Genomic DNA, 56,692 nt, shown 5'->3' with positions numbered 1-56,692 from the left:
GCCGCGGCCGATCGTTCCGTCGGCGATGGCGGGGCCGAGCACGTTCACACCGCCGACGAGCGCCGCGTTGAGGATCATGAAGCCGAGGACCACCACCCAGACCCAGGTCCGGGCGGTGAACTCGACCCACCCTTCCCGCAGGTCGGCGACGATGCTCGTGCGGGCGCTCTTCGCGGTCGGGGCGGCGACTCGGACTCCGGCGAAGGCGGCGGCCGCGATGGCGAACGTGAGGGCGTCGATGGCGAGGCCCCAGCCGGGCCCGACAGCCGCGACCAGGAGTCCGCCGAGCGCGGCGCCGCCGATCATGCCCGCGTTCATGCCGAGCCGGACGATCGCGCTCGCCGGCTGGATCAGGTCCGCCGGCACAGTCTGCGGCGTCACGGCGGCCGAGGCGGGCTGGGCCAGGGCACTCACGATGCCATTGGCCGCGCCGAGGGCCAGCAACAGCGGGATCGACGCCGTGCCGGTGAGCACCAGGGCAGCCACCGCCGCCTGGGTCAGCGCGCCGAGCAGGTTGGAGCCGACGAGCACGACGCGGCGTGGGAGCCGGTCGGCCACCACGCCGCCGAAGAGCAGGAACAGCACATTCGTCAGCGATCTCGCGCCGACGACCAGGCCCAGGTCGCGGACGGAGCCGGTCAGATCGAGCACGGCGAAGGCCAGCGCGATCGGAGCGATCCCGTTGCCCAGCATGTTGACCAGGCGGCCGGCCGCCAGGTAGCGGAACGCGGCATATCGCAGCGGAGCGAACACCCGACCCTCCCCTCCAGGACCGGGCAACGGTACCGCTGAGGTGGATCTCACCGGAGGTGGGTGGAGGGGCCGCCGACGTGTCGCGGCCCCGGTCCACACGGTACGGAGCGCTCACGATCTGGCGGGCGCGGACCTCACACGGCGAACACCTGGGCGTCGTCGGCGAAGGCCTTGAACTCCAGGGCGTTGCCCGCGGGGTCGTGCAGGAACATGGTCCACTGCTCGCCCGGTTGTCCGGCGAATCGCAGGTACGGCTCGATGACGAAGCTCGTGCCGCCGGCCCGCAGCCGCTCGGCCAGCTCGTGGAACTCCGGGATGGTCAGCAGGAGCCCGAAGTGCGGGACGGGCACGTCGTGGCCGTCGACCTGATTGTGCGCCGACGTCGGCCGGGACGGGGCGAAATGTGTCACGAACTGGTGGCCGCGCAGGTTCCAGTCGATCCAGGTCTCCGCGCTGCGTCCCTGCTCACACCCGATGATCTTCCCGTAGAAGTGGCGGGCGGCGTCGAGGTCGTCGACGGGCATGGCGAGGTGGAACCGGGGGATGGTCGAGTGGGGCGTGGTCACGGCGCTGGTCCTTTCTCGAAGGGGTCCGTACCCGGCGTCTTATCACACCTCGATGCGGGCGCACCAAGACGAACAAGGGGAAGTCATCGCGCGGATCCGGTTGGCTGGATGGCGTGCGCCGGTGCCGGCGCCGGCCGGGTGTGGCGCAGACCCCGGGTGAGCAGCAGCGTCGTGACCAGCGACAGGCCGGCCAGCACCGCGACCGCCCGGTGTGTCGGCATCAGGTCCGCGACCGCCCCGGCCAGGGCCGCGAACACCGCCTGGCCGGTGAGCATCCCGTTCTGTTGCAGGCCGAGCACCTGACCACTAGCGTCCGGCGGAGAGTGCGCGATCAACTGCTCCTGCAGCGGCAGCGAGACCGCGAAGCCGAACGAGGCGACCAGGGCGAGGAGCATCGCCAGGGGCAATCCCGGGCCGAGCAGGAAGGCGAGGTACGGCACGGGTAGCAGGAGCCGCAGCGGCAGGACGCACCGCTGGCGCGCCACCGGGGACAGGAACCGCCCCACGAGCACGTCACCGGCGAGCATGCCGAGGGCGCCGGCGGCGAAGAGGAAACCCGCCCGGTCGCCCGCGTACGGCAGGAACAGCGCCTCGCAGCCGACGACCAGACCGCTGGGCAGCCACAGGTTGAGGTAGAGCGACCGCCGTCCCGGATCCGCCCACAGCTCGCGGTTGATCCGCAGGGTCCGAGCCGTCGACGTGGGCTGCCCGGTCCGGGCCGGGCGCTCCCGCAGGCCGAACCAGGTCACCGCCACCGCCACGGCCCGCAGCACGGTGGCGACGAGGAACACCTGGTACGGGCTCAGCCAGACCAGCAGCAGACCGCCCGCTCCGAAGCCGGCGATCTGCATGACGCCCACGCTGACGTTCATCGTGGAGCGGCCCAGCACGTACGCGCCGGCGGGCAGGATGTCGTTGATCAGCGCCCACCGGGCGCCGCCGGTGACCGACCCCGCGTAGGCGACGAGCAGGATGACGGCGAACCGGACGCCCAGCGGCAGCCCCGGTACGACCTGCAGCGCCGCCCCGGCGAGGGCGACCAGCGCGGCGAGGGTCAACGCGCGGCGCGGCGGAAGGCTGTCCGCGGCGGAGAGCAGGGTCAGGCTGCCCAGCACGCTGGCCAGCGGCGCCCCGAACATACTCAGCGCGGTGAGCAGGGCCGAACCGGTCGCGGCGTAGGTCAGCGAGCCGAGGGCCAGCGACGAGGTGGTGTGTGCGGCGATGCCGGCGCAGTTGGCCAGGAAGAGGTTGCGGAATTCGTGGACGGCGAACAGATCCGAGTACGTCCTCACGCCCATGATCCTCGGGGCGCGCCGATGCGGGTCGGTAGAGTTACGGCTGGAGGCGAAACATGACCGTCTGGCAGGTACCGGTCGACCTGCTCGCGCGCGGCCGGTTCGTCATCTCGCCGATGACCGACACCGTCGCCGCGCTGCGGGCGCTGCACAGCCCGCGTCGCCCGTGGCAGCACGCCTGGCGGCGGCCGCATGTCGACGCCTACCAGCGGATGTTGGCGCGGCGGCCGGCGGTCCGGGCGTTGCTGGCGGCGTCGTTCGAGCCGCGGTGGACCGCCGACTTCCTCACCCTCGCGCCCCCGACGTCCGCCCCGACCTTCGCCGAGGAACTGGCCGTCGTCGCCGAGCGTGCCGACGAGCAGATCCGCGCCGACCTGCGGGCAACCCGCCCGGGGCCGCTCGCCGACGTCCTGTGCTCGGACGGGCTGACCGAGCAGGCGGTCTACCTGCTCGACTGGGTGTGGACACACACGGTGCGGCCGGAGTGGCCGCAGCGGGAGCGCCGGCTGCGGGCCGACATCGTGGCCCGCACGGCCCGGCTCAGCACGCAGGGCTGGGTGGGTGTCTTCAACGACCTGCAGCGCAGTGTGCGGTGGCTGGGCGACGGCCGCCTCGAGGTCAACGCGTATCCGGCTCCGCCGCTGCCGCTCGACCGGGCCGACCAGTTGGTGTTCGTCCCGGCGCACTGCGTGCGGGGCTGGGTGGTGTGGGACCAGCCGACGCGGTTCGGCATGGTCTACCCGGCCAGCGGCATCCTCGCCGACGCCACCCCGCCGCTGTCGGGTGGGCTGGACCGGCTGATCGGCGCGAACCGCGCGGCCATCCTCGTCCGGCTGGCGACACCGCTGAGCACGTCGCAGCTCGCCGCGGTCACCGGGCTGTCCCTGGGCACGGTCGGCGACCACCTGCGGGTGCTGCTCGACGCGGGCGTGGTGGCCAAGCGTCGGTCGGGGCGGGAGGTGTTGTACTGGCGTACCTCACTCGGCGCCGCCCTGGCCGGCGCGGCACCGGAGCCGACGACCATCGGCGCCACGTCGGCCTGAATCGGGACGACGCCCGTGGCGGGCCGTTCGCCGAGCCGGCCGCGGCGGAACGGCGGTCGTCGGGGGTCGACGGGGTCGAGCCCGCGACCGTGCGGGGCCCGCCACGCCCGCCCCGGGGAGCGGCGTGTGCGGGCCGGCCGGCCTCGTCAGGGCTGGTGCGCCGCGGTGCCCGCCGGCAGGCGGGACAGCGCGGTCGCGAGTAACCCGGTCAGGGCCCCGGAGTCCCCGGGGGAGCCGTTCGGGCGGTTGAGGAGCACGACGACGTCGCCGCGCCGGCCGGTCACCCGATCCGGCCCGGCGTAGGCCTCGTCGCCGACCCCGGGCAGTGCTGGCCCGAGGCTGCGGCCCATCAACAGGGCGATCCGGGCCATCCTGCCGCCGCGGCCGACGTGGACGACGAGCACCGTCGCGCGCCGGCCGTCGACGAACGTGGCGACCCCGCGCACCTGGCCCGTGGCGTCGGGGCGGGCCAGCGACACCCGCGTCCCGAGTGCCGCGCCGACCTCGGCCGCCGTGAGCAGACGCTCCGGGTGGATCCGCGCCCCGTCGGCGGTCGCCGGCAGGACCGCGCCGGCCAGCGTGTCCTCGTCGTCCGCGTCGTCGAACGGCTCGACGATCTCCGGTGCGGGCCGGTGCACGGTGACCCGCATGACCCGGCGGGTCCACGGGCGGACGCGCGCGGTGACCACGTCGCCGACCCGGCAGGTGCCCGCGATCTCCTCGGGCAGGACCCAGGCGCGAAGCTGGTCGGCACGGCCGTCGTCGACGACCAGGTAGTGGTTGACCGGGATCGAGCTGCTGCTGTCGGAGGACCGGAACTGCCAGACCTGGTGCCAGAGCACCTCGCCGTTGACGTCGACCGGCGCGACAAGGTCCATCAGCACCCGGACCCCGAGGTACGCGGCGTAGCCGAGCAGCACGAGGCCGGAGGCGATGACGCCGAGCTCGACCGGGTCGATGGTGGACAGCCGCGACCAGAGGCTCGACTCGTCCGGGTACGAACCGGCGGTGGGACTGATCAGTTGGCCGCCGGCCACCCGGGACAGGGTCCAGCCGACCATGCCGGCGAGGATCGCCCGGAACACGATCCAGCCCAGGGGCTGGCCGTACCGGGGCTGTCCGGAGGGGTATGTGACCCGCACCTGGCGCCACCCGCCGCCGTACGACGACCAGAGTCGCTTCCGGTCGGCCAGCCCGAGGTGGATCACCTGCGAGGCCACCCGGGTGACGCCCAGCGCGGCGCCGTACGGCAGGTAGCGGTCCCACACCGCGACGGCGGCCGGCGGCAGGTCGGCGAACGACTCGTGGCCGGCCAGCCAGCGGCGCAACCCGAGCCAGCGGGCGGCGGCGGCCTGCCCGGCCGGGGTGTCGCGTTCGCCGAGATCCTTGCCGGCGATGCCGATCAGCGCGCCCGTCGTGACGACGAAGGCGGCGAAGGAACCGAATTGGTCGTCCCCGATCCGGCGGATGTAGTGCCAGACGCCGACGGTGACGCCCGCGGCGGCGACCGCGCCCAGCACGGCGAGCACGGTGACCATGACCTTGGAGAACCGCCTGCGGGACAGGCCGCGCTGTCGGGCGTCGGCGATGACGTACCGCCGCATCCGTTTCGACCAGCCGGCGGCGCGGCCGGCGTCGGAGAAGCTCAGCGCGGTCAGGGGGACGACGCCGTCGACCGCGCGTTCGGTCACCCGGTCGTGGACCAGGCGCTCGTATCGGTGGAGATCGTCGGGCGACCGGCCGGTCAGGTGAACCGTGGTGTGGCGGGGATCGGCGTCGGCCTGGCGTAGCTCGACGTATCCACGCGCGGCGAGATCGAGGAGGGTGGACTCGGCGGCGTCGACGGTGACCTGCCACCGGTTGGCCAGCAGGTTCACCACCGCGGGCGGCTCCTGGCCGGGGATCTCCATCGCCGCCGGAGCCGCGGTGACGCTCGCCGGGCGGTTCGACAACCGGGCGAGCCAGTAGACGGCGGTCCAGACGGCGAGGCTGACCACCGGCAGGCCAACCTCGATGACCAGATCTTGGACGTTCATCGGCACCGACTCAGAACCGGACCGAGAGGTCGGCGCGCTCGACGCCGACAGCCTCGAAGTACGCCTCGACACGGAAACCGCCGAGTCCGGCGATGACATTCGTGGGCAGGGTCTGCACCGCGGTGTTCAGCGACTGAACGGCGCTGTTGTAGAACTGGCGGGCGTAGGCGATCTTGTCCTCGGTGGCGGACAGTTCCCGCTGCAGTTCCGCGAAGTTCTCGCTGGCCCGTAGCTGCGGGTACGCCTCGGCCAGAGCGAACAGCCCGCCCAGCGCCTGGGTCAGGGCGCCCTCCGCCGCGACCCGATCCGCTCCCCCGCCCCGCGTGCCGGCGGCCGCGGCCCGGGCCGCGGTCACCGCCTCCAGGGTGGCCCGCTCGTGGCCGGCGTAGCCCTTCACGGTCTCGACCAGGTTGGGGATCAGCGAGTGACGGCGCTTGAGCTGCACGTCGACCTGCGCCCAGGACGCCTGCACCTGCGCCCGCAGCCGAACGAGACGGTTGTAGCCGCTCACCGCCGCCACCACCAGGACGACCAGCAGCAGCAACAGGACCGCCATCACGATCATCAGCACCAGGGTCCCGCTCACGGAAATCACCTCTCGCTCGACGTGCTCCGCCGGGCACCTCGCGGCGGTCGCACCCATGATGATCTCTCGCGTCGGCAAGGGAATCGGCCCTGTCGGCGATGCGACCGTCCACCGTCCGGTTGGCTCGGCGGCCAGGTGGGCCGGGGCGCGGACGGCCGGTGTCGGGCCGGTGACCTACGCGTGAACCGCGACCTCCGCGTCGCCGAGCGGACCGTTCCGGGTTGTCCTCGGCGCGCTCACCCGGACGCGGGTTCGCGGGAAATCCCATCGACGGTAAGGTGTCGCACGTCTCATGTAGACCGCGGCGGGTGGGGTGGGGAATGCCGATCACGGGCCAGCGGGTGGCACGCCGGACCCTCGGCCGACGGCTGACACGGCTGAGGGTGGCGAGCGGAAAGACCCGCCGGGAGGTGGCCGAGGCGAGGCTCGGCATCTCCGAAGCGACGTTGCACCGGATCGAGACGGGCAAGGTGCCGGTGACGGCGGCGAACGTGCGGGCGCTGTGCTGGCTCTACGGCGTCGACCAGAGCGTCACGGACGTGCTGGCCGAGCTGGCGCTGGGGACCTCGCAGGAGGAGTGGTGGGACTCCAACCCCGTGATCCCGGACTGGTTCAAGCTCTACGTCGGCCTGGAGGCCAGCGCCTCCCGGATCAGCACCTACTACGGGGAGATCATCCCCGGCGAGTTGCAGACCGAGCAGTACGCGCTGGCGGTGTTCGCGGCCGAGCGGGCAGCCGACGACGAGACCGCGCGGCGGCATGTCAAGCTGCGGATGCAGCGACAGAAGGCGCTCTTCGCGCGTAAGCCGGCACCGCGCCTGGTGTTCATCCTCGGCGAGAACGCGGTGGCGCGGCCGGTGGGCGGCAAGGCGGTCCTGGACGCGCAGTTGGACCATCTCCGCGACATCGCGAGGAGCGGCGCCGCGGAGATCAGGGTTCTGCCGTTCTCGGTCGGCGCGCACGCGGCGATGGCCGGCGCCTTCCGCATTCTGGACTTCGACGACCCGGACGACCCGGACACGGTCTACCTCGAGTCGCACGTCGGAGCGGTCTATCTGGAGGAGCCGCACGAGGTCGACGAGTATCGACGGATCTTCCAGCTGACCTACGACGCCGCCATCGCCCTGGAGGACCACGCCTGAGCCGGCCGGCACGTAGGTCTCCCCCGCCCAGCCGCGGGGAACCCGCACCACCACACACTGAAGGGACGTCATGGCTGGTACGAGCAGCGGCGGCGAAGCGAAGCCGGCAACCGCGGCCAGGATCTACGACTACTACCTCGGCGGCACGTACAACTTCCCGGCAGACCGCGAGGCGGCCGAGAAGATGATGCAGGTGCTTCCGCTGGGCCCGAAGCTCGCGCAGACCAACCGGGCGTTCCTGCGGCGCGCCGTTCGTCATCTCGCGGAGTCCGGGGTACGGCAGTTCCTGGACATCGGTTCGGGCATCCCGACCGAGGGCAACGTCCACGAGATCGTCCAGCAGGTCGCGCCCGACGCCCGAGTGGTCTACGTGGACATCGACCCGGTGGCGGTGGCCGAGAGCCTGGAGCTTCTCGACGGCAACGAGTTCGCCGACGCGATCAGAGGCGACCTGCGCGAGCCCCAGTCGATCCTCTCGCATCCGCAGGTCAAGGCGTTGATCGACTTCGACCAGCCGGTCGGCCTGCTCCTGGCCGCGGTCCTGCACTTCGTGCCCGATGACGACGTGGCCTACGACGCGGTGGGACAGCTGCGCTCGGTGCTCGCCCCGGGGAGCTACCTCGTCATGTCGCACGCCACGGCCGACGAGGGAGAGCGTGACCAGGACGATCTCGACGTCGCCCACGAGATCTACCGACAGAGGACCGCCACTCCGCTGGGGCTGCGCAGCCGGTCGCAGCTCGAGCGGTTCTTCACCGGCCTCGACCTGGTCGAGCCGGGCATGGTGTGGCTGCCGCAGTGGCGGCCCGCCCCGGACGACCCGCAGTACTTCACCGCCGACCCGAAGCAGAGCTCGGGCCTGGCGGCCGTGGGACGGGTCGTCTAGGCGAGAACGCGTCGATACCCGACAGAGCCCGCCGGTACCGCCGGCGGGCTCTGTCATGCGCCTACGTCAGAAGCTGGTCGAACTCTCCCCGCTTCGCGCCGTAGAGGAACGAGTCCCACTCTTCCTCGGTGAACCGCACGACGCCGGCCGACGGGCTCTTGCTGTTTCGGACTTCGATCAGACCTTCGTGGCGACGAGCTTCAACGCAACTGCCCCCGTTGCCCGTAGACCTGCTGGACATGATCCACCCAATGTTGTCAGGCACCAGCTGCTCCTCTGTGGACGGCGTACGCCGGCCGATCTTCGTGGGATTTTCGTCCCGCACAGCTACGGACGGATCGGTCACGCTCCGTAGCGGTTGGCGGGAATCGACCGGGATGAGAATGCCTACTTTTCCCAGCCCACCGGCCATGCTCCACTCCCTACACCATGAACGCGCGCTCTCGTATGGAGATCACGCCCACGTAGGGTAACTGAGAATCGCCGCCGTGCACGATGTCGCCATGACACCTTGTCGCCGTGAAATCTTGCACGGGCCCGTTTGCGCTGCCATGCTCGTCCATGCCCGGCTTCAGCAGATGGGGCCATGTCGACCCATCAGGACGGAGGGTGATGATGATGTCCGCGCCGCCGCTCAGCCCGAACCACGCCACGCTGGTCGGCGCGACTCCACCCGACACAATCGGCGCCGGAGACCGGGTGTGGGTCCGGCGCGCCGGCTCGTGGCGGCCTGGCATCGTCCTGCAGTCGAACGCCTCCGCGGCCACGGTGCGATACCGCCCGTCGGAGACCATCGGCACCGGGGTGGACACCGTCACCCGCAACAGCCTCCGCCCGCGGCACGACCACGACCCCTACCTGGACAAGGCAACGGTGGCCGATCCCGACCGGCCCGCGCCCGCTCTGGCGACCCGCACCAGCGCCCGGACCGGGATCTGACCCGCGCGCTGTCGTTGATCAGTCGCTGCATGCCCGCCGCGCGCGGCACACTGACGCGATGGACCGTCCCGCCGCCTTCCTCGCGGACCCGCCGCCAAGCCCCGCTGTGACTGCCGCCTACGAGGCCGACCTGGCCTCGGACGGCTACGTCAACAACCTCACGCGCGTCTGGTGCCGACGGCCCGACGTGCTGGCGTCCTTCCAGGCCGTGCGTACGGATCTCCTCGCCGCCTCGCGCCTGTCGGCCCGGGAAGTAGCCGTCATGGTCGCCGCCACCGCCGCCACCCTTGGGGACGCCTACTGTGCGCTGGCGTGGGGATCGCGGTTGGCCGAGCTCACGGACGAGGCGATCGCGGCCCGAGTGCTCCGCGGCGTCGACAGTGACCTGACCGAGCGGGAAGCCGCGCTGGCTGGTTGGTCCCGCCAGGTCGTCGAGGATCCGAATTCCACCACCGAGTCGGACGTGGACCGTCTGCGCACCGCCGGTCTCGACGACCAGGAGATCTTCGAGGCGACGACGTGGATAGCGTTCCGGCTGGCGTTCTCCACCGTCAACGACGCGCTCGGCGCGCGGCCCGACACGCAGCTGGCCGACAAGGCGCCGCCGGCCGTACGCGACGCCGTCGCGCACGGCAGGCCGGCCTGAGGGCGTACATCACCTCTGGCTCGGGCGCCTTGACGGCGCCGCCCCGCCGGTGATCAGTATGGAGCGCCCGACCGACCAGCCCTCGTGATGGGCCGGCCGGCCGGGCAGTGGCAGCTGGGGTGCTCAGCTGCAGGTGTTGAGCATGCTCTGCAGGGCGGACTTCTCCGACGACTGCAGGGTCAGGCCCCAGTTGTACTTCACGGTGATCCACATCTTGCTGTAGGTGCACCGGTACGACGACAGCGGCGGCTGCCACGTCGACGGGTCCTGGTCCCCCTTGGCCTGGTTCACGTTGTCGGTCACCGCGATCAGCTGCGGCCGGCTGAGGTCGTTGGCGAAGCTCTGCCGACGGCTGGTGGTCCACGAGCTGGCGCCGGAGCGCCACGCCTCCGCCAGGGGCACCACGTGGTCGATGTCGACGTCCGAGGCGGCCGTCCAGGTGGCGCCGTCGTAGGGGCTGTACCAGCGCCCGGAGGTCGCGGCGCAGGAGCTGTCCACGACCACGGAGCTGCCGTCGCGCTTGAGGACCTGCTCGCGCGTGTTGCAGCTGCCGCTCACGGTGATCCAGTGCGGGAACAGGTCCCGCGAGTAGCCGCTGGTCGACCCCTGAGCAGCCACCGTCAGCGCGTTCAGCTGCGACTGCGCGGTCGCCTTCGACGGGATGCCGGGCGGCGTCGCCGACGCCGGCGAGGCGTTCACGACGGCGAGGCAGGCGGCGGCGAGCGCGGTGGCGACGCCGGCCACGACGTGGCGCCGCAGGTTCCGGCGGGTGGAGAGTGCGGTGGTCGACATTGATGAGTCTCCTCGTCAGTGGATGGACAGCAACCGTCCCTGACGATCATGTCGATCGACGTACATGCTCGTGACCGGCTGCGGTCCGGCCATTGAGCATTCGGCATCGATCCGCGCTCCGCCCGCGACGACGGCGACCGGCGGTATCAGGTACGGTCGCCGACCGCGGTGTCCAGTGACGGCGTGACCGCGCGTCCGACCAGGTGCGCGGCGAACAGCGCCGTCGTGAGTACGACCAACGCCAACAGGATCGGCAGCAGGATCGTCACCGGCGCCAGCGCGGCGACGACCAGGTTCACCGCCCGGCGGCCACCTACCGGGCGGCGCGCACGTCGCCACACGAGATGGTCCGCGAGGAGGTAGACGACGACTCCGCACGCCAGCGTGACCTGTCCGACCATCGCCGAGGCGTCGGCACCACGCGCCGGCTGCGGCAGGGTCGTCCGTAGCCCGAAGGCGACGAGCACCAGGCCGACGACAAGGATCAGGTGAAGGTACGCGTAGGCGTCGCGGGCCAGGGCACCTCGTTGCCTGCTCGTCCGCAGTTCGGCGAACCGCTGGCCGACGACGACGTCGGTGCCGACGTAGGTCCACCACAGCGCGGAGATCAGGGCGCCGCTGAGCGCCACGGCGCCGAGGGTGGATGCCGAGACGGGTGCGTCCCCCACGGCGATGCCGGTGGAGATGACCGCTTGACCGAGTGCGATGAGGATTATCAGGTTGAAGCGACCCATCCAGCGGCTGACCGAGTGGAGTTGCCAGTACCGGGATCGGATGAGGTATCCACCACCCACGTCGATGAGGATGGCGGCGATCCAGCAGAGTGTGGTGAACGGTGTGAGCGGACTGCCCGCGCCCGGTGCGGTCAATACCGCGCAGAGCAGCAGGAGGATCCCCACACCGGTCGGCACGGCCGCCCGGACGACGGGGGCTCGGAGGGTCGCGTCGTGCCGGACTGCCAGCCAGAACGAGGTCAGGTGCAGCAGACGCACCGCCGCGTACGAGGTGACGACGATCAGCGGTGCCGGCAGTCCGCCGGCGACGTAGCTGAACGTCTGGGGTGTGGCGATGCCGAGAATCAGAGTCATCGCCACCGCGGCGAGGACCATCAGGCGCAGCACGTTCTGCGCACCCCGGATCGTCGTGGTGAACCAGGTGTAGTTGACCCAGGACCACCAGATCAGCGAAAGAACGGCGATCCCCTGGAGCACTCCGACCGTCGACGGGTCTCGGGTCATCAGCACGGTGACCTGGATGAACGCGTACACGAAGACCAGGTCGAGGAAGAGTTCCTCCGGGGTGGCGTCGACCTCCCGGCCGACCGTCGCCGCGACGGCTCGGTGCAGCTGGCGGTGGCGGCGGCGCAGCAGTGTCACGTGGGCCGACACCACCACGACCAGGGCCCCGGCCAGGAGCGTCAGCGATCCCAGGACTGGCAGCTGACGGGCCGGCGCTACGAGCACTGCCACGAGGGCGAGGCCGAGCAGCGGCCCTCGGCCGACCCGCCGGACGGTGCGCCACTCGAAGGCGACCAGGCCGAGCAGGTACAGGGCCACGCCGCCGTAGAGAGCCGTCGGGTCTGGCGTCGCCCCTGGTTCGGTGTGGCCGGTGCTGCTGTCGTTCAGGGCCCTCTTCAGCCCGTAGGCCACCAGGATGAGTCCGGCGATCATCGGCAGATGCAGCAGGGTGTAGGCGTCGCGGGCGAGCAGCGTCCGCACTCGAGGCGGGGTGGCCTCCAGCGCCTGTTCGCCGGCGGGCGCGGCAATGTCGAAGTACGCCCACCACAGGAACGCCACGACGACCAGACCGAGCATCGATCCGGCGAGCACGGTCCAGGTGATCGGCTGGTCGCCGACGAAGCCGCGGCTGGTGCCGATCGAGATGATCGTCTCACCGAGCGCGATGAGCATGATCAGGTTGTGGCGTTCGGCCCAGTGCCGGACCGACGTCAGCTGCCATGTCCCGGCGCCCGGCGCCCGCAACCCGAGGTAGTCGACGGCGATCGCGACCGCGAAGAGCACGAGTTGGAGCGCTTCGGCGCCTGGACCGGGTGGGAGGTGGTAGGGCAGCAGGACTGCGCACAGTAGGAGTGGAGCGCTGCCGGTCAGCGGCAGCCAGGCACGCCGGGCTGGGACGACTGAGCCCCGTGATCCTCGCCGGGCACGGGAGATGACCAACAGGGACCCGACCCGGGTCGCCAGGAAGGCGCCGACGAGGACGAGGGGTGCGGTCAAGCCGGTGGGAATGTCGACGAAGACTTCCGGGATGGCCACGGCGACCAGCAGGATCGCGATGGCCGACGCGAAGACGGCGATCGGCAGGGCACCGCGGTCGAGCCGGACCAGGTTTCCCACCCAGGCGTACCCCACCCAGCTACGCCAGAGCAGCAGCACCACGAGCCCGCCCTGAAGCAACCCGTCCAGGGCTGGACGTTCGGACATGAGGTGGGTGACGTTGAGGAAGGCGTAGACGAAGACCAGGTCCAGGAAGAGTTCCGAGCGCGTCACCCCGCCGTGCGTCGCGGCCTTGATCGGTCCGGCCGACCCGGATGCGCCCCGCGGGGTCGCCTCCCCACCGCTGCCGTTCACGCACCTACTGTGCCCACGAGGGCACGCTCGGGGGGCGGAATCGCCATGCGGTGCGCCGTCAGGGCGGGTCCGCGCGGGCTGGCGAGGCACTGGTCACGACAGGCCGTCCGGCTCGGTCGTGCCGCGCTCGGCTACCGGCCGGACTGGGGTGTCGCCATCGTCGTTCCGGTCCGGAGGGTCGCCAACGCGCCGCTCCAGGCCGCCAACTGGTCGAGCATCGTGTTCACCGCACCCTCCTGGTGCGCGCCGGGTGTGAAGACGCTGAAGTTCTCGAAGTCGGTGAAGAGCGACAGGGCCACCTGCGCCCGGACGTCCGCCACCTGCAACTCGGCCATCACCAGGCGCAGGTGCTCCACCGCACGGGTGCCGCCGACGCTGCCGTAGCTGACGAAGCCGGCCGCCTTGTTGTTCCACTCCGCGTAGAGGAAGTCGATCGCGTTCTTCAACGCGCCGGACGTGGAGTGGTTGTACTCCGGGGTCACGAAGACGTACCCGTCGTACGACGCGATCTTCTCGGCCCACTGCAAGGTGTGTGGCTGGCTGTACTGCCCGAGCGACGGCGGCGCCATCTCGTCGAGATGTGGCAGGTTGAAGTCCTTGATGTCGACGAGTTCATACTCGGCGTCGACGCGCTTGGTGGCGATGTCGTGCACCCAGCGGGCCACTGCCTCGCCGTTCCGGCCGGGACGAGTACTGCCGAGGATGATGCCAATTCTGGTCATGCCGCACTTCCTTCCGGATTCCCGGCGCTCTGGTGAGCCGGCGGCGTATACCCCGTCTGCGCGGCTTCGAACTGGCCCCGCGGTGGTTCGGCGGCCGACGCCGGGTTCCGCGGGGTCAGGGCTGACAGCTCAGTTCGGCGTGGTCCTGGCCAGGGCGGAGTCGATCAGGGTCGCGGCGGCGGCGCGGGCGTGGCCGGCGGCTTCGCTGGTGCCGGCGATGGCGGCGGTGGTCTGCGCTCCCTCGGCGAGGATGGCGAGTTGGAAGGCCAGCGACGCGGGGCCGCCTGCCTCGGCGATGAGTTCGGCGATCCGCGTCTGGAACTGGGCCTTGTGCTCGCGGACGAGGTCGGCGACGCGCGGTGTGCTGGCACCGAGTTCACCGAAGGTGTTGATGAAGACGCAGCCACGGAAGTCGTCCTCGTCGAACCACCGGGCCAGCATGTCGTAGACGGCGAGCAGTCTGGCGCGGGGCGTGTCGCCGGTCGCGACGGCCGCCTCGACGAGTTCGTTCCAGAGCTGGTGCCGGCGGTGCAGGACCTCCTCGACGAGCCTCTCCTTCGAGGGGAAGAGCTGGTAGAGGCGCTTGAGGGAGACACCGGCCTCGGCCCGTAGGGCGTCCATACCGACCGCCTGGACGCCGCGGCTGTAGTAGAGCCGGTCGGCGGCGGCCAGCACCTTCTCGCGGATCGCCTCGTCCGCCTGTGTCGGCATGTTTCCCCTCCTGCTGCCCGGTGACGACGCTCACGGTGTGCCGCCCGCCGAGGGACTGGCGCCGAGAACGCTCGTTCTCTAGGCTACTCCAAGAAGCCGGAGAACGAGCGTTCTCCGCCGTGATCAGGGAGGCCGTCATGCCGTACGTCAGCGTCGGGACCGAGAACAACACCAGCATCGACCTCTACTACGAGGACCACGGCCAGGGGCAGCCGGTCGTGCTCATCCACGGCTACCCCCTCGACGGGCACTCCTGGGAGAAGCAGAGCGCGGCCCTGCTCGGTGCCGGCTACCGGGTGATCACCTATGACCGGCGGGGCTTCGGGCAGTCCGGCCAGCCCACCGTCGGCTACGACTACGACACCTTCGCCGCCGATCTGAACACCCTGCTGGAGACACTCGACCTGACCAACGTCGTGCTGGTCGGCTTCAGCATGGGCACCGGTGAGGTGGCCCGCTACCTGAGCCGGTACGGCTCCGCCCGCGTCGCCAAGGCCGCTTTCCTGGCCTCGCTGGAGCCGTTCCTCCTGAAGACGGAGGACAACCCGACCGGCGTGCCGCAGGAGGTCTTCGACGGCATCCTCGCCGCCGTCACCGCCGACCGGTACGCCTACTTCACCGACTTCTACCGCAACTTCTACAACACCGAGGAGACGCTGGGCAGCCGGCTCTCCGAGGAAGCCCTGCGCAACAGCTGGAACGTCGCCGCCGGTGCCTCCTGGTACGCGTCCAGCGCCGCGGTGCCCACCTGGGCCACCGACTTCCGCGCCGACATCGACAAGATCGACGTGCCGGCACTGATCCTGCACGGCACCGCGGACAACATCCTGCCGATCGACGCCACCGCCCGCGAATTCCACAAGCGGCTGCCGCAAGCCGACTACGTCGAGATCGCCGGCGCCCCGCACGGCCTGCTCTGGACCCACGCCGCCGAGGTGAACGAGGCCCTGCTGGCCTTCCTCGCCAAGTGACGGCGGTCGCCGGGACGGGGTTGCGCACTGGCGCGGCCCCGTCCCGGCGGCGTACCGGTTGCCGGTCGTCCGGCTGTCGCGTCGTCGCTGTTCCGCTCGGACGCCGGCCGGGTCAGTGCCAGTCGCTGATCCGGACGTCACGCGGATCGGGGGCACCTTTACCGGTCTCGAGAAGCTGCTTGAGGCTCATCAGGAAGGTGGCCCACTTGGTGCTGCAGTGGTGCATGAACTCGACCGGCTCACGCCAGCCCTCGTGCCTGAACAGCACGATCGTGTAGTCGCCGTCCTGCCGGAGGTCCCACCGCACGCTGGTGCCGATCCACTCCGGTGGTCCGTCCACGACGTCCCACCGGACCAGCCGGCCCGGATCGAGCTCGGCGACCCTCATGTCGAACCCGCCCGGCCCGAACCGGAACTCGATCACGCCGCCGACGCCGGTCTCCCCCGACGTCTTCTCGGACCACCAGCCGGACAGGCCGTCCAGGGTGGTGAGGGCGTCGTACACCTGAGCCGGCGAGCGCCGCTCGACGCCGATGCGGTGCAGGATGTCCGCCATCTTCGTCTCTCCCCTCTACTGCTTCCGCCCGGTATCGCTGTTCGTGCCCCTGCCGCTCTGGATCGTCTCGGCGATGCGCTTGATGCGCCGGAGACGCGAGTCCCAGGCAGCGCCGACGTCGGCGAGCTGGGCGACGGCGCGGGCCAGCTGTGCCTGATCGACGGTGAAGTGCCTCTCGCGGCCGGCGCTGGTGGCGCGCACCAGGCCGACCCGGTCGAGGACGAGGAGGTGCTTCGCCACCGCCTGACGGGTCACCGGCAGGTGCTCGCTCAGACTGGTCGCCGTTCCGCTGCCTTCGTTCAACAGCAGGTCGAGCATTCGGCGCCGGGTGGGATCGCCGACCGCCGACCAGAGGTCGTCGTCGACCATGACGCTCATGCGCCCGCTCCGACCTTCGCGGCGTACACCGGCAGCCGCGGAAGGAAGAGGTCCCAGCCGGTGACGTGGTCGGCGTACTCGGCGGCGACCTTCGCCTCGTCCCAGCCGCGCTCGCGGAAGCCGCTCTCGGTCATCCGCAGGAGCGTCCCGCTACCGGCGGGCTCGAGCTCGAAGACGACCAGGAACGAGTTGCCCGGGGCGGCGGACTCCCCCTCCGCGTGGGTCCACCGGAAGGAGAACAGCCGCGGTGGTACGGCGTCGACGACCGTGAACTGCACCCAGGCGCCGGTGCCGCGCGCGAAGTCCCCGAAGCCGATCCGCCCCGCACCCCCGGGCACGGCCGGGAACTCCGCCTCGTCCGGCCACCACTCGCGCAGGTGCTCGGGGCTGCTCACCACGTCGAAGACGACCTCGGGTGCGGCCTCGATGCGGATCTCCCGCTCGATCGTTCCGAATTCCATGCCGACCACCTTTCGCAACGTTTGGTTGCGCATCACGCTAGCCGACCCGGCCGGCAAGCGCAACCGATGGTTGCACGTGTCCCCGCGCCTGCCAGAGCCGGGGAAGTCGCGTCACCGCAGCCGTCGGGCGGTGAACCTCGCCGGCGGGTCGGCGATCGCGTCCTGGGCCGCGATCAGCTGGATCTCCCGGGTACCCGCCGCGAGCGTCGCCTCGAGCACGGCGAAGACCGAGGCGACGGTGCGTTCCAGTGCCGTCGCGGGCGAGCCCGCCGTGCGCAGATGCGCGAGGTACAGCGCCGCGGTGACGTCGCCGCCGCCGTTCGGGTTGATCGGCAGCAGCGGCGTGGTCACCGCCCAGGCGCCCTCGTCCGAGACGGCCACCACCTCCAACGACCCCGCCGGCACGTCGCCGTGGAGCACGCTGGTGACCAGCGCGTGCCGCGGCCCCGTCTCGCGCACCACGTCGACCGCCGCCAGCAACGCCGGCAGCGAGTTCGTCGTACGGCCGGCGAGGAAGTCCAGCTCGAACTGATTCGGGGTGATGATGTCCGCGCGCGGAACGACGACGTCGCGCAGGTACTCCGGGATGCCGGGCCGGACGAACATTCCGCGGCCGACGTCGCCCATCACCGGGTCACAGCAGTACACCGCGTCGGGGTTGGCCGCCTTGACCCGGTCCACCGCGTCGAGGATCACCGCTCCCATCGCCGGGTCACCCTGGTAACCCGACAGCACCGCGTCGGCGCTGCCGAGGACCCCCCGGTCCTCGATGCCCGCGATCACCTCGGCCACATCGGCCGGGGCCAGCAGCGGTCCGCGCCACGCGCCGTACCCCGTGTGGTTGGAGAAGTGCACCGTCAGCACCGGCCACACCTCGTGCCCGAGCCGCTGCAGAGGGAACGTGGCCGCCGAGTTGCCGACGTGGCCGTAGGCGACCGAGGACTGGATGGACAGGATCTTCACCGGCCCATCATCGCGGTTCCCGCCGGCGCCGCAGGCACTGCCCGCCGAAGTCGCGCCAGGCCACGCCCACCTGCCGTCGTGATGCGCCGACTCCTCGGCGTCCTGTCCGAGGACGCCGAGGAGAGCGGGACGACGGGTCCGATGCGCCGCCCAGACCGCGCCAGCTCGCTAGCGGGCTGCCCGGCGGTGGAACAGTCGCTTTGCCCACAGGTACGACAGCAACGAGATCACCGCGCACCAGGCCACCGCGAAGAGGGCACTGTTGCCGATTCCCGAGCCGAGCAGCAGTCCGCGCAGCGTCTCGGTGATCGGCGTGAACGGCTGGTGGTCGGCGAACCACCGCAGGCCGGCCGGCATGGTGTCGGTGGGTACGAAGCCGCTGCCCAGGAACGGCAGGAGGATGAGGAACATCGGCAGGTTGCTGGCGGTCTCGACGCTGTCGCTGAGCAGGCCGAGCGCGACCGACAGCCAGATCAGCGCGAACGCCACGGCGGCGAGCACGCCGGCGGTGGCGAGCCACTCGAGCGGGGTCGCGGTGGGCCGGAAGCCGATGGCCAGCGAGATGCCGATCAGCACGGCGATGCAGAGCATGGTCTGCACCAGGCTGCCGAGGACGTGTCCGGTCAGTACGGAGGCGCGGGAGATGGCCATGGTCCGGAAGCGGTCGACGATGCCCTCGGTCGTGTCCATCGCGACGGAGATGGCGGTTCCCTGGGCGGCGCCGGACACGCTGAACAGCAGCATGCCGGGCACCAGGTAGTTGATGTAGGCGCCGCGGTCACCGTTCCCGCCGGGAAGCCCGGCGCCGAGCGTCGCGCCGAAGACGTAGACGAACAGCAGCAGGAGGACGACGGGCAGGCCGATCAGCATCGCGGTCAGCGAGGGGTAGCGCTGGATGTGGCGGAGTTGTCGGCGCAGCATGGTCGCCGAGTCGGTCAGGGTGTAGGCGAGGCTGGTCATCGGTGTCCCTCCGTGGTGGCGTCCTGGGCGGTGGCGGTGCCGGACGCGGGCGTGCCGGTGAAGGCGAAGAAGACGTCGTCCAGATCCGGGGTGTGGATGGAGAGCCGGTCGACCTCGACGTGCGCGTCGTCGAGGCGGTCGAGCATGGTGCGCAGTGAGCGCACGTCGCCGTCGCTGGGCACCTGCAGCGTGAGGGCGTCGTCGTCGCGCTGCCCGACGCCCAGTGCGCCGGCCGCGATCCGCAGGGCGGCGGGGTCGGTGAAACGCAGCAGGATGTGTCCGCCGGGGATGCGGCGCTTGAGTTCGTCGGAGGTGCCCTCGACGACGATGCGACCGTGGTCGAGCACGGCGATGCGGTCCGCGATCTGGTCGGCCTCGTCGAGGTACTGGGTGGTCAGGAAGATCGTGACTCCGTCGGCGACGAGTCCGCGGATGATCTGCCACATCGCGTGCCGGCTGCGGGGGTCGAGGCCGGTGGTGGGCTCGTCGAGGAAGATCAGTCGCGGATCGCCGACCAGGGTCATGGCGAGGTCGAGGCGGCGGCGCATTCCTCCGGAGTAGACGGAGGCCGGCTTGCGGGACATCTCACCGAGGTCGAACTGGTCGATCAACCGGGTGACGCGGCGCCTGCCCTCGGCGCGGCCGAGGTGGTGCAGGTCGGCCATCAGCCTGAGGTTCTCCTCGCCGGTGAGCAGGTTGTCGACGGCGGAGAACTGGCCGGTGACACCGATCGCCGCGCGTACGCCGTCGGGCTGCCTGGTCAGGTCATGGCCGGCGACGCGGATCGATCCGGCGTCGGCGGGAATGAGGGTGGACAGGATCCGGACCACGGTGGTCTTGCCCGCGCCGTTCGGCCCGAGCAGCGAGAAGACGCTCCCCTCGGTGACCATGAGGTCGATGCCATCGAGGACGAGTTTGTCCCCGTACGTCTTGCGCAGGCCGGACACCGAGATGGCCGGCCGGGTCGCGGTCGTTACCGCCATTGCTCCTCCAAGATCTCAGGGCTGTGCAGTGGTGGGGGCGCGCGCCATCGCCGGTCGGGGCCGCGACAGCCGGACCGGGACGCGAGGGCGCGGGTCACCCCCGGTCGAGGCGGGTCGCCACGACCGGATGAAACGGTGGGTGGGAGAGGGTCAGGAGCGGTGGATCAGGATGTCGCCGAAGGCGGTGCGGGCGCGCACCTCGGCCTTCTCGTCGGTGTCGGCGGGACCGGCGGCGGCGTCCATCTCGTTGCGCACCTTGCCGTAGTGGGTGTGCAGGTCGAGCCGGGCGGCGGTGCCGGGCTTGATGCCGACCTCGATCCGCCCGGCGGCCGTGCGGAGCGTGGCCGATCCGCGGACCAGTTCACCGACGCGGATGTCGCCGTTGGCGGTGTTCGCGGTGACCGAGGCGGCGGCGTGCTCGGCGGCGATGTGACCGTTGGCGGAGTGCACCCGAAGGTCGCCCGCGGTCTCGTCGATCCAGATGTCGCCGTTGCCGTTCTTCAGGACCGCGCGGCCGGCGACGGTGCGGACGCTGAGCCTGCCGGACCCGGTGGTGATGTCGGCGTCGCCGGCCACGTTCTCGGCGATGGCCGCGCCGAAGCCGGTGTCGAGGTCGAGCCGGCCGGTGTCCTCCACCTGCAGGTCACCGAAGCCCGTCTTGAGCCGGCAGTCGGCCAGCGTCCCGGTGCACCTGATGGCACCGACGCCCAGCTTCCCCTCCACGCCGGACCCGGCCGGCAGATCGATGGTCACCTCCACGGTGCCGGACTTGCCGCCGAAGATGCCGAACCCGTGCTTGGGACCACGGACCACCAGGCGGCCGGCCGCGTAGTCGACGCGCGTCTCTGCCGCGGCACGAACGTCGCGGTCCTCGGACTCGTCGGCCGGCCGTACGTGCACGACGGTGTCGGACCGCGGGCCGGCGTTGATCCGTACGTCGCCGGCGACGAGCTCGACGGACGCCGAGATCGGGCCGGGGGTGTCGAACGATGGCATGATGCTCCTCTCGAGTGGTCGGTTGGCGGTGTGGTCAGCGCACCCAGCCCGTGAAGCGCTGCCCACCGGTAGCCGCGCCGGACGTCCGGCGGGTCTCGGACCGGCGGTTGAGGTCACCGGCGCCCACCGCGGCGGCCGCGGCCCGGATCAGCCAGGTGTTGATCGAGACGCCGGCCGCAGCAGCCGAGTGCTCGACTCGCGCCTTGAGGTGCTCCGGCAGGCGCAGGCTGATCCGCACGGTCGCCTCGTCCTCGCCGTCGGCGGGCGCGGGCGGCAGTGGGTTGACGGGAGGGATTGGCGCGGGCGGCGCCTCGGGCTCGTCCGCCCACTGATCCGCGGGCGGCGGCGTGACGACGAAGCTGGGTTCCCGATTGCGCAGGCGCAGGTCGACGGAGCCGGGCGCGAGATCCCGAGTGATCTCGGTGGCGGCCTCGGAGAGCGCGTCCAGCAGTGCGAGCCGGATCGCGGATTCCAGCGGCGCGGTGAGCCGCTCGGCCAACTCCCTGGCCTCGTCGCCGCCGGCCGCCGCGGCGACCGCGAGATCGTGTCGGACGGCGTCCACGTATGCGCGAAGTTCCATGACGCCATCATGGCATCATCGTGATGCCATACGCAACCATGGTGATGCCATCGCCATGTCGGTGGCCGGTCGGACCGCCGCTCGGGCGGTCGGGGCCTCGCCGGAGGTGGTCACCGACGATGTGCGGGGCGAGGCCCGCGGGGACGTGGGAGCAGGGCGGGGTTGCGGTGTCGGACGGTGGTCGACCAACGGGGAGAGTCGGGGGCGCCGCCGAGGTGGCGGTGGGGGCGGCATCGCGCTGGAGGTCGGCGAGCAGTCCGGCGGTGGGCCTGGGCGGGCGCGCGTGCGCCGCTCGCCTGCTCCTCCCCCGAGTCCGGCCAGGGGAGGAGCAGCGGCGGCAGCTCAAGTGGATCGAGCAGATGATCCGTCGCGATTACGGACGGCAGGGCACCCGGGTCAGCGGGCCGACTTGATCCAGTCCTGGTAGTGCGTGGAAGCCAGGTGCGCGTCCGGGCCCGCGATGAGCACGTCGCCGTTGACGACCGCGAACATGCCGGCGTTGTCGTCGGTGACGACGGCCCGGTCGTCATGCTGCGCGGCCAGGGTGATCCTGCCGAGCTCGTCGAGGGCGAAGACGTCCGGGCCGGCGATGTTGTGGATGCCGTTCACTGGCGCGCCGGTGGCGACCTCGACGACCGCGTCGACGATGTCGGCGGTGGCCATCGGCTGAACACGGGTGGCGGGCAGGCGAACCGTCTTGTCGTCGGACGTCCACGACATGATCGCGTTCACGAACTCGAAGAACTGGGTGGCCCGCACGATGGAGTACGGCGTGGGCCCCTGCCGGAGCAGGTCCTCCTGCAGGGTCTTGGCCCGGTAGTAGTCGAGCTGGGGCACCTGGTCCACCCCGACGATCGAGAGGATGACCTGGTGCCGGACGCCGGCCCGCTCCCCCGCGGCCAGCAGGTTGGTCATGGTGGTGCGGAAGAAGTCCAGGGAGGCCTCGTCGAAGGTCGGCGAGTTCGCCACGTTGATGACGACGTCGGCACCCGCCAGCGCCTGGTCCAGTCCTTCTCCCGTGAGCAGGTTGACGCCGGTCGACGGCGCGGCGGGGACGACTTCGTGCCCCGCCGCGGTCAGCTTCTGGACCACCTGCGACCCGATCAGTCCGGTGCCACCGATGACTGTGAACTTCATGGCTCTCACCCTTCCACGGCGTGCCGCGGGACACGCCGGCTTCGTCGAGGATTCAGACCCTCAAACTCGGATACTTTCTGTCCGGGACAATAGTCGGATAGCCTTTGTCCGAGTCAAGAGGGGGTCGCATGAAGCTGTCCGGCGGGGTCGAGTGGGCGTTGCACTGCTGCGTGGTGCTGACCACGGCGACGGAGCCCGTGCCAGCCGCCCGGCTCGCGGAGCTGCACGACGTCTCCGGCAGCTACCTGGCCAAGCAGTTGCAGGCGCTCTCCCGCGCCGGCCTCGTCACCTCCGTGCAGGGCAAGGCGGGCGGTTACGTCCTGACCAGGGCGCCCGAGCTGATCACCATCCTCGACGTCGTCGTCGCGGTCGACGGCGCTCAGCCCGCGTTCGTGTGCACCGAGATCCGCCAACGCGGCCCCCTGGCGGCACCGCAGGAGGCCTGCGACCGCCCGTGCCCCGTCGCCCGCGCGATGGCCGGAGCCGAGGCCGCCTGGCGCGCCGCCCTGCAGGCGGTCACCATCGCGGACCTCGCCAGCGGTGTCGACGAGGACTACGGGCCTACCGCGCTCGCCGGCATCCGCACCTGGTTGCACGGGCCGGCCGAGGGCGATTCCGCGACGCTTGAGCGACTGTAGGCGTACCCGACGACGCCGCGGATCGCGTGGCGGCGGGGTGGCGGGGTGGCGACGCTATGGACCCAGCGGCTCGATCCAGATGTCGCGGAACCGGACCGGGCTGCCGTGGTCCTGCAGCCGGATCGCGCCCGCCGCCGGGCCCTCGGGCCGGCTGTCGCCGGTCGGGCCGACGATCTCGACGTCGTCGTGCACCGTGACGCCGTTCCACACCACCGTGACGCGCGGGTTCTCGAGCTTGTCGCCGGCCGCGTCGTAGCGGGCCTGCCGGTAGACGATGTCGTACGTCTGCCAGGTCTCTGGCGGCAGCGCCGCGTTCCGGTCGGGGGCCTTCTGCGTGTAGATGGCCGCGGCGTCGGTGGTCCGCGGGGGGTCGACGCCGAACGAGTCCAGCACCTGGATCTCGTAGCGGTCCTGCAGGTACACGCCGCTGTTGGCACGCGCCTGGCCGGTCACCTCCGGCGGGAGAAGTGGCAGGTTGAACTCGACGTGCAGGCGGAAGTCGCCGAAGGCCTGCACCGTGCGCAGGTCACCGTTGCGTACCGTCATGGCGCCATCGGTGACGGCCCACTCGGGCTCGCGCCCGTCGGTGTGCTGCCACTCGGTGAGCCCGCCACCGTCGAACAGCGTGATGCGTTCGCCGTGCGGCCGGACGGCGAGCACGTCGAGGTTCACCTGCCCGGAGTCCGCCGCCTCCTTGCGGTACTCGACCACGTGGTGCCCCTTGTCCAGGCGCACCGTGGTGGTGACGGTGCCCCACTCCTCCCACGTCACGGTGGAGGGGAAGACCGTCTGCTCGATCCGTTCACCGTTGACGTACAGACTCAGCTGCTTCGGGCCGGAGTACGGATCCGGGCCGTTGCTGTAACGCATCGCCAGGTCGTACGTCCCGGCCTCCCGGACCTCGACCGAGATGCGGGTCGACGAGCCGTCTCCGGCGAACCCGGCGGCGAAGCCGGAGCCGGAGTAGGCGGAGTGGTCGGTGGCCAGGCCCACGCCCACCGTGCGCCCCTCCTCGGCCTCGAAGAAGGTCTGCGGCTGCACCACCCGGCCCGGAATCTCGTTGAGCGTGTACCAGGCCTCAGTGTTCCACAACTTCTCCCCGCCGGCGGACGAAGATCGGGCGGGCGCCCGTCCTCGGTCCCCTCTCCGGCCACCCACGGCCCCGTGACGACAGTCGACCGGTCGAGCCTTTCGGCCGTGAGCCGCCGAAGCCTACAGTGGACGGTGCCCGGTCAGACGCGGGCGGTGACGGAGGGCTGCATGCGTCCGGAGTCGGACCGATCTCTGCTCGTCGACCTCGCAAGGCCGGTGGTCGAACGATTCTCGCCCGGCGAGAAGGAGCTCTTTCCCCTGCTCAGCGAGGCGCACTTCGCCGACCCGGGGGCGTACGCGCAGCGGGATCGGCGCCCCGGTCCCCTCGCCTTCGGTGTGCCCGAGGTGTTGGTGCTCCTCACGCCGGTCGCGCTCGCCGCGTTGACAGAGGCCCTGGGGTACGTGGTGGAGCTGGGGATGCGCAAGGGCCACCGGGTCACCGCCGCCGCGCTCCGTCGAGTGTTCCAGCCCGGTCCGTCGCCGGTGCACGGGGCGCCGGTGGAGTTGACCGCGCAGGAGTGGGCCGAGGTGCGGAAGATCGTCGAGCGGGTCGCGGTACGCGGCGGCGTCGCCCCGGACCAGGCGGCGCTGATCGCCGATGCCGTCGTCGGCCAGGGACGGCTGGGCGGTGAAGCCCCCTGACCGCGGTGCCGCCCGCGACCGGCGCGCGCGCCGTCCCCGGCACGCCCGGCGCCTATTTCGCCCTCCTGGTCGGCGCGGTCCTCGCCACCGGTGTGCTCATCTTCTTCTCCCTCGATCTTTCCTTGCCGGGCAGGATGGACGCCGTCCAGTCCCGCCTGACCGTCTGCACCACCGCGTTCGACGCCGCGGCCGCCGCGCTTGAGGCCCAGGGCGAGGCGGACGATGGTCAGCAACGCCACGCGCTGGCCGCTGAATACCGGTCCTGTCTGCGGCCGGCCTTCGCCCGGCCGATGGCCGTGGCCGCCGGCGGTCTCGGGCTGCTGATCGTCGTGGCCCTCGCCCTGTACCTCGCCCAGCCGTGGTGGCTCGTACGCCGCAACCGAGCACGTCGGTTGTCGCCGGACCTCGCTCCCGGGTTGATCGACGACCTGGAGCAGTTGCACCGAGAGGTGGGGCTCGCCCGTGCGCCCCAGTGGTGGGTGGCGCCGCTGCGGGGCACGCCGAGCGGCCAGGTGTTCGGTCTGCCGGGCCGGCGGCGTGTCCAGCTCGACGCCGGTCTGCTGGTGCTGCGGGTCACCGACCGCGCGGCCTTCCGGGCCGTGGTGGCCCACGAGCTGGCGCACCTGCGCAACCGGGACGTCGACCTCACCTACCTGACCATCGCGGTCTGGCGGGCGTTCCTGCTCGTGGCCGTGCTGCCGGTGCTGGCCCTGCTGGTGCACCCCACCCTGCTCACCGCGCCCGCCCGATGGCGTCCGGCCGCGCTGTCGGACGAACTCCACCTGTTGGTTCTGCTGCTCGGCCCGATCCTCCTGGTGTACCTGCTGCGCAACGCGGTGCTACGTACGCGCGAGACGCACGCCGACGTGTTGGCCGCGTCCGCCGGCGATGCGGGCCGCGCCCTGCCCGCGATCCTCGAGCGGTTGCCGCCACGGCGGCGGTGGCTCGACCGGTGGAGCGACCATCCGCTGCCCCGAGACCGGCTCCGGGCTGTCCACGAACCTGCCGCCCTGGTGATACCGGCCCACTGGGAGATGGTCGCCGCCGGCCTCCCGACGGGTGTCCTCGCCGCGAACCTGTTGCCGGTCGCGGGCGGCGGCCTCGGAGTGGATCCGGTGCTCGGCGCCGCGCTCGTCGGGCTGTTGGCCGGCCCCTGGCTGGGCGCCCTGCTCGCGCTGGCGGTGTGGCGAGTCGCCTGGGCGACCAGCGCCGGGGCCGCGAGGTCCGGTCCGGTCCCGGCCTGGCTCAGCTACGCCCTGGTCCTGGTCGGGTCATTCCTGCTGGGTACGCAGGTGGCCCTGGTCACGGTCACGGACGGCCCCGTACCGGTCGGCGGTTCCGACCCGGCCTCCACCCTGGTCGCGGGGCTGCTGCTCGCGGTCGCGGCGGTGGGGTTGTCCGCCTGGGCCGACTCGACAGCCCGCGCGGCCTGGACCCGCACCACCCGGGCCGACACGCCGGACGGTGCGACGTCGCCGCCACGACCGAGGCATCGGGCGCTCCGGGCCACCCTCGTCGCCGCCGGGCTGGCCGCCGGGACGGTGCTGGCCGTCTGGCTGCCGTTCAGCGCCGTCCGGTTCGGGTTCGCGCTGGCCTGGGGTCCGGCACCCGCCACCGGCGACGGCTGGTACGCCGCGCTCGGGATGGTGAGCACGGCGGACCTGGGTCCGGCCTACCGGTTCGTGCACAATCCGCTCACCCTGCCGACCCTGACGGTGCTGTGGCTGGTGCCCGCGGCGCTGGCGTGGCACTCGGCCCGCTGGAGGGCGCTGTGGCACGCCGTCCTGGTCGGACTCGGCAGCGGTGCCGTGGCCGCCGTGATCGGCGCCCTGCTCCCCCTGGCCGCCCGCGCGACCATTCCGGAACAGGTGCGCCAGGCCGTCCCGCAGCCCGACGAGATCTCGTTCGGCGCGGTCCTCGACAACGCCACCATCGCCGTCGGCTCGGTGCTGGTGGCCCTCGCGATGACCGTGGTAGTGGCCGGGCGAGGCCCGCTGCGACCGCCGCTGGCGCTACTCGCCGCGACGGTGTCCACCGTGGTCTCGGCCGCTGCCGTCTGGTGGGTCGCCGGCCCGGTGCGCTGCCAGACCGGCGTCGGGTTGTGCCGGGAGGCGGTGGACGTCGGCGGGCTGGCCCGGACCGCCCACTGGACCCTCGTACAGGGGCTCCTGGTGGCGGTGCCCCTGGTGCTCGCGACGGCCCTGCTGAGCCATCGGCGCCGCGAGCCGGCGGACGCTCCAGCGCCGCCGGGTCGCCGCGCCGTGGTGGCCACCACCGCCGGTCTCGCGGTGCTGCTCGCGGCGGTGGCGGTACTGACCTGGGGTGTGGGGACCTCGGCGTACGAGACCTGGCTCCGCGGCACCTTCGGCTGACCCGGCCGGCGGGACACCGCCGGGCCGGGCAGCGGTCCGCACCGCTCGCCGCGCGGGGTCGTCAGCGCGTGGGTGCCAGCGAGGCGGCCTCCCACGCGAACCCGTCCGGGTCGGTGCAGGGCCCGGCGGCGCCGCCGATCATCAGCCGGTGCGACCCGGTGCCGTCGGGAGCGACGCCGAGGTCCTTGGCGAGGGCGCGACGCCGGTACAGCGCCAGCTTGACCGGACTCGACCCGGCAGCGAACTCGACGTACATGCGGCCGAAGCTCTTCGCCACGGCGAGGCCGCGCTCGACGTAGAACCGCTTGCTCGCGGCCACGTCCGCGACTCCCAACAGGAGCACGATCTCGTCGATCCGCCGCGTGGCCGGGCCGGTGTCCTTCTTCGCCGAGGTCGCGACCTTCCAGATCGTCCCGTCCGGAGCCTGTACGACACCGCCGTAGCCCCACAGCGATTTCGCGGCAGGCTTCAGCGTCGTGGCACCAGCGTCCAGGGCAGCGTCGATGAGACCATTGACGGTGGCCGGCTGGGACACCGTGAACGCCATCGTGAAACCACGGAAGCCGGTCGTCGGCGCCTCCGAGGCCCGCAGGCGGATCTGCGTGTCCAATCCGAACGCGGCGGCGTAGAAACGGTCGGCGGCCGTGGGGTCGGCCACGTCGAGGGTGACGAATTCGATGGATGCCATGGCATTCACGCTAATTGCGGCTCGGCGACGACTGCTTCTCGAATCCTGACCGGTCTGGTCACCTGTTTCACGACACACGGCGGCATCCCCGCCGCAGCGCCCGGTGCGCGGCGCCGGTAGGCGCTGGGCGGCATCCCGACCAGCTCCGTGAAGCGGGTGCAGAAGGTGCCCAGCGACGAACAGCCGACCGCGAAACAGACCTCCGTGACGCTGAGGTCGCCACGACGCAGCAGCGCCATCGCACGCTCGATCCGCCGCGTCATCAGGTAGGCGTACGGAGACTCGCCGTACGCCAACCGGAACTGGCGACTGAGATGCCCCGCCGACATGTTCGCGCCACGGGCGAGCGCCTCCCCGTCCAGCGGCTGCGCGTACTCCCGGTCCATCCGGTCACGAACCCGGCGCAGTCGCGCGAGGTCGTTCAGGCGCTGGGCCGCGGCGAGGGCGCGCCCCCATGAGGGGTGACACATGAGAGAACTCCTTTCATCGGAATCCGCGAGTGCCTGGCTGCCGGTCGAGGGGGCAGCCAGGCACTCGATGACGATGACCGACCTGCCGGCCCCGACGGAGCCGGTCGAGCGGGCCGTCGTCGGCGGACGGCTCAGCGGAGCTCCTGGATGCGGACGAGATTGCCGGCGGGATCGCGGAAGGCGCAGTCGCGCACGCCGTACGGCTGCTCGGTCGGTTCCTGGACCACCTCGGCGTCGCCGCTCTGCACCTTCTCGAAGGCGCCGTCGAGGTCCCGGGTGGCGAGCAGGATCCAGCCGTAGGTGCCCTTGGCCATCATCTCGGCGATGGTGCGGCGTTCGTCCTCGGTGATCCCCGGGTCGACGGCCGGCGGTGCCAGGAGGATGGACGTGTCGGGCTGGCCGACGGGGCCGACCGTGATCCAGCGCATCTTGCCCTGTCCGACGTCGCTGCGGACCTCGAAGCCGAGGATGTCGCGGTAGAAGGCCACGGAAGCGTCCGGGTCGACGTGCGGGAGGACGCTCGTGTGAATGGTGATGTCCATATCGATCATGCTAGGCACGGCAGCATGACCAGCACTTCTCGATTCCTGATCGAACTGGCCCACCCGTCGGCGGACGGTTGGCCCCGGCCGGTCAGTACGTGCCGTCGAGCTGCCCCCGCAGCTTCGTCAGCGCCCGGGCCAGCAGCCGGGAGACGTGCATCTGCGAGACACCGATCTGCTCGGCGATCTGCGACTGGGTCAGGTTGCCGTAGAACCGCAGGGTGAGGATCTTCTGCTCGCGCTCGTCGAGGGTGGCCAGCGCGGGGCCGAGGGCGACCCGCAGCTCGGCCAGCTCGAACTCGCTGTCCTCGCCGCCGAGCATGTCGCCGAGTTCGGTGGCGCGGTCGCCGTCGCCGGTCGGGGTGGACAGCGAGACCGCGTTGTACGCGCGGGCGCCTTCCAGGCCTTCCAGGACCTCTTCCTCGGTGAGCTTGAGGTGCGCGGCGATGTCGGCGACCGTGGGCGAGCGGCCCAGGGTCTGCAGCAGTGAGCTGTTCGCGTCGGAGATGGCCAGCCGCAGTTCCTGCAGCCGGCGGGGCACCCGGATGTCCCAGGTGCGGTCGCGGAAGTGTCGCTTGAGCTCGCCGATGATGGTGGGGATGGCGTAGCCGGCGAAGTCGACGCCGCGGGTCGGGTCGAACTTGTCGATGGCCTTGATCAGACCGACGGCGGCGGTCTGGGCCAGGTCGTCGGTCGGCTCACCCCGGCCGCTGTAACGGCGGGCGAGGTGGTTGGCCAGCGGCAGCCACGCCTCGATCGCCCGGTCGCGCATCGCGGCGCGCGACGGGTGATCGGCCGGCAGCCCGGCCAGCGTGGTGAGCAGGTGGGTGGCCGTCGAGTCCGGCGAGGTGAGGGTGTCCATTCGCGAACCCGCCGAGGCGGGTCGATCAGTGGTGATCATCGTCATCCTCCGAGGCCACGCCGGCAGCCTTTCCGGCAGCTGCGCGATCGTTGCCGCCGACACTAGACCAACGGCTACCCGAAAGATAGCCGAACGGCCGATGTCGGTATCCGCTTTTCGGACGGAGCGATCTTGGGTGCCGCTCCCTCAACACGCTCGACGAGCCTGGGAAGGTGCGCGGCGACCGCGTTTCGGCGCCTCAGCCTGCGGCGCCGGGTCGGGAGTCGCCCTCGATCGCCAGGATCGCGCCGAGCGCGCACGGAGGCCGACTCGTTACCGAGCATCCTGCGACGAGCCGTTCACCCTGTCGATCCGGGCAGCCGGCGGCCGACCGAGCCCCGTGGGCGAGGGCAGCCGGGTGGCCGCGATCTCCGTCGACCAGGGTGGAGCGCCGCCGATGGCCGGGCGCGGGGTGCCGCCGGCGGTGAACGCGGCCCGGGGCTGCTGCACCGACTGCAGCGAGACGATGTCGCGACCGAACACCACGGCGCTGAGCCATACCAGAAGGACACGGATCTTGCGCTCCCAGGTCGGCACCGCGAGCACGTGGTATCCGCGGTGCATCACCCAGGCCAGGAACCCCTTGATGACCAGGCGGCGGTACTGGAACACCCCGCGGCCGAGACCGAGGGTCGCGACCACGCCGAGGCTGTGGTGCGCGTACTGCTTGACCCGCCGCCCACGGAGGTCGGCGACCAGGTTCGCGGCGAGCCGCTTGCCCTGCCGGACGGCGTGTTGGGCGTTCGGCACCGTCAGCGCGCCCGGAATCGTGGAGGCGAGGTCCGGGACCGCGGCGTTGTCGCCCGCGCCCCAGGCGTCGGGGATCGCGGCGTCCGCCGTGCCGACGCGCAGATCGGCGCGCACCCGCAGGCGGCCCCGCTCGTCGATCGGAAGATCGGTCTGCTTGGCGACGACGGGGTTGGCGCCGTTGCCCGCGGTCCAGATCAGCAGCTCGGTGTCGTACTCCTCACCGGTCGAGAGCACGACGTGCCCGTCCTCGGCCGAGACGAGCTGCGTGTCGAGGTGGATGTGGCCGCCACGCTCCTCGAGGTGGCGGACCACCCACCGCCCCACGTCGTCGGTGACCTCGGGGAGGATGCGGCCCTGCGCCTCGACGAGGTGGAAGGCGAGGTCCGCGAGGGTGAGCTCCGGATACCGCTTGAGCAGCGCCGTCGCGAGCGAGAGCAACTCCCCGAAGCCTTCGACGCCGGTGAAGCCGCCGCCGACGACGGTCACGGTCAGCAGCCGGGTGCGCTCGGGGCCCGGCGGAAGGGCCGAGGCACGCTCGAACGCGGTGAGCAGCCGGTCCCTGATCGCGACGGCCTCCTCGACGTGCTTGAGCCCGATCGCCCCTTCCGCGACCCCGGGGATCGGGAAGGTACGGGTCACCGCGCCCGCCGTGACCACGACGGTGTCGTACTCGAGCCGGCGGTCCGGGCCGTCCAGCGGCCGGATGGTCGCCGTCCGGTGCGCGTGATCGATTTCGGTCACGCTGGCGGCGATGACGGTGGTCCGGCGGAGGTGGCCGCGCAGCGAGACGGCGACGTGACGCGCCTCGACCGAGCCGGCGGCGACCTCGGGCAGGAACGGCTGATAGGTCATGTACGGCCGGGGGTCGACGAGCGTCACCTCGGCCTCGTCGCGGCGGAGCTTCTTCTCCAGCCGCCAGGCCGTGTAGAAACCGGCGTAGCCGCCCCCGACGATCAGGATCCTGCGCATGGCAACCTCCAACGAGCCGCTACCAAATACAACCAGGCGAGGCGTGGCGTTGTGCCGCGCGCCGCCCGATCGTGATCGGGCACACGGCCCGCGCCGGCTATTCGACGAGCTTCCCGACGGTCGACACCTCTTCCATCAGCTCGGCGATCTCCGTCGGGACCGGCGGAATCTCCTCACGGACGATGCCCGCCGTCGGCGACCAGACGAGGTTGACCTGGAGCCCGGGGTCGACGTGCGGAAAGTCGCTGCGGTTGTGGCAGCCGCGGGTCTCGCGCCGCTCCAGCGCGGCCTCCAATGTGGCCCGTGCCGCGATCGCCGACGCCTTCAGGTCGAAGGCGTGCGCCAGGTCCTGGTAACCCGCGATATCCGGGTGGACGCCGATGTCCGCCATGCGGTCCGTGATGGCGCGCAGTTCTGCCAGCCCGGCGCGCAGCCCCTGCTCGTCGCGGACCACACCGGCGTGCTCGGTCATCGTGTTGCGGATCGCCCGCTGCAGCGCGCGGACGTTCTCGCGGCCGTCCGCGGCGAGCAGCCCGTCGATCTCGGCGCGAGCCTCGGCGACCGCCTCCGGCGAGCGCCGCTGCGCGTCCAGCCCGGCGGCGTAACCGGCGGCGGCCGCGCCGACGATGCGGCCGTAGACGAGAAGCTCGATGAGCGAGTTGCCGCCCAGGCGGTTGGCGCCGTGCAGACCGCTGGCCGCCTCGCCGATCGCGTACAGACCCGCGACGTCGGTGCCGTGGTCCTCCGGGCGGACCCAGACCCCACCCATCGAATAGTGCGCGGTGGGCGCGATCTCGATCGGATCGGTCGTGATGTCGAGCATCTGCAGCTCGAGCATCATCTGGTAGACCCGCGGCAGCCGGTTCATGATGGTTTCGCGCGGCAGGTGTGACACGTCGAGCCAGACGCCGCCGTTCGGCGTTCCCCGGCCCGCCTTGATCTCGGTGTACGCGGCGAGCGCCACCCGGTCGCGGGTCGACAACTCCATCCGCTCGGGGTCGTAGCGCTTCATGAACCGCTCCCCCGCCGCGTTGCGGAGGATGCCGCCTTCGCCGCGCGCGGCCTCCGAGACGAGGGTTCCGGCCGCGTTCTCGGGCTCGAGGATGCCGGACGGGTGGAACTGGACCAGTTCGGGGTCGCGCAGGCGGGCGCCGGCAAGGATTGCGAGGCGGAAGGAGTCCCCGGTGTTCTCGTCCCGACGCGAGGACGTCCGTCGCCAGATCCGGGTGTGTCCGCCCGCGGCGAGGATCACCGCGTCGGCGTGCACGAGATAGCGGGTGCCGTCGTTCAGGTCGAAGCCGTACGCGCCGAACACGGCGTTGTCGCGGACGAGAATCCGCGTGACGTAGACGGTGTCGAGGACGGGGATGTCCAGCTGCGCGGCGCGGCGGACGAGGGTGCGTTGAATCTCCAGGCCGGTGTAGTCGCCCGCGAACGCGGTCCGGCGGTACTTGTGCGCCCCGAAGAACCGCTGGGAGATGCGGCCGTCCTTCTCGCGCGCGAAGTGCATCCCGTAGCGCTCCAGGTCGTGGATGCCCCGAGCGGCGCCCTGGGCGACGACCTGCACCGTGTGCGGGTTGGCGAGGAGGTAGCTCTCCTTGATGGTGTCCGCGGCATGTTGCTGCCAACTGTCGTCGGCGTCCATCGTCCCGAGTGCCGCGTTGATCCCGCCGGCCGCCAACGCCGTGTGGGCGTCCTGCTTGGGCCGTTTGCCGACAGCGAGCACGTCGACGCCCCGCTCGGCGAGCTCGATGGCCGCCCGCAGGCCGGAGCCGCCGGTGCCGATCACGAGCACCGAGGTCGACAGGCGGTGTTCACGAATGCTCATGCTTGGTTCCCGTTCTCCGGTGCGTCCGGCTCTCCGTGGCCCGGCGAGGTGAGCGGCCCGGTGCGTGCGTCCCGCGGCGCCGGACTGCTCGCCATGGCCGTGCCTCCTCGCCCCCGCGCAGACGTTCGCGGGCTCACCACGTAAGACCGGAGCGGCCCACAGTTCGTGACAAAGAAGGGGCATGATCGACCGGATGCTGCCGGCCGCGACGACGATCACCCATCGAACGGTCGCGCTGGTGGGGACTGTCGGTCACGGTCGCCCGGTATGGACAACGCGTCCGTAGGGCTGCGGCGCCCCGGGCCTGCCCCTCGGGATCGCCGGGGGTCGCCACATCGAATCCGCTGCGCGTGGTCGTCGTCCAGTCGATCGTCCGGCCGGCGAGAGCCACGGGCGCTCGTCATGGAGCGCGTGACGTGCCAGGCGACCTCGTGCGCTCCCTGCGCCCCGGCCTGCGCGACGACGGCGGCGAGCACCGGTCGTTCGGCCTCGAAGAAGGCGATCGCCTCGTCGCGCCCGTCGAACCGGAGCGGCGTCACCCCGGGTCCGGGCGCCGGCGGCTCGGGCACGGGAACCGGCGGATCGAGCCGCAGATGCGCGTGGTACGCCGAGGAGCGGAAGTGGTCGAACAGCCGCATGACGGCAGCGCGACGCTCGTGCGCTGTGTCCTCCTCCTCGCTGAGGCCGGCGGCGTAGGCCCGCAGGAGGCGGTGCACCCGATGCCGGCCGGACCGGACCTGGGTGAGCATGTGCGTGTCCAGCTCCCCCAGGAGCGTCGCGCCCGTGGCCGGATCGACATCGGCGAGGCTTGCCGCCGACTCCACGGTCAGATCGGGGTCGGGGTGCAGCGACAGCAGCCGGAACAGCCGCGCCGCCGGCGGGCTGAGCTCTCGATACGACCACGAGAAGGCCGCCGTCAGGCTGGTTTCCGCGTTTCCGCCGAGGCTGTCGAGGCGGCCCGCCAGCTCCAAGGCGATCTCCGCGAGCGGTGTATCGGGCTGTGTCGCGGCACGCGCGGCTACCAGGGCAAGAGCCAGCGGCAGTCGCCCGCTGTCCGCGATGATGTCATCGACCGCGGCCGGCTCCGCGGCGGTCCGCCCCGCGCCCAACCGTCGGGCCAGGTACTCCCGGGTCTCGTCGGGCGGCGGCAGGTCCACCGGCAGCGGATGGGCGCCGGCGTTGGTGATCAGGCCGGTGAGCCGGTTACGGCTGGTCACGATCGCCAGGCAGCCGGGGGCGCCAGGCAGCAGGTGTCGCACCTGCCCGAAGTCCCGGCAGTTGTCGAGCACGATCAGGAATCGGCGCCCCGCGAGGATGGTGCGGTAGAGCCCGGCCAGCGCGTGCAGTTCGGTCGGCGCGTCCGCCCGCGGCACGCCGAGCGAGCTGAGAAGTCCCCGCAGCGCCTCGGCGGGGCTCATCGGGCAGCCCTGGGCGGCGAAGCCGCGCAGGTCGGCGTAGAGCTGCCCGTCCGGGTAGGCGGCGGCGAGACGGTGGCCCAGACGGATCGCGAGGGTGGTCTTGCCGACGCCCGGCATCCCGTCGATGGCCAGCGCCACCGTGGCTCGCCCGTGCCGCCGGTCCGCCTCGATCAGCGCCTCCGCACGAGCGAGGAGGTCCGCCCGGCCGACGAAGAACGGGTGGTCCGGTGGCAGCTGAGCCGGTGTGGGCGGCGGCTTGACCAGTCCGATGGCTTCCTCGGCGTCGACGGGCGAGTGGGCGAGTGGGCCGACGGCGACCGTTCCGACCGGTGACGGCGCACGGCCCCACCACTGGGCCGAGGTGCGTTGGTGCAGCAGGCGGTCGTACGCATCGAGAAGCTCGGGACTGGGGTCGATCCCGAGCTCGTCGCCGAGCCGCCGTCGGACCTCCTGGAAGGTGCTCAGGGCCTCGGCCTGCCGGCCGTCGGCGGCCAGCGCGAGGACGAGGCGGGCCTGCAGCGCCTCGTCGAGCGGATTCTGCCCGGCCGCCTGGCGTAGCGCCGGGAGCATCAGCCGCACCTGGCCGCTACGCAGGGCGGTGTCCGCGCCGTCCCGCACGGCCTGTGCGCACTCGGCGTCGATCCCGGTGAAGGCCGGGTGGGCGCGCGATTCCGGGTCCAGGCCCGCGGCGCAGGATCCGCGCCAGAGCGCCAGTGCCTCGGTGTAGAGCCGCACCGCCGGCCCGGGTTCGGTCGCCCGCCGGGCGTGGGCCACCAGCCGGCGGAAGCGCAGCAGATCGAGTGAGCCCTCGTCGACCCGCAGCTGGTATCCCACCGCGTGCCGGATCAGGTGGTTGCCGACGGCGCGCACCGGCAGGTCGGGTTCGATGAGTCGGCGAAGGGCGCCGATGTAGCGATGGACGATGTTGACAGCGCTCGTCGGCGGATCCTGATTCCAGATGGTGTCGACCAGATCGTGAAGGCCGACCACCGACCCGCCGTGGGTCAGCAGCAGGGCGAGCACCAGCCGCTGCTGACGGCCACCGAGTTCGAGATCGACGTCACCGCGCCGGGCTCCGAGCGAGCCCAGGATGGTGAACCGTACCGCCGATGCCGACTCAGTCATTGACGCGCCTTGCTTGTCCGTTCCCCGGCCCGGGATGGACCGGCTTGTACAGATACGTAACCAGTGGCGTCCGGCCGGCACCACGCGGAAGTAACGCAGAAACCTGATCTGCGTGTGGGCGTGCTCGACGGGTCCGGTTCAGGCCCGCCGCGCACGAGCCACGCCCCGGCGCCCGGCAGCAGGTCGCGCATTCGTCGTCGACGCGCCTCAGCGGCCGACGGCGTCAGGCCGGGATGATGCGGAGCGCCGTCACCGAGGTCCAGCGCGTCGGCCAACGCCGCCAACGTCCGCTCCTGCGGCGCACGGCTGTGTCCCCGCTCCATGTCGCTGATCGCCCGACCACGCACACCCGACGCCGCGGCCAGATCCTCGATGGTCAACCCCGACGACCGCCGGAACCCTCGAAACCGCAGCCCGAACGAAGAACCAGCCACCACACCTCCCGAATCCCAGTAGCTAGGACCGGACAGCGCGCTGTTCTGTGACGTCGGCGAGTCAGGCCGGAGCGGACACGGCCGTGATCTTCTCGGAGTTCATCATCCACAGCACGTGATCGATGCCCTCGCTCGAGGCGGTCACCGTGATCACGGCGTCCACGGTGCCGTCGCGCGACACCACGGCGGACGTCTGCCCGTTCGTGCTCGCCCACCGGACGTCGGCGCCGTCCCAGAACCAGGAGGAGATCGCGGCCATGAACCTGGCCACGCGCGCTGCTCCCCGCACGGGCCGGCGGGAGACGCGCACCCTGCCATTGCCGTCGGACATGCTGGTCACGTTCGCCGCGAAGAGCCGCTCCAACGCCCCCAGGTCGCCGGAGCGGGCCGCCGTGAGGAACGTGGCCAGCAGTTCCCGCTGCGCGGACGCGCTGGCCGGCGTACGCCTCGCCTCCGTCACGTGTTTGCGCGCCCGGCTGACCAGCTGCCGCACCGCGGGCTCGGTCGACTGCAGGATGTCGGCGATCTGCCCGTACGGGTAGTCGAAAGCCTCCCGCAGGACGTACGCGGCGCGTTCGCCCGGCGTGAGCCTCTCCATCAGCAGCAGGGCCGCGAACTCCAGAGCCGCACCGCGCTCGGCCCCCAGGTACGGGTCCGCGCTCGTGTCGACGGGTTCCGGCAGCCACGGCCCGATGTACGTCTCACGCCGCACCCGCGCCGACTGAAGGGCGTTGATGGCCAGCCGGGTGGTCGTCGTGGCCAGGAACGCCGCCGGGTTGACCACCACGCTCCGGTCACAGGTCTGCCACCGCAGCCAGACCTCCTGTACCAGGTCCTCGGCCTCGGTGGCGCTGCTGAGCATCCGATACGCGATCCCGAACAGGCGGGGCCGCACGTTCGTGAAGACCGCCGCGGCCTCCTCGAGATCACCCGTGCCGGCCGGCTCCTGGCCCGTCCCGGAATCCGTCATCGCGCGCCCCCGTTCCGCTCACCTCACGGCTGCTACCGGCCCATCGTGGTCCGAACAGGCGGCGACTCCCAACGATCGGCCGGCAGACGTGACGGCGACCACACCTGTCACACATTCCGCGGCTGCCCTGTCTCGGCTGGTGTGCAAGCGTTCCGGTCGCGGCGTGACCCTCTCGCCGGGTGAGGTCCGGCAGCGTCGCCGAGGGCCGCACCCGGGTCACCCGGCAGCAGGGCGTTCGAAGCGGTATCCAGGTATCGACAGAGAGGTTGGCACCGTGAGGACCAATCGACTGGAGGCGTTCAGCGACGGGGTGCTCGCCATCGTCATCACGATCATGGTGCTGGAGCTGCGGGTGCCGGAGGGTCACGATCTCTCCGACCTCGTCCACACGACCGGCCTCGGGCTGCTGATCTATCTCCTCAGCTTCATCTATGTGGGCATCTACTGGAATGCCCACCACCACATGTTCCACCTGGTTCGTCGGGTCAGCGGCAGTGTGCTGTGGGCGAACCTGGCCCTGCTGTTCTGCCTGTCGCTGGTCCCGTTCACGACCACCTGGGTGTCCGAATCACGGTTCGAGCGGATCCCGGTCGTCATCTACGGTCTGAACCTGCTCGGCGCGGCCCTCGCCTACCTGGTGCTCCAGTGGGTGATCATTTGGCAGCAGGGGCTGGAGTCGCCGCTACGTGAGGCGGTCGGCACCGACCGCAAGGGCAAGCTCTCGCTGGCGTTCGACGTCGCCGGGATCGTCGCCGCCCTGGCGATCGGCGGGCGTGTCGGAGTGTGGATCGCCCTGGCGTGCTTCGTCTTCATCGTGGTCATGTGGGTCGTCCCCGACCGCCGCATCGCCCGGGTGGTCCGCGAACACGAGGCTCCGGCCTGAGGGTGCGAGGTCGCGCCCGTGGCAACAGGGCGTCGGGTGTCGCGATTTCCTGGACATTGTTCGCCGAGGAGTCACCGATCCGGTGGGCTCCCGGTCTCGACTGATGCCGGACCGCACCCGAAGTTCGTCCCGGCATCGCCGACGCCGGCACGGAAGGCGGCAAGGTGCACCTGGCACCGGTGCTCTCCAGCCGATGGCCAGCGACGAGGTGGCCCAGGCGGTCGCCCGGGTGTGTTCGGGGTCGCCGGCGAACGGCCGGGTCGAGGTCGCCGGGCCCGAGCGGCTCCGGATGGACGAGTTCTTCCGGAAGGCCTTCGCGGCTCTCGGCGATCCACGCGAGGTGGTCACCGACGAGCACGCGCGCTACTTCGGAAGCGAGCTGGACGAGCGGAGCCTGATGCCGGATGACAGGGCGCCCCTCGGGGAGATCACGTATGCCGACTGGCTGGGCCGGACCGGGTCCGGCTGGTAGCGCACCGGCCGGTCAGAGCTGCCCGAGCACCGCGAACGGGTCAGCGCCCTCGCCGCTGTCGACGGCCACGATCCGGCGTCGCAGCGTGAACGTCTCGCCCGCCCCGAGGGTCACCTGACGCTGGCTCATCACCCAGTTGTAGGCGGCGTACGCGACGAAGGCGCTGTCCTCGTAGAGCAGTCCGTAGGTCTGGCGGTCCGAGCCGGTCATGCCGATCCACGGCGCGGTGGGCGGGTAGTCGGCCGGGGTGCTGCTGGTGATGGTGCCGTGCCCGGGCACGCCGCTGCGCTGGCCGGCGCCGTCGTGGTCGAGTGCGTCACCGGTCCAGAAGGTGCGCGGTTCGGTGCCGAGGTTGGTGAAGGCGCTCTCCGCCGTCACCCATGGTTCGTTCGGCCGGACGGTGTACGTCGTGACGACCCGCAGGTCGGGCACGGCGGTGCTGGCACCCGTGGCGCGCACGGTCGCCGCCGAGCCGCCTTCCGAGACCACGTCCACGGTGGTGGACCGGACGGTGCGCTGCTGCCAGGCGTTGCCACCGCGGGGCTGCGTGGCCGAGGCGTAGGGCAGGTTGATCCAGTCGAGCTGGTCGAGGTGCCCGACCGCGGCCAGGTCCAGCGGCTTGCCGACGGTGACTCCGGCCAGCTGCGGATCGTCGGTGCCGGCGGAGACGGCCAGCGCCACCAGGTCGTTGCCGAGCACCAGGTCGGACGAGCTGGCCTCGGACTGCGGTCCGGGGACGGTACGACCGGTGCCGGCACTGGCCGCGGCCCGGCGCAGCGGCAGGTCGAGCTTTGTCGGCACGCCCTCGACGACCGTCGCCGGTTGGCTCGCGGGCTCGTAGCCCACCCCGTTCACGGCGACGGTGTAACTGCCGGGCGGGGCGAAGGCGAGGACCTCACCCGACGGGTCCGTGGTGCTCGTCGCCTGCTGCGTGCCGTCCGCCGCGGTCACCGACACCTGCACGTTCGGCAGGGCCGCGCCCGTGGCCGCGTCGGTGACCCGAGCGACGATGCCGTCGCCGGCGTCGATCCGGCGCGCCCCCGGTACGCCGTCGCGTACCTCGAACGCGGCGATGGTGTACGCCGGCGAGGCGGCGTCGCGGGCGTTCAGCACGATACGGAGGTCCGCCCGCCAGCGGCGCTCGGTGACGTCGCAGATCACGTAACCGCGATAGCTGCCGTTGTAGAACTTGACGTGGGGGTTGGCCGGTAGGCCGGCCCGGACGTCGGCGTCCCAGCCCGCGCCGGACGAGATCGAGGTGCCGACGAACTCGGTGGCGACCGTCTTCGCGCACGGGTCGGTGAAGTCGGTCTTCAGGTCGTTGACCCAGTGGGTGTGCCAGTCTCCACTGAGGACGACGGGGTTGCGCACCCGGTGCCTGGCGACGAAGTCGAGGATGCGGGACCGGGCCGGCGGGTAGCCGTCCCACTGGTCGAGGTTGACGATCTGCCCGGGCCCGAGGTCGTAGTCGAAGGCGGCCATGATGGTCTGCTGGGCGATGACGTTCCACCGTGCCTTCGACCGGCCCAGCCCGTCGAGCAGCCAGCGCTCCTGCTCGGGGCCGGTCATGGTGCGGGTCGGGTCGAAGACCTCCCCGGTCGGTTCCTTCCGACCGTCGCCGAGCGCCTGGTCGCTGCGGTACTGCCGGGTGTCGAGCACGCTGAACTGGGCGAGCCGGCCGAAGTTGAGTCGGCGGTACATGAGCATGTCCGGCCCGGTGGGGCGCTGGTTGGGGCGCAGCGGCAGGTGCTCGTAGTAGGCCTGGTAGCCGTTGGCGCGGCGCTCCAGGAAGGGGCGACCGTCGGCCGGGCCGGGTGGAATGGCGCCGGCGTAGTTGTTCTGCACCTCGTGGTCGTCCCAGGTGAGGACGAACGGGAACCGGGCGTGGGCGGCGCGCAGGTCCGGGGACGTCTTGTAGAGAGCGTGCAGGCGGCGGAACTCGGTGAGGCTGCCGTTGGTGGTCTCGTAGATGTAGTCGCCGAGGTGGACGACGAAGTCGAGGTCCTGGTCGGCCAGGTCGCGGTAGGCGGGGTAGGGGCCGCCGACCCAGGACTGGCACGAGACGAAGGCGAACCGCATGTGGTCGGCCTTGGCGCCGGGTGGCGGCATGGTCCGCGTACGTCCGGTGCGGCTGTACGCCTCGTCGCTGCGGAAGCGGTACCAGTACCAACGGTCGGGCGCCAGGTCGTCCACGACCACGTGCACGGTGTGCGCTGACGCCGGCACCGCGGTCGCCTCGCCGGACCGGACCACCTTACGGAACTCCGGGTCGCGGGCCACCTCCCACGTGACCTGCACCGGCTCCGCCGGCATGCCGCCGTCGACCGCGTTCAGTGGGTCCCGCACCAGCCTCGTCCACAGCACGACGCTCTCGTGGTCCGGCTCGCCGGAGGCGACACCGAGCGCGAACGGCGCCGGATCGAGGTCGTCCGCGTACGCCGCGGGGAGTTCGGCGATCAGCTGGCTCACGGCGACCATGCCGGCGGTACCGCCCGCGAGGGTCAGGAACCGTCGCCGGCTGATGGGGGATGCGTCCGCCACTGCCACACCTGCCTTGATCGAGACGTAGTCCCGACAGCCTCGGCAGCCCGTCCGCCCGACTCCTGAAGATCACGTGACGGGCAGTGGTCCGGCGAGTGAGAATTCGGCTCACGTGGCAGGCGCAGCCGCGGCGTTGTCCCGAAGAGACGGTGAACCATCTCGCCGCTGTGGTGGCGTGAGCTAGGCGGCCGGACGGCGGTGCCGGACGATGACGAGCGGGGCGTGCGAGTGGTGCAGCACCGCGTGGCTGACCGAGCCGAGCAGCAGCCCGCCGACGGCGCCGCGGCCGTGCGCACCGACGACCACCAGTTGGGCGGTCGTCGACTCGTTCGCCAGGACGTGGGCCGGCGTGCCCCGGACCACCCGGTGCTGCACGGCCACCTGCGGGTAACGCTCGGTGTAGCCGGCGACCGACTCGGCGAGGACCCGCTTCACCTCGTCGCCGTACTCGTCCACGTCGTACACCAGGGGCAGGATGTCGCCGGGGCCGGCCGGCGCGGGAAAGAGCCACGCGTGCACCGCGACCAACGGGGCGTCCCGGTAGGCGGCTTCCTCGAACGCGACGCCGACCGCCTCGGTGGACATGTCCGAGCCGTCCACACCCACCACCACCGGGCCGTCGGCGCGCGGCTCCCCCCGTACCACGAGCACCGGACACGGGGCCTGGGCCGAGACCTGCACGGTGACCGAGCCGATCAGCAGCCCGGCGAAGCCACCCAGACCACGGTGCCCGAGCACCACCAGCGCGGCCTCCCGGGACTCGGCCAGCATCACCGCGGTCGCCGCACCGTCGACGACGGCCCCGGTGACCGGCACCTCCGAGGCGACCGCCTCGGCCTCGGCGACCGCCTCGGCGACGTACCGCTCGGCCTGGTGGCGCAGGCCGCCGTCGGCCGGGCCGCCCGGAGCCGGGCCGACCGACACGCGCATCAACGGCCAGATGAAGGCGTGCACGATCCGCAGCGGCCGCCGCCGGTACGCCGCCTCCCGGGCCGCCACCCGCACCGCGTCCAAGGCGGCGGCGGAACCGTCCACGCCCACCACAACGGGAGCACCAGTCTTGAGCGTCATGGCATCTTCTTTCGTTCGTGGTCGGTAGGAGGGTCGGGCAGGTGCCCGGCCCGCGGCATGTCGATCTCCCGGCTCAGCCGGCGCGCCCGGCCGCCAGGTCGGTGGCCGCCAGCCGGGCACCGACGATCTTCCTGGCTCCGCCCCTGTCCCGGGCCGTCCGCCGGCGCCGCCACGCCGTGCCAAGGCACGCTAGAAGGCCGCAGTGCGCACCCAGTGACGAACGAGTGCGTGCCTCGCCGGCGCCGGCGCGCTTCCGGTGGCGGCGCCGTCACCGGGATCTGCCCAGCGGGCGCCGACCACCCGCCCCCGGGGGCGCCGTCCGGCCGCCGATCGCATCTCGGCGAGCAGCCCGCAGCCGACAGAACCGTGGTTTATGGTGAAAAACCGGCAGGGCCGTCGATGTCGGTGCGACGCGGGCGTCCCGATCAGGACCGTAGACGCTTCACGTTGCCGAGCCGGAGGACGGACCGATGACCGAGAGAACGTCGCGGTGCCGCCCGCCGACGGCTCGGGACCACGTCCGCCACCGCTGAGATGGACTGGGTCGGATGGGCGTTGTTCGGGTTGGTCGCCACCACGGCGCTCACCGCGGCGCTGGTCACCGCCCAACTGGCCGGCCTCACCCGCCTCGACTTTCCCCTGGTGCTCGGGACCCTCGTCACCGAGGATCCCGACCGGGCCCGGGTCATCGGGTTCGTCATGCACCTCGGTGCCGGCCAGGGCTTCGCCCTCGGCTACGCGGCCACGTTCGCCCTGCTGCACCGCGCCACCTGGTGGATCGGGGCGTTGCTCGGGGCCGTCCACGTCGGGATCGCGCTGACGGTGCTCCTGCCGCTGCTTCCCGGGGTCCACCCGCGGATGGCCTCCCCACGGGCGGGCCTGGCCAGCGCGGCCGTGCTGGAGCCGCCCGGCGTGTTCGCCCTCAACTACGGCAACCAGACTCCCGCGATCGTGGCTGTCGTCCACGTGCTCTACGGAGCGGTCCTCGGACTGCTCCTCCGGGCCGGCTGACCCCCGTCGCGCGACTCGTGAGGGAGCGATCTCCATGACCGGTGCAACCTACGCGTCGTGCGCCCGGGCACCAACGCCGATCAGCGACTACGGGTTGTTGGGCGACACCCGCACCGCTGCCCTCGTCGGCGGTGACGGCGGGATCGACTGGCTCTGCGTGCCCCGCTTCGACGGGGAGCCCCTGTTCGGCCGGCTGGTCGGGGGCCCGGACGCGGGAACGTTCCGGGTCGGCCCGGCCGGACCGGCCACGGTCGTCGAACGGCGCTACCGGCAGCACACCGCCACCTTGGAGACGACCTGGGCGGTGGGCAGCGGCCGGCTCACCCTCACCGAGGCCATGGTGGTCGAGGTCAGCGGCCGCCTGCTACCCACGACAGTGATCGTGCGGCGCCTGTCGGCCGAGGAGGCAGCGGTCGACGCCGCCGTCGAGTTCGACCCCCGGCTCGGCCCACGGCACCGCCGGCCCCGGTTCGACCACCGGCGGCAGGCCCTGGTGTGTCAGTGGGGATCGCTCGCGGTCTCGCTGGACAGCTCACCTACACTCACCATCGAGCCGGGCCGGCCCACCATGATCGGGGTCGGGCCGGGCCGTCCGGTCACCCTCGTGCTGGCCGTGGCCCACCGCGAACCGCTGGTCCACGTCGCGCCGGAATCGGCCTGGGACCTGGTCACCGAGGACGAAGACCGTTGGCGGGCCTGGACCGCCGAGATCGACGGGTCGCTGCCGTTCCGGGAACACGTCGTTCGAAGCCTGCTGACCATGCGGCTGCTGACGTACTCGCCCTCGCGAGCCCCGGTGGCCGCGCCCACGACGTCCCTGCCCGAGGATCCCGGCGGGGTACGGAACTGGGACTACCGCTACGTCTGGCCCCGGGACGCCAGCATCGGCGTCAGCGCCTTCCTCAGCGTCGGCAAACCCGACGAGGCCCGCGGTTTCCTCGCGTGGCTGTTGCACGCCAGCCGGCTGCAGCGGCCACGCCTGCCGGCACTGCTCACCCTTCACGGCCGCCGAGTGCCCGCGGAACGGGAGCTGCCCGGCTGGCCCGGCTATCGCGGCAGCGTCCCGGTCCGGATCGGCAACGGCGCCGCCGGGCAACACCAGCTCGACGGCTACGGTTGGGTGACTGACGCCGCCTGGGCGTTCGTGCAGGGCGGGCACCGCCTCTACAGCGAGACGTGGCGGGCGGTGCGCGGCTTCGCCGGCGTGGTCGCCCGTAGCTGGCAGGAGCCCGACGCCGGCATCTGGGAGGTCCGCGAACCGGCCCAGCACGTACATTCCAAGCTCATGGGCTGGCTCGCCCTGGACCGCGCCCTGCGCATCGCCGAGACGCACCGCCTGCGGGAGCGCCAACGTCGACGCTGGCAGAGCGCACGAGATGCCATCGCCGCCGACGTTCGGGCAGCCGGTTTCGACCCGGCGGCGGCCAGCTACGTCCGCAGCTACGGCTCGGCCGACCTCGACGCGGCCCTGCTCGTCCTCCCGCTGCTCGGCATCGACGGCGTCGGGTCGCCCCGGGTGCGCGGCACCATCGACGCCATTCGGGACCGGCTCTCCGCCGGCGGTCCGCTGCTCTACCGCTATCCGCCGGGGCGTGACGGCTTCCCGGGCACCGAGGGGGCGTTCCTGCCCTGCTCGTTCTGGCTCGTCCAGGCCCTCGCCCACACCGGGCGCCGCACCGAGGCGGTCGAGCTGTTCCAGACCATGCTCGATCACGCCAGCCCACTCGGCCTCTACGGCGAGGAGCTGGACCCCGCGACCGGCGCCCACCTCGGCAACTACCCCCAGACACTGACCCACGCTTCGCTCGTCCAGGCCGCCCTCGCCATCCGGGCCGCCCCCACCGGCCCGTGACGCTGACGCCGCCGCCGTCCGGCATGTCGGCGGCGTGTCGGGGCCGTGTCAGGCCGCCCGGCCACGCTGTGAGGCATGACAAGTGACCTGGTGATCGAGGCCGAGGGCCTCGTCAAGTCCTTCGGGAAGACGAGGGCGCTGCAGGGCGTGGACCTCGCGGTGCCCCGAGGAACGGTGCTCGGGGTGCTCGGCCCCAACGGCGCCGGCAAGACCACCGCCGTGCGCATCCTCTCCACGCTGCTGACCCCGGACGGCGGTGCCGCCCGGATCAGCGGCTTCGACGTCGTCCGTGACGCCGAGCGGGTACGGCAGACGATCGGGCTCACCGGCCAGTACGCCTCGGTCGACGAGGACCTGACCGGGCGGCAGAACCTGGAGCTGTTCGGCACCCTGCTGGAGTTGGGCCGCCGCGGCGCCCGGCGGCGGGCCGCCGAACTGCTCGACTGGTTCGACCTGACCGGCGCCGCCGACCGGCAGGCCAAGACCTACTCCGGTGGCATGCGGCGCCGGCTGGACCTGGCCGCCAGCCTCGTCGGCTCGCCCGACGTGATCTTCCTCGACGAGCCGACGACCGGGCTCGACCCGGCCAAACGTGAGGACATGTGGGACGTGGTCCGGTCGCTGGTCACCAACGGCTCGACCGTGCTGCTCACCACGCAGTACCTGGAGGAGGCCGACGCGCTCGCGGACGCGATCACGGTGATCGACCACGGTCGGGTCATCGCGCACGACACGCCCGAGGGGCTCAAGCGGGTGGTCGGCGGCCAGACCCTCGAGGTCCGGCCGTCCGATCCCACGCAGCTGCCCCGGACCGCGGCGATCCTCACCGAGGTCGGCTCCGGCGCGCCGGCCGACGAGATCCGCAAGGGCGTGCTCGCGGTGCCGGTGGCCGACGACGCGGCCCTGACCGAGAGCGTCGCCCGGTTCGCCGCGGCCGGCATCGCGGTCACCGAGCTCTCTCTGCACCTGCCGAGCCTCGACGAGGTGTTCTTCACCCTGACCGGGCGTACGGCATCCGACGACGACACCACCCACCGCACGGAGGTCGCGGCATGAGCACCCTGACCGACGCACGACCCACGCCGAGCCGCGCGTTGTCGACGGTCGCGGCGAAACCACGACCGTTCCGGCTCGTCCGGCACTCGCTGGCGCTCGCCAAGCGCAGCCTCATCAAGACCTGGCGTACGCCCGAGGCGCTGATCGACGTCACGCTGCAACCGGTGCTCTTCCTCGTCATCTTCGTCTACATCTTCGGCGGCGCGGTCGCCGGGTCCACCCACGACTACCTGCAGTTCCTGCTACCCGGAATTCTGGCGCAGACCATCGCCACCGGCGCCATCGCGATCGGCGTCAACCTCAACACCGACATCGCCAAGGGCATCTTCGACCGGTTCCGGTCGCTGCCCGTCCCCCGCTCCGCGCCCCTGGTCGGCGCGGTCCTGGGCGACGTCGTGCGGTACGTGATCGTCACGATCTCGACCCTCGCGATCGGCTACCTGCTCGGTTTCCGGATCGAGTCCGATCCGCTCAGGGCGATCGCCGGCTGCCTGCTCGCGGTGCTGTTCGCCCTCTGCCTGAGCTGGCTGCCGGTCCTCGTGTCGATGAAGGTGCGCACCCCGGGTGCCGTGCAGGGTCTGATGTTCGCGTTGATCATGCCGCTGAGCTTCGCGTCCAACGTGTTCGTCAGCGCCGACACCCTGCCGGGCTGGATGCAGGCCTTCGTGGGCGTCAACCCGATGACCCACCTGGTGGCGGCGGTCCGCGGGCTGTTCCTCGGCACCCCGGTCGGCTCGCACGTGTGGTGGACGCTCGCCTGGTGCGCCGGGTTCGTGGCGGTGTTCATGCCGCTGGCGCTGCGGGCCTACCGCAAGAAGATCTGACTCGATCTAGACCAGCAGGTCGTCCATCAGCTCGCGGATCCGGGCGGTGGTCGCGGCGACCGGCCGCTCGCGCCACGCGGCCAGCAACGGCTCACGCCGCCCCTCGTCCCCGAGGGCGGCGTTGAGCCGCTCGCCGGCTCCCGGTGGGAAGAACGTCCGGTCGTGGGCGCCGATCCGGATCCCGAGCGCGGACAGCTCGCGGGCGACCCCGACGTCACCCCGGTACGCCGCGAGCTCGGCGCCGCCCATGGCCAACGCTCCGATCACCGGCAGGTCCCTCGAGGACAGCGCCTCGTCCAGGGCGAGCCTCAGCAACGCGACGGCGTAGGCGTCGGCGTCGTCACCCGCCGACCGCCGCACCTCGGCCACCCGCAGATGGAGGACCGCCACCGCGACCCGGAGGATGACCCGCGGCTGCGGCGGCGGCCCCACCCAGCCGGCCAGGACCCGGGTCACCCCGTCGGCGTGGACGAGCACCTCGTCGTAGCGCTCGCGCTGCCAGGCGAGGTGGGCCAGCCCGAGGCGCGCCTGCGCGATCTCCACCTCCTCGGCCTGGCCCGCCGTCGCCGTCTCGCCCAGTCGCCGCTCCGCCTCCGGGTCACCCGCCAGAGCGAGTTGCACGTCCAGCCGTACCCGGATCGAGCGGGCGTCCTGTGTCGCGCCGACCAGATCCATGTGGTGGATGCTGCGCGCCAGCCACTCGGCCGAGCGCGCCTCCCCACCCGGAGCGAAGAACTGCCCGACGGCGCCCGCGGCCATGGCCATGCCCCAGTGGTCACCGGCGATCTCGAAGTGGCGGTACGCCTGCTCGGCGTCGACGACCGACGCCTCGGGGGTGCCGCTGTTCTCGCGGATCGCGGCGCGGGCGAACAGGCCGAACCCCTGCACGTACGGGTCCGGGTGCGCGATCATCTCGGCGGCACCCTTCATGCTCTGGTCCGGATCGGACGCGTCGAACATGGGCAACGCCGACGCGAGCGCGGCCGGCCGCGGCGAGACCTCGACGCGGCGCTGGGCGAGGAGTGTCCGCAGCGCCCGCCGGGCGAGTACGGCGAGCCGGAGTTCGCCGCTGATGCCAGCGTTGACGCTGATCAGCAGGCACAGCCAGGCGAGCCGGTCGGCGTCGGGCAGTGGCCGACCGGAGGCTCGGCCGCGCAGGATCGCCGAGCCCCGCCGCCGGTCCGGGTCCTCGACGTGCAGCAGGCCCCGCGCCCAGCCGTTGACCTCGAGGTGCAGGCCGCGCACCGACCAGAGGTGGAACAGCGCGGTGGCGACCTCGACGCTGGCCGGCTCGTCACCGGACCCGTGCGCCCAGCGCAGGCCCGCGACCAGGTTGTCCTGCTCGGCGGCGCAGCGGGCGAGCGCCTCGACCTGGCCGGGCCCGACGAACCGGTCGGCGAGCGCGACGGACTGCTCCCGGGCCCAACCGACCAGGCCGGCCATGGCGGGGTCCCGGTCGCCGGCGGCGGTGAGGCGCGCCTCGCCGTACTCGCGGACGGTCTCGAGCATCCGGTAGCGGGGTGGGCCGTCGCCTTCGACCAGGGTCAGCAGGGACTGTTCGACGAGCGTCGCCAGGCCGCGTCGTACATCGGGGGTCCGCGCGACCGCGGCGGCGAGGTCCGCGGTGAACGGCGCGGGGATGACCGCGATCCGCTGGAGCAGTTCACGGTCGTCGGGCGCGAGCAGGTCCCGGCTCCAGTCGACCATCGCCCACAGGCTCGCGTGCCGTTCCGGCAGGCCGCGCAGGGCGTCGTCGAGCAGCGCGAACCGGTCGGTCAGCCCGACGAGCACGTCGTCGATCGGCATGTGCCGCAGCCGCGCGGCGGCCAGTTCGAGCGCCAGCGGCAGGTTGTCGAGCCGGTGACACAGCGCGAGCGCGCGTGCGGTGTCCCAGGTGGGCACCGCGCCGCCGGCCCGCGCCCGGGACTCGAGCAGCCCGAGCGCGTCGGCGTCCGGCAGCGCGGTCAGCCGGTGGACCCGCTCACCGGCCAGGCCCAGCGGGGCCCGGCTCGTCGCGAGCACCGTGACCTCCGGCGAGGTCACCGCGACCAGGTCCGCGACGACGGTGGCGACCGCGTCGAGTACGTGCTCGCAGTTGTCGAGCACGACCAGCCCGTCGAGGTCGGGCGCCACGGCGCGCATCCGTTGCTCGGGGCTGAGAACCCGCCGTTCGAGGCCCAGGTTGCCGCCGGTCGCCGAGGTGTCCGCTCCGCCGAGCGTCGCGAGCACCGTGGGCAGCACCTCCTCCGGTGAGCGCAGGCCGGCGAGTTCGATCACGCGGACCGTCTGCCCGGCCGCCGCCGCGCGGCGCGCCACCTCGGCGGCCAGCCGGGTCTTACCCGCGCCGCCGGTGGCCACGATCGTCACCAGCGCCGCCTCGGTGAGCGCCTCGCCCACGGTCTCGACGTCCCGCTCCCGGCCGACGAGGGCGGTCATCGGTCGGTGCCATGCGGCGGGCAGGGTGATCCGCGTCGGCTGCCGGCGCGGCGTCACCGGTGCGCTGGTGAGTTCGCCGCGCAGCAGCGCCAGGTGGACGTCGGTGATGACGGACGACGGATCGGTGCCGTACCGGTCGGCCAGTTCGGCGCGTAGCTGCTCGACGACCTCCAGCGCCTCGGCGTCGCGACCCTGGGCGGCGAGCACCCGCACGAGCAGGGCGGCCGACGGCTCGTCCGGGGGTGTACGGGCGACGAGCCGGCGCAGGTCGACCTCGTCGAACGGCCCCCCACCGGCGAGTGCCGCCTGTGCGCGCAGGGCGGTGACGTCCGCGAACAGGCGCGTCTCCTCGGGGGCGGCGAGTTCCGGGACCTCGGGGAACAGGTTCCGAGCCTGGTCGGCCGCGCGGCGGGCGGCCGGGAGGTCGCCGGTCTGGAGTGCGACGCGGGCGCGCTCGGCGAGCGCCCGCGCCTCGACCGCGTCGACGGTGAGGTCCTCGGCGGGCAGGCGATATCCGCCCGGGCCCGCGACCACCGGAAGCCCGAGCCGGCGTACCCGGGACACGAGCGCCTGGACGGCGCCGGTGGCGTCGTCGGGCGGCGTACCGCCCCAGACGGAGTCCACGAGCAGGGTGGTGGAGACCGCTCGGCCCCGCGCGTCGACGAGTGCCCGGACCACCGTCGCGAGGCGGTCGCCCCGCACCGGCCGGCCGTCGACGGCGAGCGGGCCGAGGATCGTGATCTGCACCGACCCAGCATCCCCCACCGCTACATCGGGCCGCCGCGCACCTCAGGCGGCCTCCGCCCCGGGGGCGTGAAGGGATTCGACGGCGTGGACCAACGGCGCCAGCTGGGGGTTCGCCGCCGCCTCGTCGAGCGCCTCGCGCAGAGCGGCGTCGTTGGTCGGGCGGGCCTTCTCCAGCAGTCGGAGCCCGGCCGGGGTGACGTTGGTGTATATGCCGCGCCGGTCTGTCGGGCAGAGGTAGCGCTCGAGGAGCCCCCGGTCCTCGAGGCGGGTGACCAGTCGCGTGGTGGCGCTCTGGCTGAGGACGACCGCGTCGGCGACCTGCTTCATCTGCAGGTGACCGCCGTCACCGTTGTGCTGCCGGCTGAGCACGTCGAGCAGGGAGTATTCGCGCACGCTGAGGTCGTGCCCGGCCTGCAGGGCGCGCTCGATGTGCGCCTCGATCCTGTCGTGCAGCAGGGAGAGGGAGCACCAGCCCTGGGCCAGGGCGGTGAGCGCGGGGTCTGTCGCTGTCATGGACCTTCCTCCATCCCGGAGCTGCTCCCCCAGCATAGAACAACCCGCGATATACCGCGTTTGCGTGTTGCCCGCGTCTGCAACTAAGGTCGTACGCATGCAACACGCACCCGCAATCTTTGGGAAGGGTTCGCCGCCATGCCTCTCGCGCTCCTAGCCCTCGCGATCGGGGCCTTCGGGATCGGAACGACCGAGTTCGTGATCATGGGCCTGCTGCCCCAGGTCGCCCACGACTTCGGAGTCTCCATCCCCACCGGCGGGCTGCTCGTGACCGGCTACGCGCTCGGCGTCCTGATCGGGGCCCCGCTGATGACGGTGCTCGGCACCAAGGTCCCCCGCAAGCGGATGCTCATGGCGCTGATGGGCCTGTTCATCGCCGGCAACCTGGTCTCCGCCCTCGCGCCGTCCTTCGCCGTCATGCTCATCGGGCGAGTGGTCGCCTCCCTCGCCCACGGGGCCTTCTTCGGCATCGGTTCGGTCGTCGCCGCGGCCCTGGTCGCCCCGCACCGGAAGGCCGGCGCCATCGCCATGATGTTCACCGGCCTCACCGTCGCCAACGTCGTCGGCGTCCCCCTCGGCACCCTGGTCGGGCAGTCGGCGGGGTGGCGCGTCACCTTCGGCATCGTCGCGGCGATCGGGGTCGTCGGCCTGGCCGGTGTCGCCCGCCTCATCCCCGACGTGCCCAAGCCCCACGGCGTACGGCTGCGTCACGAGGTGGCGGCCCTGAAGAACGCCCAGGTCCTGCTCGCCATGGCGATGACCGTGCTCGGTTTCGGCGGGGTCTTCGCGGCGATCACCTACATCGCGCCGATGATGACGCAGGTGGCCGGCTTCTCCGCGGGATCCGTCACCTGGCTGCTGGTCCTCTTCGGCCTCGGGATGGTCGGCGGCAACCTGGTCGGCGGCAGGTTCGCCGACCGGGCCCTGATGCCGATGCTGTACGTCTCCCTGGGCGCCCTCGCCCTCGTCCTCGGCCTGTTCACCTTCACCGCCCACGACAGGATGGCCGCCGCGGTGACCATCGCCCTGATCGGCGCCCTCGGCTTCGCCACCGTCCCACCCCTGCAGAAGCGTGTCCTCGACCAGGCGCACGGGGCCCCGACGCTGGCCTCGGCCGTGAACATCGGCGCGTTCAACCTCGGCAACGCGCTGGCCGCCTGGCTCGGTGGACTCGTCATCGCCGCCGGGCTCGGCTACACGGCGCCCAACTGGGTCGGTGCGGTCCTCGCCGCGAGCGCCCTCGTGCTCGCGGTCCTGTCGGCCGCCCTGGAGCGCCGTAACGGCTCACCCAGCGCCGCCATGACCGTCGCTCCAGCCGCTCAGCCTCAGGTCGTCCACCACTGACCCGGGCACCAGCGCTGCCGGCCGGGCCGACTGGTCGGGCGACGGTCAGGCCCCGCCCACGTCGGTGCAGTAGGTGATGGTCGCGTCGTCGGCCGGCACCGCCTGCCGGGCCTCCGCCTGCCGGACACCGCGGATGATCTCGCCGGGTCCGCTCGACGCCAGGATGGCCAGAACCCCTGGCCAGTCGCCGAGCCGGAACCGGTCCACGAAGCGGCTGGCTCCATTGCTGAGCAGGACGGCACCGGTCAGCTCGGAGATCGGGCAGCTTCCGGTGATCGCCTCGTCCGCCGCCCGCGGGTCGTCCTTGGCCAGCCAGAAGCCGCCCGGCCGGTTCCGGTTGGCGCGCAGGTCCCGCAGGATCCGCTGGTACTCGTCGCTGCCCTCGACGGTTGCCTCGAGGGCGGACTCGTACGACCGGCTGATGATCACCTCTCGCGGATCGGAGACGACGACCGGCGCACTGTCCGTCCTGTCGAGCACGAGCACCGCGTCGCCGAGGACCAGGTGCTCGACGAGGCCGTCAGATTGGCGGAGGACGGCCACGGCCGCCGACGGGCTGATGGGGTTGGCGACGTCGCAGGTGTCCCGGTGATCGTCCGTCACCTGCTGGATGGCCTCGCCGAGCAGCGCCGGGAGGCTGCGGTCCGGCGCGAGTGACAGGTGGCTGAGGAGGGCGCCGCCCAGGCGGATGGCGTACCAGGCCACGCCGTGCCGGCAGATCGACTCGGCACCGGGGATGCCGGCGCCGTCGATCAGCACCGCTGCCGTCGGCACGGCGCCGGTGAAGTCCTCGTTCACGCGGCCGGTCCGCGCCGCCGCGCTCGTCATCGTCACCCGCATGACGTGCCGCCGCCGCCTTGGCGTGTCACCGCTCGGCGCAGCAGGCGTCGCCGCAGGCCCCGGCCTCCCCGGCGGTGACACCGACGGACAGCGGCCCGCACTCGTCGCAGTGCTCGCCGCGCCAGGCTGCCACGCCTTCCTTCACCGCGACGCCGGCGATGACGAGCGCCGCGATCGGATCGGCCCACGACCAGCCGACGGCGGCATTGAGGACCAGGCCGACGAGCAGCACCGCGGACAGGTAGGTGCACAGCATCGTCTGCGTGGAGTCGGCCATGACGGTGGCGGAGCCGAGTTCCCGGCCGGTGCGCCGCTTGGCTCGCACGAGGAGCGGCATCACGATCAGCGACGCGACGGCGAGCCCGATGCCGACCGGACTCGCGTCGGCGTCCCGGCCGGCCAGCAGCGAGCGGCCGGCGTCGAAGGTCACCCAGGCGGCCAGCGCGAAGAACGACACGCCGATCAGTCGCAGCGCCAGCCGCTCCCGTTCCTCCGGTACGCGGGAGCGGAACTGCCAGATCAGCACGGCCGCGCTGGACACCTCGACGAACGAGTCCAGGCCGAAGCCGACGAGCGCCGTGGAGGAGGCCGCCGCGCCGGCGGCGATCGCGACCAGACCCTCCAACAGGTTGTAGCCGGCGGTGGCGTAGGCCAGCCACAGGCTGCGGCGCGACAGCACCGCCCGACGCTCCGGGGTCAGCACGGACACGCTCACGCGATCACCCGCGCCCGGGAGTCGACCGGAATGCCGTAGACCGGGCACAGGGCGACCGCCTCACCCGTGGCGGCGAGGAGCTGTTCCGCTGACCGCAGCAGGTCCAGCAGTTCCGGCCGGGTGAGTGCGTAGAACGACTGGCGACCCTCGGCGCGGTAGTCGATCAACCCGCAGTCGCGAAGGCACGCGAGGTGCTTCGACACCGTCGACTGTGCCAACTCCAACTCGGCGGTCAGGTCCACCACCCGCGCCTCTCCGCTCGCGAGCCGGCGCAGGATCGCCAGCCGGGTCGGATCGCCGAGCGACCGGAACAACGCGACGGCGGGGGCCAGGCCGGGGGTGCAATCAATCGCCACAGTGCGATGATACCGCCCTTCATGCATCATTCACGGAGCGGCAGCACCGAGCCGGCAGCGCGGCCGGTCAGCAGGAGTTGGACGTCGGTCGGCGACAGCGGACCCGTTCCCCTCGCCTGGTTGACCTCAACCATGGTTGAGGTCGGAGACTCGTTCTTCGTTGACGACTGCTGACAGGGGTGTCCGATGAGGGTGGCGGGATTCGCGCAGCACGGCGGCCCGGAGGTGCTGCGGCTGATGGAGCGTGAGACACCGCGGGCCGGGAGCGGTCAGGTACGCGTGCGGGTCAAGGCCGCCGGGGTGCAGCCGTTCGACTGCGCGCTGCGGGCGGGCTGGACGCCGCCCGGGGTGGCACCGAGTCTGCCGACGGTCCCGGGCAACGAGTTCGCCGGCGTCATCGACCAGGTCGGCGAGGGTCTGACCGGCCTGGGGATCGGCGCCGAGGTGCTCGGCTTCGGGCAGCTCAACGCGTACGCCGAGTACGTGGTCGTCCCGGCCGACCAGGTGACCGCCAAGCCGGCCGGCATGCCCTGGGAGGTCGCCGGTGGGTTCAGCGCCGGAGCGCAGACCGCGCACATCGCGTTGGAGCAGTTGGGCGTCGGCAAAGGCGACACCGTGCTGATCCACGGCGCGGCCGGTGGGGTCGGCACCGTCGCGGTCCAACTGGCGGTCCGTCGGGGCGCGACCGTCGTCGGGACGGCGAGCGTCGCCAACCACGACCACCTCCGCACGCTCGGGGCTACCCCGCTCGAGTACGGCGACGGCCTGCTCGAACGGGTGCGGGCGGTCGCGCCGGACGGCGTGGACGCTGCCCTGGACGGGGCCGGGGGCGACGCGCTGACCGTGTCGCTGGCCGTGGTGGCCGACCGGAGCCGGATCCTCACGCTGGTCGAGCACGGCAGGGCGGCGGAACTCGGTATCCGGGTCACCCCGAACCTGCGGTCGGCGGCCCGGCTCGCCGAACTCGCCGACCTGCACAGCCAGGGACGACTGCGCATCCACGTGCGCGGCACCTACCCGCTGGAACGTGCCGCCGACGCCCATCGCGAGGTGGAGACCGGACACGGCCGTGGCAAGGTCGTCCTCACCGTCGACTGAGCCTCGGCACCGACGGTTACCGGGCGCGGGCCTGAGCGGCCCGCGTGCCCGGCCGTCGCGATCCGCACGACGCGGGAGCAGAGGATGACCGGGCGGGCGGCCAGGTCAGGCACGATCCGGAGCGTGCCCGCGCGCCACGCGGGGAACCAGCACCGAGCCGCCGACGAACAGCAGCCCGGCGACCGACAGCACCACGCCGACCCACGCCGTCGCCAGGTAGCCGTGGCCACCCGCGATCACGACGCCGCCCAGCCACGCCCCGATCGCGTTGGCCAGGTTGAGCGCGGAGTGGTTCGACGACGCCGCCAGCGCGGGCGCGTCCGGTGACGCCTCCATGAGCCGGATCGTCAGACCGGCGCCGAGCACCTGGCACACCAGCCCGATCGCGAAGACGAGCAGCACGGCGCCGATCGGTGACGAGGCGGTGAGCGCGTAGAGCGCCATGACCGCGGCCATCGCGACGAGCGAGCCGACGAGCGTGCCCAGCGCCGACCGGTCCGCCAACCGCCCGCCGAGCAGCGCGCCGACGGTCATCCCCAGACCGAAGACGGCGAGGACCCACGGCACCGCCCGGGTCGGCAGCCCGGCGACGTCGGTGAGGGTCGGCGCGACGTAGCTGTAGACGGCGAACATGCCACCGAAGCCGACAGTGCCGGTGAGCAGCGCGATCCACACGTGCACCCGGCGGAAGGCACCCAACTCCCGGGCGATGCTGGCCCCGTCCGCGGCGGCCACCGGCGGCACCCATCGCCGGACGGCGAGGATCGTCACGACGCCGATCGCGGCCACCAGCGCGTACGACGCGCGCCACCCGAGCACCTGTCCGGCGAGCGTGACGAGCGGTACGCCGACGATGTTGGCCACGGTCAGCCCGACCATGACGCGCCCCACCCCTCGGCCCTTGCGGTCCGGCGGGACGAGCCCGGCCGCCACGACGGAGGCGATGCCGAAGTAGGCGCCGTGCGGCAGACCGGTCAGGAACCGGGCGCCGACCAGCGACCAGACGCCCGGCGCGAGGGCGGTCAGCGCATTGCCCACCACGAAGGCCAGCATGAGCGCGAGCAACAGCCCGCGCCGGGGCAACCGGGCCGCGAGGGCCGCGATGACCGGCGCGCCGACGACGACACCCAGCGCGTACGCGGTGATGCCGTGCCCCATCACCGGGATGGTGACGTGCAACTCGTCGGCCATCTCGGGCAGCAGGCCCATGGTGGCGAACTCGGTGGTGCCGATGCCGAAGCCACCGATCGCCAACGCGAACAGCGCCGCCCCGGCCGGCGGGCGAGCGACGACAGCGTCCGGCCGGGTGGGTCGGACCTCGGTGGTGCTCACGATGGTGTCTCCGCTCGTCATGGCGTCGCCGACCGGCAACGGGACCGACACGCCACGACCGGGTGGAGGCGG

At 72.0% G+C, this 56,692-nt stretch carries 54 protein-coding genes (1 of these 54 cut by a window edge); 17 read left to right on the top strand and 37 right to left on the bottom strand.

Annotated elements, in window-relative coordinates; translation table 11 throughout:
* The 3 genes from O7603_RS03380 to O7603_RS03370 all read right to left on the bottom strand — a co-directional run.
* Positions 1-753 carry the 5' portion of an MFS transporter gene (locus O7603_RS03380; protein ID WP_281574211.1) on the bottom strand. It extends 543 nt beyond the left edge of the window, so 753 of the gene's 1,296 nt are visible here — the first part of the coding sequence; the start codon lies at positions 751-753; its stop codon lies off the left edge, out of view.
* Between the two features lie 134 nt (positions 754-887).
* The gene (locus O7603_RS03375) at positions 888-1,319 is read right to left on the bottom strand and encodes a VOC family protein (protein ID WP_281574210.1); all 432 of its coding nucleotides are present in this window, start codon (positions 1,317-1,319) and stop codon (positions 888-890) included.
* Positions 1,320-1,402: 83 nt separating this feature from the next.
* On the bottom strand, positions 1,403-2,611 hold the full coding sequence (locus O7603_RS03370) for an MFS transporter (RefSeq protein ID WP_281574209.1): 1,209 nt from the start codon (positions 2,609-2,611) through the stop codon (positions 1,403-1,405).
* Positions 2,612-2,670: 59 nt separating this feature from the next.
* Here O7603_RS03370 and O7603_RS03365 point away from each other — a divergent pair, with 59 nt between their 5' ends.
* A complete protein-coding gene (locus O7603_RS03365) occupies positions 2,671-3,657 on the top strand; it encodes a helix-turn-helix domain-containing protein (protein ID WP_281574208.1) in 987 nt (328 codons plus the stop codon).
* Positions 3,658-3,803: 146 nt separating this feature from the next.
* On the opposite strand, the gene O7603_RS03360 is transcribed toward O7603_RS03365, so the two are convergent.
* Together O7603_RS03360 and O7603_RS03355 are read right to left on the bottom strand one after the other, a co-directional pair.
* Entirely contained in the window at positions 3,804-5,693 is a 1,890-nt protein-coding gene (locus O7603_RS03360; RefSeq protein WP_281574207.1) for a DUF2207 domain-containing protein, read from the bottom strand.
* Between the two features lie 10 nt (positions 5,694-5,703).
* Positions 5,704-6,279, bottom strand: coding sequence for a LemA family protein (locus tag O7603_RS03355; protein ID WP_281574206.1), 576 nt, complete (start codon positions 6,277-6,279; stop codon positions 5,704-5,706).
* Positions 6,280-6,599: 320 nt separating this feature from the next.
* Between O7603_RS03355 and O7603_RS03350 the strand changes: the two genes are divergently transcribed.
* The gene (locus O7603_RS03350; protein WP_281574205.1) at positions 6,600-7,421 is read left to right on the top strand and encodes a helix-turn-helix transcriptional regulator; all 822 of its coding nucleotides are present in this window, start codon (positions 6,600-6,602) and stop codon (positions 7,419-7,421) included.
* 70 nt (positions 7,422-7,491) lie between these two features.
* Positions 7,492-8,307, top strand: coding sequence for an SAM-dependent methyltransferase (locus O7603_RS03345; RefSeq protein ID WP_281574204.1), 816 nt, complete (start codon positions 7,492-7,494; stop codon positions 8,305-8,307).
* A gap of 61 nt (positions 8,308-8,368) precedes the next feature.
* Here O7603_RS03345 and O7603_RS03340 read toward each other — a convergent pair whose 3' ends face one another.
* Positions 8,369-8,719 (bottom strand): DUF397 domain-containing protein, encoded by a 351-nt coding sequence (locus O7603_RS03340; protein ID WP_281574203.1) that lies wholly within the window; start codon positions 8,717-8,719, stop codon positions 8,369-8,371.
* 206 nt (positions 8,720-8,925) lie between these two features.
* Here O7603_RS03340 and O7603_RS03335 point away from each other — a divergent pair, with 206 nt between their 5' ends.
* Entirely contained in the window at positions 8,926-9,246 is a 321-nt protein-coding gene (locus tag O7603_RS03335; RefSeq protein WP_281574202.1) for a hypothetical protein, read from the top strand.
* A gap of 58 nt (positions 9,247-9,304) precedes the next feature.
* Entirely contained in the window at positions 9,305-9,892 is a 588-nt protein-coding gene (locus O7603_RS03330; RefSeq protein ID WP_281574201.1) for a hypothetical protein, read from the top strand.
* A 123-nt stretch (positions 9,893-10,015) separates the two neighbouring features.
* Here O7603_RS03330 and O7603_RS03325 read toward each other — a convergent pair whose 3' ends face one another.
* The 4 genes from O7603_RS03325 to O7603_RS03310 form a co-directional block, all read right to left on the bottom strand.
* Positions 10,016-10,684, bottom strand: a complete 669-nt coding sequence (locus O7603_RS03325) for an HNH endonuclease family protein (RefSeq protein WP_281574200.1) — start codon at positions 10,682-10,684, stop codon at positions 10,016-10,018.
* Positions 10,685-10,830: 146 nt separating this feature from the next.
* Positions 10,831-13,272: a low temperature requirement protein A gene (locus O7603_RS03320; RefSeq protein WP_281574199.1), complete on the bottom strand. Its 2,442-nt coding sequence runs from the start codon at positions 13,270-13,272 to the stop codon at positions 10,831-10,833.
* Positions 13,273-13,403: 131 nt separating this feature from the next.
* Entirely contained in the window at positions 13,404-13,994 is a 591-nt protein-coding gene (locus O7603_RS03315; protein WP_281574198.1) for an NAD(P)H-dependent oxidoreductase, read from the bottom strand.
* A gap of 129 nt (positions 13,995-14,123) precedes the next feature.
* A complete protein-coding gene (locus O7603_RS03310) occupies positions 14,124-14,705 on the bottom strand; it encodes a TetR/AcrR family transcriptional regulator (protein ID WP_281574197.1) in 582 nt (193 codons plus the stop codon).
* 137 nt (positions 14,706-14,842) lie between these two features.
* On the opposite strand from O7603_RS03310, the gene O7603_RS03305 reads away from it, so the two are divergent.
* Positions 14,843-15,676 carry an alpha/beta hydrolase gene (locus O7603_RS03305; protein WP_281574196.1) on the top strand — a complete coding sequence of 278 codons (834 nt, stop codon included), beginning with the start codon at positions 14,843-14,845 and terminating at the stop codon, positions 15,674-15,676.
* 112 nt (positions 15,677-15,788) lie between these two features.
* Here O7603_RS03305 and O7603_RS03300 read toward each other — a convergent pair whose 3' ends face one another.
* From O7603_RS03300 to O7603_RS03260, 9 genes are all read right to left on the bottom strand, one after another.
* Positions 15,789-16,232 carry an SRPBCC domain-containing protein gene (locus O7603_RS03300; RefSeq protein ID WP_281574195.1) on the bottom strand — a complete coding sequence of 148 codons (444 nt, stop codon included), beginning with the start codon at positions 16,230-16,232 and terminating at the stop codon, positions 15,789-15,791.
* A 15-nt stretch (positions 16,233-16,247) separates the two neighbouring features.
* Positions 16,248-16,610: a metalloregulator ArsR/SmtB family transcription factor gene (locus tag O7603_RS03295; protein WP_281574194.1), complete on the bottom strand. Its 363-nt coding sequence runs from the start codon at positions 16,608-16,610 to the stop codon at positions 16,248-16,250.
* Positions 16,607-17,071 (bottom strand): SRPBCC domain-containing protein, encoded by a 465-nt coding sequence (locus O7603_RS03290; protein ID WP_281574193.1) that lies wholly within the window; start codon positions 17,069-17,071, stop codon positions 16,607-16,609. The genes O7603_RS03295 and O7603_RS03290 overlap by 4 nt, the downstream gene beginning before the upstream one ends.
* Before the next feature lie 111 nt (positions 17,072-17,182).
* Positions 17,183-18,034 carry a pyridoxal kinase PdxY gene (gene pdxY / locus O7603_RS03285; protein ID WP_281574192.1) on the bottom strand — a complete coding sequence of 284 codons (852 nt, stop codon included), beginning with the start codon at positions 18,032-18,034 and terminating at the stop codon, positions 17,183-17,185.
* A 168-nt stretch (positions 18,035-18,202) separates the two neighbouring features.
* Positions 18,203-18,994: an ABC transporter permease gene (locus O7603_RS03280; protein WP_281574191.1), complete on the bottom strand. Its 792-nt coding sequence runs from the start codon at positions 18,992-18,994 to the stop codon at positions 18,203-18,205.
* Positions 18,991-19,977: an ATP-binding cassette domain-containing protein gene (locus O7603_RS03275; RefSeq protein ID WP_281574190.1), complete on the bottom strand. Its 987-nt coding sequence runs from the start codon at positions 19,975-19,977 to the stop codon at positions 18,991-18,993. Before O7603_RS03275 ends, O7603_RS03280 begins: the two co-directional genes overlap by 4 nt.
* Positions 19,978-20,127: 150 nt before the next feature.
* Complete coding sequence (locus O7603_RS03270; RefSeq protein ID WP_281574189.1) at positions 20,128-20,973, bottom strand: DUF4097 family beta strand repeat-containing protein; 846 nt, start codon at positions 20,971-20,973, stop codon at positions 20,128-20,130.
* 34 nt (positions 20,974-21,007) lie between these two features.
* Positions 21,008-21,553 carry a toxin-antitoxin system HicB family antitoxin gene (locus O7603_RS03265; protein ID WP_281574188.1) on the bottom strand — a complete coding sequence of 182 codons (546 nt, stop codon included), beginning with the start codon at positions 21,551-21,553 and terminating at the stop codon, positions 21,008-21,010.
* A 396-nt stretch (positions 21,554-21,949) separates the two neighbouring features.
* Entirely contained in the window at positions 21,950-22,690 is a 741-nt protein-coding gene (locus O7603_RS03260; protein WP_281574187.1) for an SDR family oxidoreductase, read from the bottom strand.
* 128 nt (positions 22,691-22,818) lie between these two features.
* Between O7603_RS03260 and O7603_RS03255 the strand changes: the two genes are divergently transcribed.
* Positions 22,819-23,328: an Rrf2 family transcriptional regulator gene (locus O7603_RS03255; RefSeq protein ID WP_281574186.1), complete on the top strand. Its 510-nt coding sequence runs from the start codon at positions 22,819-22,821 to the stop codon at positions 23,326-23,328.
* A 54-nt stretch (positions 23,329-23,382) separates the two neighbouring features.
* Here O7603_RS03255 and O7603_RS03250 read toward each other — a convergent pair whose 3' ends face one another.
* Positions 23,383-24,420: a family 16 glycoside hydrolase gene (locus O7603_RS03250; protein WP_281574185.1), complete on the bottom strand. Its 1,038-nt coding sequence runs from the start codon at positions 24,418-24,420 to the stop codon at positions 23,383-23,385.
* A gap of 168 nt (positions 24,421-24,588) precedes the next feature.
* Here O7603_RS03250 and O7603_RS03245 point away from each other — a divergent pair, with 168 nt between their 5' ends.
* On the top strand, positions 24,589-25,062 hold the full coding sequence (locus tag O7603_RS03245) for a hypothetical protein (protein WP_281574184.1): 474 nt from the start codon (positions 24,589-24,591) through the stop codon (positions 25,060-25,062).
* A 5-nt stretch (positions 25,063-25,067) separates the two neighbouring features.
* Positions 25,068-27,434 (top strand): M48 family metalloprotease, encoded by a 2,367-nt coding sequence (locus O7603_RS03240; protein ID WP_281574183.1) that lies wholly within the window; start codon positions 25,068-25,070, stop codon positions 27,432-27,434.
* Positions 27,435-27,495: 61 nt separating this feature from the next.
* On the opposite strand, the gene O7603_RS03235 is transcribed toward O7603_RS03240, so the two are convergent.
* The 9 genes from O7603_RS03235 to O7603_RS03195 all read right to left on the bottom strand — a co-directional run bounded on the left by O7603_RS03235 (position 27,496) and on the right by O7603_RS03195 (position 37,529).
* Complete coding sequence (locus O7603_RS03235; RefSeq protein ID WP_281574182.1) at positions 27,496-28,122, bottom strand: glyoxalase; 627 nt, start codon at positions 28,120-28,122, stop codon at positions 27,496-27,498.
* 5 nt (positions 28,123-28,127) lie between these two features.
* Positions 28,128-28,592, bottom strand: a complete 465-nt coding sequence (locus tag O7603_RS03230; RefSeq protein ID WP_281574181.1) for a helix-turn-helix transcriptional regulator — start codon at positions 28,590-28,592, stop codon at positions 28,128-28,130.
* A gap of 131 nt (positions 28,593-28,723) precedes the next feature.
* Positions 28,724-29,134, bottom strand: coding sequence for a VOC family protein (locus tag O7603_RS03225; protein ID WP_281574180.1), 411 nt, complete (start codon positions 29,132-29,134; stop codon positions 28,724-28,726).
* 91 nt (positions 29,135-29,225) lie between these two features.
* Positions 29,226-29,996: a SigB/SigF/SigG family RNA polymerase sigma factor gene (locus O7603_RS03220; protein ID WP_281574179.1), complete on the bottom strand. Its 771-nt coding sequence runs from the start codon at positions 29,994-29,996 to the stop codon at positions 29,226-29,228.
* 312 nt (positions 29,997-30,308) lie between these two features.
* The gene (locus O7603_RS03215; protein ID WP_281574178.1) at positions 30,309-31,754 is read right to left on the bottom strand and encodes an NAD(P)/FAD-dependent oxidoreductase; all 1,446 of its coding nucleotides are present in this window, start codon (positions 31,752-31,754) and stop codon (positions 30,309-30,311) included.
* A 97-nt stretch (positions 31,755-31,851) separates the two neighbouring features.
* Complete coding sequence (locus O7603_RS03210; RefSeq protein WP_281574177.1) at positions 31,852-33,582, bottom strand: FAD-binding protein; 1,731 nt, start codon at positions 33,580-33,582, stop codon at positions 31,852-31,854.
* A 215-nt stretch (positions 33,583-33,797) separates the two neighbouring features.
* Positions 33,798-36,125, bottom strand: a complete 2,328-nt coding sequence (locus tag O7603_RS03205; protein ID WP_281574176.1) for an AfsR/SARP family transcriptional regulator — start codon at positions 36,123-36,125, stop codon at positions 33,798-33,800.
* Positions 36,122-36,559: a helix-turn-helix transcriptional regulator gene (locus O7603_RS03200; RefSeq protein WP_281574175.1), complete on the bottom strand. Its 438-nt coding sequence runs from the start codon at positions 36,557-36,559 to the stop codon at positions 36,122-36,124. The genes O7603_RS03205 and O7603_RS03200 overlap by 4 nt, the downstream gene beginning before the upstream one ends.
* Before the next feature lie 61 nt (positions 36,560-36,620).
* The gene (locus O7603_RS03195) at positions 36,621-37,529 is read right to left on the bottom strand and encodes an RNA polymerase sigma-70 factor (protein ID WP_281574174.1); all 909 of its coding nucleotides are present in this window, start codon (positions 37,527-37,529) and stop codon (positions 36,621-36,623) included.
* Between the two features lie 274 nt (positions 37,530-37,803).
* Here O7603_RS03195 and O7603_RS03190 point away from each other — a divergent pair, with 274 nt between their 5' ends.
* Positions 37,804-38,412 (top strand): TMEM175 family protein, encoded by a 609-nt coding sequence (locus tag O7603_RS03190; RefSeq protein WP_281574173.1) that lies wholly within the window; start codon positions 37,804-37,806, stop codon positions 38,410-38,412.
* Positions 38,413-38,605: 193 nt separating this feature from the next.
* The gene (locus tag O7603_RS03185; protein ID WP_281574172.1) at positions 38,606-38,884 is read left to right on the top strand and encodes a hypothetical protein; all 279 of its coding nucleotides are present in this window, start codon (positions 38,606-38,608) and stop codon (positions 38,882-38,884) included.
* Between the two features lie 12 nt (positions 38,885-38,896).
* Here the strand turns inward: O7603_RS03185 and O7603_RS03180 are convergent, their stop codons facing one another.
* Positions 38,897-41,425, bottom strand: a complete 2,529-nt coding sequence (locus tag O7603_RS03180) for an alkaline phosphatase D family protein (RefSeq protein WP_281574171.1) — start codon at positions 41,423-41,425, stop codon at positions 38,897-38,899.
* A 180-nt stretch (positions 41,426-41,605) separates the two neighbouring features.
* Positions 41,606-42,496, bottom strand: a complete 891-nt coding sequence (locus O7603_RS03175) for a universal stress protein (protein ID WP_281574170.1) — start codon at positions 42,494-42,496, stop codon at positions 41,606-41,608.
* A 534-nt stretch (positions 42,497-43,030) separates the two neighbouring features.
* Here O7603_RS03175 and O7603_RS03170 point away from each other — a divergent pair.
* The 4 genes from O7603_RS03170 (at position 43,031) to O7603_RS03155 (ending at position 47,239) form a co-directional block, all read left to right on the top strand.
* Complete coding sequence (locus tag O7603_RS03170) at positions 43,031-43,507, top strand: hypothetical protein (RefSeq protein ID WP_281574169.1); 477 nt, start codon at positions 43,031-43,033, stop codon at positions 43,505-43,507.
* A 34-nt stretch (positions 43,508-43,541) separates the two neighbouring features.
* The gene (locus O7603_RS03165; protein WP_281574168.1) at positions 43,542-45,359 is read left to right on the top strand and encodes a glycoside hydrolase family 15 protein; all 1,818 of its coding nucleotides are present in this window, start codon (positions 43,542-43,544) and stop codon (positions 45,357-45,359) included.
* Between the two features lie 75 nt (positions 45,360-45,434).
* On the top strand, positions 45,435-46,415 hold the full coding sequence (locus O7603_RS03160) for an ATP-binding cassette domain-containing protein (protein WP_281574167.1): 981 nt from the start codon (positions 45,435-45,437) through the stop codon (positions 46,413-46,415).
* Positions 46,412-47,239, top strand: a complete 828-nt coding sequence (locus O7603_RS03155) for an ABC transporter permease (RefSeq protein WP_281574166.1) — start codon at positions 46,412-46,414, stop codon at positions 47,237-47,239. Before O7603_RS03160 ends, O7603_RS03155 begins: the two co-directional genes overlap by 4 nt.
* A 6-nt stretch (positions 47,240-47,245) precedes the next feature.
* Here the strand turns inward: O7603_RS03155 and O7603_RS03150 are convergent, their stop codons facing one another.
* Together O7603_RS03150 and O7603_RS03145 are read right to left on the bottom strand one after the other, a co-directional pair.
* Positions 47,246-50,422 (bottom strand): BTAD domain-containing putative transcriptional regulator, encoded by a 3,177-nt coding sequence (locus O7603_RS03150; protein WP_281574165.1) that lies wholly within the window; start codon positions 50,420-50,422, stop codon positions 47,246-47,248.
* Positions 50,423-50,464: 42 nt separating this feature from the next.
* Positions 50,465-50,935 carry a MarR family transcriptional regulator gene (locus O7603_RS03145; RefSeq protein WP_281574164.1) on the bottom strand — a complete coding sequence of 157 codons (471 nt, stop codon included), beginning with the start codon at positions 50,933-50,935 and terminating at the stop codon, positions 50,465-50,467.
* A gap of 138 nt (positions 50,936-51,073) precedes the next feature.
* Here O7603_RS03145 and O7603_RS03140 point away from each other — a divergent pair, with 138 nt between their 5' ends.
* Entirely contained in the window at positions 51,074-52,279 is a 1,206-nt protein-coding gene (locus O7603_RS03140; protein WP_281574163.1) for an MFS transporter, read from the top strand.
* Between the two features lie 45 nt (positions 52,280-52,324).
* Here O7603_RS03140 and O7603_RS03135 read toward each other — a convergent pair whose 3' ends face one another.
* Genes O7603_RS03135 through O7603_RS03125 form a run of 3 tightly spaced genes read right to left on the bottom strand, consistent with a single transcriptional unit; the run spans position 52,325 to position 54,190 of the window.
* A complete protein-coding gene (locus tag O7603_RS03135; protein ID WP_281574162.1) occupies positions 52,325-53,107 on the bottom strand; it encodes a hypothetical protein in 783 nt (260 codons plus the stop codon).
* 37 nt (positions 53,108-53,144) lie between these two features.
* Positions 53,145-53,834 carry a cation transporter gene (locus tag O7603_RS03130; protein ID WP_281574161.1) on the bottom strand — a complete coding sequence of 230 codons (690 nt, stop codon included), beginning with the start codon at positions 53,832-53,834 and terminating at the stop codon, positions 53,145-53,147.
* Positions 53,831-54,190, bottom strand: a complete 360-nt coding sequence (locus O7603_RS03125; protein WP_281574160.1) for a metalloregulator ArsR/SmtB family transcription factor — start codon at positions 54,188-54,190, stop codon at positions 53,831-53,833. Before O7603_RS03125 ends, O7603_RS03130 begins: the two co-directional genes overlap by 4 nt.
* 186 nt (positions 54,191-54,376) lie before the next feature.
* Between O7603_RS03125 and O7603_RS03120 the strand changes: the two genes are divergently transcribed.
* Positions 54,377-55,288, top strand: a complete 912-nt coding sequence (locus tag O7603_RS03120) for an NADP-dependent oxidoreductase (RefSeq protein WP_281574159.1) — start codon at positions 54,377-54,379, stop codon at positions 55,286-55,288.
* 105 nt (positions 55,289-55,393) lie between these two features.
* Here the strand turns inward: O7603_RS03120 and O7603_RS03115 are convergent, their stop codons facing one another.
* Entirely contained in the window at positions 55,394-56,620 is a 1,227-nt protein-coding gene (locus O7603_RS03115) for an MFS transporter (RefSeq protein WP_281574158.1), read from the bottom strand.
* Between the last annotated feature and the right edge of the window lie 72 nt (positions 56,621-56,692).

This window comes from Micromonospora sp. WMMD812 (assembly GCF_027497215.1).
Lineage (GTDB): Bacteria > Actinomycetota > Actinomycetes > Mycobacteriales > Micromonosporaceae > Micromonospora.
Note: the sequence above shows the minus strand (reverse complement) of the source record. Positions and strands in the feature narration are given on the sequence as shown.

Coding starts and splice junctions, on each gene's coding strand:
- O7603_RS03365 (WP_281574208.1), top strand. CDS start 2,671: ATGACCGTCTGGCAGGTACCGGTCGACCTGCTCGCGCGCGGCCGGTTC.
- O7603_RS03360 (WP_281574207.1), bottom strand. CDS start 5,693: ATGAACGTCCAAGATCTGGTCATCGAGGTTGGCCTGCCGGTGGTCAGC.
- O7603_RS03350 (WP_281574205.1), top strand. CDS start 6,600: ATGCCGATCACGGGCCAGCGGGTGGCACGCCGGACCCTCGGCCGACGG.
- O7603_RS03345 (WP_281574204.1), top strand. CDS start 7,492: ATGGCTGGTACGAGCAGCGGCGGCGAAGCGAAGCCGGCAACCGCGGCC.
- O7603_RS03340 (WP_281574203.1), bottom strand. CDS start 8,719: ATGGCCGGTGGGCTGGGAAAAGTAGGCATTCTCATCCCGGTCGATTCC.
- O7603_RS03335 (WP_281574202.1), top strand. CDS start 8,926: ATGTCCGCGCCGCCGCTCAGCCCGAACCACGCCACGCTGGTCGGCGCG.
- O7603_RS03330 (WP_281574201.1), top strand. CDS start 9,305: ATGGACCGTCCCGCCGCCTTCCTCGCGGACCCGCCGCCAAGCCCCGCT.
- O7603_RS03325 (WP_281574200.1), bottom strand. CDS start 10,684: ATGTCGACCACCGCACTCTCCACCCGCCGGAACCTGCGGCGCCACGTC.
- O7603_RS03315 (WP_281574198.1), bottom strand. CDS start 13,994: ATGACCAGAATTGGCATCATCCTCGGCAGTACTCGTCCCGGCCGGAAC.
- O7603_RS03310 (WP_281574197.1), bottom strand. CDS start 14,705: ATGCCGACACAGGCGGACGAGGCGATCCGCGAGAAGGTGCTGGCCGCC.
- O7603_RS03305 (WP_281574196.1), top strand. CDS start 14,843: ATGCCGTACGTCAGCGTCGGGACCGAGAACAACACCAGCATCGACCTC.
- O7603_RS03300 (WP_281574195.1), bottom strand. CDS start 16,232: ATGGCGGACATCCTGCACCGCATCGGCGTCGAGCGGCGCTCGCCGGCT.
- O7603_RS03295 (WP_281574194.1), bottom strand. CDS start 16,610: ATGAGCGTCATGGTCGACGACGACCTCTGGTCGGCGGTCGGCGATCCC.
- O7603_RS03290 (WP_281574193.1), bottom strand. CDS start 17,071: ATGGAATTCGGAACGATCGAGCGGGAGATCCGCATCGAGGCCGCACCC.
- O7603_RS03280 (WP_281574191.1), bottom strand. CDS start 18,994: ATGACCAGCCTCGCCTACACCCTGACCGACTCGGCGACCATGCTGCGC.
- O7603_RS03275 (WP_281574190.1), bottom strand. CDS start 19,977: ATGGCGGTAACGACCGCGACCCGGCCGGCCATCTCGGTGTCCGGCCTG.
- O7603_RS03270 (WP_281574189.1), bottom strand. CDS start 20,973: ATGCCATCGTTCGACACCCCCGGCCCGATCTCGGCGTCCGTCGAGCTC.
- O7603_RS03265 (WP_281574188.1), bottom strand. CDS start 21,553: ATGGAACTTCGCGCATACGTGGACGCCGTCCGACACGATCTCGCGGTC.
- O7603_RS03260 (WP_281574187.1), bottom strand. CDS start 22,690: ATGAAGTTCACAGTCATCGGTGGCACCGGACTGATCGGGTCGCAGGTG.
- O7603_RS03255 (WP_281574186.1), top strand. CDS start 22,819: ATGAAGCTGTCCGGCGGGGTCGAGTGGGCGTTGCACTGCTGCGTGGTG.
- O7603_RS03245 (WP_281574184.1), top strand. CDS start 24,589: ATGCGTCCGGAGTCGGACCGATCTCTGCTCGTCGACCTCGCAAGGCCG.
- O7603_RS03235 (WP_281574182.1), bottom strand. CDS start 28,122: ATGGCATCCATCGAATTCGTCACCCTCGACGTGGCCGACCCCACGGCC.
- O7603_RS03230 (WP_281574181.1), bottom strand. CDS start 28,592: ATGTGTCACCCCTCATGGGGGCGCGCCCTCGCCGCGGCCCAGCGCCTG.
- O7603_RS03225 (WP_281574180.1), bottom strand. CDS start 29,134: ATGGACATCACCATTCACACGAGCGTCCTCCCGCACGTCGACCCGGAC.
- O7603_RS03220 (WP_281574179.1), bottom strand. CDS start 29,996: ATGGACACCCTCACCTCGCCGGACTCGACGGCCACCCACCTGCTCACC.
- O7603_RS03215 (WP_281574178.1), bottom strand. CDS start 31,754: ATGCGCAGGATCCTGATCGTCGGGGGCGGCTACGCCGGTTTCTACACG.
- O7603_RS03210 (WP_281574177.1), bottom strand. CDS start 33,582: ATGAGCATTCGTGAACACCGCCTGTCGACCTCGGTGCTCGTGATCGGC.
- O7603_RS03205 (WP_281574176.1), bottom strand. CDS start 36,125: ATGACTGAGTCGGCATCGGCGGTACGGTTCACCATCCTGGGCTCGCTC.
- O7603_RS03195 (WP_281574174.1), bottom strand. CDS start 37,529: ATGACGGATTCCGGGACGGGCCAGGAGCCGGCCGGCACGGGTGATCTC.
- O7603_RS03185 (WP_281574172.1), top strand. CDS start 38,606: ATGGCCAGCGACGAGGTGGCCCAGGCGGTCGCCCGGGTGTGTTCGGGG.
- O7603_RS03175 (WP_281574170.1), bottom strand. CDS start 42,496: ATGACGCTCAAGACTGGTGCTCCCGTTGTGGTGGGCGTGGACGGTTCC.
- O7603_RS03170 (WP_281574169.1), top strand. CDS start 43,031: ATGGACTGGGTCGGATGGGCGTTGTTCGGGTTGGTCGCCACCACGGCG.
- O7603_RS03165 (WP_281574168.1), top strand. CDS start 43,542: ATGACCGGTGCAACCTACGCGTCGTGCGCCCGGGCACCAACGCCGATC.
- O7603_RS03160 (WP_281574167.1), top strand. CDS start 45,435: ATGACAAGTGACCTGGTGATCGAGGCCGAGGGCCTCGTCAAGTCCTTC.
- O7603_RS03155 (WP_281574166.1), top strand. CDS start 46,412: ATGAGCACCCTGACCGACGCACGACCCACGCCGAGCCGCGCGTTGTCG.
- O7603_RS03145 (WP_281574164.1), bottom strand. CDS start 50,935: ATGACAGCGACAGACCCCGCGCTCACCGCCCTGGCCCAGGGCTGGTGC.
- O7603_RS03140 (WP_281574163.1), top strand. CDS start 51,074: ATGCCTCTCGCGCTCCTAGCCCTCGCGATCGGGGCCTTCGGGATCGGA.
- O7603_RS03135 (WP_281574162.1), bottom strand. CDS start 53,107: ATGACGAGCGCGGCGGCGCGGACCGGCCGCGTGAACGAGGACTTCACC.
- O7603_RS03120 (WP_281574159.1), top strand. CDS start 54,377: ATGAGGGTGGCGGGATTCGCGCAGCACGGCGGCCCGGAGGTGCTGCGG.